A 56346-nucleotide genomic window follows, 5' to 3' on the forward strand; every position below is an offset into this window, starting at 1 on the left:
ACCCTCACCCTGTACGGTAAAAGCACGGCAAAACACGCACGTCAAGCGGGTGCCAGGACCTCCTGAGCGATCCTTTTCGGACTTTCCCGCCCACCGGGCCCTCACGGCTCCGGAAGCCCCGTCACCGGCCCTATGCTCTACACGTCTGTAGAGAACGGGAGCCGCCTCCGGCGTTCCCGGACCCCCCGAACCCCTCGTACGCACATAAGGGAGTGGACGCCGCAATGGTGTTCAAACGACTGCTCGGCTCGCTCGGCGTGGGCGGCCCCACCGTCGACACCGTCCTCACCACCGGGGCGGCCGCACCCGGCGGCCCCCTGTCCGGCCAGGTCCATCTCAAGGGCGGCAGCGCCGACTTCGACATCGACCACATCGCGCTGGAACTCGTCGCGCGGGTGGAGGCCGAGCACGAGGAGGGGGAGGAGGAGCACGTCGTGGCCTTCGAGCGCTTCACCGTGGGCGGCAGCTTCCGGCTGGCCGAGGGTGAGCAGCTCAGTGTGCCGTTCACGGTCGCGCTGCCGTGGGAGACGCCGGTCACCGAGCTGTACGGGCAGAGCCTGGGCATCGTGCTCGGCGTACGCACGGAGCTGTCCGTCGCCGGGGCCAAGGACAAGGGTGACCTCGATCAGCTCGCGGTGGGCCCCCTGCCGGTACAGGAGGTGATCCTCGAAGCGTTCGGGCGGCTCGGATTCGGCTTCAGGTCCGCGGATCTGGAGTACGGCCGCATCGGCGGCACCGGCCAGCAACTCCCCTTCTACCAGGAGATCGAGCTGACCCCGCCGCCGCAGTACGCGCACGCGGTCAACGAGATCGAGGTGACCTTCCTCGCCACCGCGGGCGGCATGGAGGTGGTCCTGGAGGCCGACAGGCGCGGCGGACTTCTCTCCGGCGGGCACGACGCACTCACCCGGTTCACGGTCGCGCACGACGGCATCCACCACCAGGACTGGCGGGCGCTCGTCGAAGGCTGGCTCCGGCAGCTGATCGAGCACCGGTCGGCGTACGCGGAGAGCTCCGCGTACGGACACGGCGATCCGTACGCCGGACACCACGGCCACGAGACGCCTCACGGCCACCACGGCGACCACCCTCACGACGGCGGGCACCGCTCCGGACCCGGCCTGGGAACGGCCGTCGCGGTGGGCGCGGCCGGGCTCGCGGTCGGCGTCGTCGGAGGCATGGTCGCCGCCGAAGTCGTGGACGAGGTGGGCGACTTCTTCGAGGACGACAACGACGAGGGCGAGGAAGACTGATGTTCGGTATCAGCGAGCTCGCGATCATCCTGATCGTGGTCATCCTGGTCCTGGGGGCCAAGAGGCTTCCCGAACTGGCCCGTTCCGCGGGCAAGTCGGCCCGCATCCTCAAGGCCGAGGCGAAGGCGATGAAGGAGCCGAAGGGCACCGAGGCGGAGGCGGGGGCGCCTCGCGTCATCCGCGGCGAGACCGTCACCCGGCCCGACGCCGGACGCCCGGGGCCGGATGCGGGGCAGCCGCCCCGGGACCGCGCCTGAGACACCCGGTCCGTCTGGCGCCCGCGCCATTCGGGGAGCACACACCGTCAGGGCGTGCACGCACGCGCGATCGACAGGCTGTTCTCGTACAGGTGGTGCCGGGTGATCCGGCCGTCCTCGACGGTGAGGCGCAGTGCGAAGGGGCCCTCGAAGGACTTGCCCGTCGCACGCACGGTCCCCGAGAGGTGCCCCATCAACACGGCGTCGGCGCCGTCGACGAGGACGGTGTCGATGGACGCACCGGCCTCCTCGGGCACCGTGTGATCGGTCAACTCCGTGAACTGGGCTGCGCATTCGGCGGCGGTGGAGCGGGGCCTGATCCATGGGACCACGGGGTTCTCCGCGAGCAGCCAGTCGACGTCGTCGGCGAAGAGCGCGGTGAGCCCCTCGGTGTCCCCGGCGAGGCGGAGTGCGAGGAACCTCTGGACGGTGGCGCGGGTGGCGTCCGTGGTGGTGGGTGTCATACGGCCCAGCCTGCCGGGACGCCGACCGGGCGTCGATTACCTCGCGGGTAAGGGGACGGGCCGGGACGGCCGGCGCCGCGCAACCGAGGCGTGCGGCGTCCGGGCCGGTGTGCCGTCTATGCCCTGAGTCCGGCGGCGATCGGCCGGTGGTCGCTGCCGGTGGCGGGGAGGGTCCAGGCATCGGTGGGGGTGACGCCTCGGGTGAGGATATGGTCGATTCGGGCGATCGGGAACGCAGCGGGCCAGCTGAAGCCGAAGCCGGTACCGGCCAGGTCCTCGACCGGTGTCAGCCGGGACGTCAGGGGTGCGAGCCCACGGTCGGTGGTGGCGCCGTTGAGGTCGCCCAGGAGGACGACCCTCTTCTGCTGTTCGTGGTCGAGGAACCGGTCGAGGGCGGTGAGGGTGTCGTCGCGCCGGGCGACGGTGAAGCCGGATACTCCGACACGGACCGAGGGCAGGTGGACCACGTAGACGGCGAGGGGCCCGTTCGGCCCCCGGACCAGGGCGCGCAGCGACCGGCTCCAGCCGGGGTCGATGGTGAGGCGCCGGGATTCGGTGATGGGGTAGCGGCTCCACAGGGCGACGGTGCCGATGTGCACGGAGTGGGTGAGCCGGCGGTCCAGCACCTTCCGGTAGGCGGGCAGGGCGTCGTCGGTGACTTCTTCCAGGGCCACCAGGTCCGGGTCGGCGGCGAGCAGCGTCCGGGCGGTCACGGCGGGGTCGGGGTTGTCGGCGTTGACGTTGTGGGTGACCACGGTCAGGTTCGGCTCGGCATCGCCGCGGCCGCCGAGGAACAGGGGCGCGAACACGGCGAACCAGACGGCGCCGAGCAGGAGTGCGGCGATGACGGCCGGCACGGACCTGCGGACCAGGGCGGCCAGGAGCAGCGCCGGTACGGCCAGACCGGTCCAGGGCAGCAGGGTTTCGAGCAGGCTGCCCAGGTTGCCCGGTGTGTTGGGCACGAACGAGTGGCAGAGCAGCACCAGGCCCGTCACCACCGCGACGGCGCCCGGAATCCGGCCCGCGCGCCACATCGCGCGGCGCCGGTCGGGACCGGGACCGGGTTCGGTGGTCGGTGTTCCGTCGGGCAGTGTTGTTCCGTCGGGCGGTGTCCCGGGCAGTGGCGCTTCGGCGGGGTCGGAGAATCCGCCTCCGACGTACACATCCGGGTAGGGGTCTTCGCGCAGATCGGCCATGACATGTCCTTCGGCAGGGGGCGGCACCGGCTCATGGGCTGAACGCATCGCCCGTCAGCCGGCCGCGTCGCGCAGCGGGGCCGGACAGGTGCCACCGCGACCGGTCAGCAGCTCGAAGTGCCACATCTCGTTGTTGTAGACCTGGCACAGCCCGTAGTCGGAGCCGTTGCGGATGAGCCAGTCGTCGGCATCGGTGGGACCGATGTCGACCGCCTTCCCGGAGACATGGGTCGACTTCTGCGGGGTGTTCACGAACTGCCTCGCCTTCTCCTCGCTCCCGTACTTCTCGATCCCCTCGTCCAGCAGCCGCTGCTGGTGTTCCCTGCTGCGCCATCCCGAGGTGACCCGGAATTCGATGCCGTCGTCGCGGGCGTCCCGGGCCGCCTCCTGCACCGCCTTCAGCAGCCGTTCGTCCAGACGGCCGACGGCCGGGTACCGGGTGTCGAACGGGGTGAGCTCACGGCCCTCCGGCAGGTCACCGCTCTCGGTTCCCTCCTGGGGGTCACCGCTCTCGGTGGCCTCCGCCCTGCCCCGCGCGGACGCTTCGCCGCCGTCCGGCCCGTGGTCCGCCGTCGCGACGGTCCGCGCGGCCGGTCCGCTCCCGGCCGTCATGCCCCATGCCGCCGCCAGTGCCACCACCACGACCGCGCCGGCTCCTGCCGCCGCCCGGCCGGGGAAACGGCGCGCCGCCGCTCTGGGGCGGTCCGCGGTCGGGTCGTCGTGCATGGTGGCCTCCGGGCATCTCGTACGGCGCGGCGGGTACGGGTGCCGCGGGCTGATGGACCGAGTGAACGGCAGGCCGTGTTGTCGGACCGTTTCGATTTCCGGATATGTTTTCGATATGCCCGGACTGTTCCCATGGGGACGAACGGACGGGCCGACGACCGGCCGGGTGAGGCGCAGAGCAGGAGAGACCGTATGCGGGTGCTGATTGTCGAGGACGAGCTGTATCTCGCCGAGGCGGTGCAGGCGGGCCTGAGGCTCGAAGCCATCGCCTCCGACATCGCCGGGGACGGGGACACCGCCCTGGAACGCCTCGATGTGAACGAGTACGACATCGTCGTGCTCGACCGCGACATCCCCGGCACGCACGGGGACGACGTGTGCCGGATCATCGTGGAGCGGCGCCTCGGCTGCCGGGTGCTCATGCTGACCGCGGCGGGCCTCCTCGACGAGAAGGTCACCGGGTTCGAGATCGGCGCCGACGACTACCTGACGAAGCCCTTCGACCTGAAGGAGCTCGTCGTACGTCTCCGCTCGCTGGCCCGTCGGCCCAAGGACAGCACGCCCCCCGTCATCGAGTACGCCGGAATCCGGCTGGACCCGTTCCGGCGTGAGGTCTTCCGTGCCGGGAGATACGTGGCGCTCACCAGGAAGCAGTTCGCCGTCCTGGAAGTCCTCATGACCGCGCGGGGCGGAGTCGTCAGCGCGGAGACGCTGCTGGAGCGGGCCTGGGACGAGAACGCCGACCCGTTCACCAACGCGGTCCGCATCACCATCTCCACGCTCCGCAAACGGCTCGGCGAACCCTCGGCGATCGTCACAGTGCCGGGCGTCGGATACCGTCTCGACGAGTCGGCCGGGCACCACGGGCCGACGGGACACGGCCGGTGAACCGCCGGAACGCCGTCACGGACCCGGCCGGAGGCCCGGTCCCTTCCAGGCGGCCCCGGCGGCTGACCGCCCGGATGAAGCTCACCCTCACCTACGCCCTGTTCGTCGTCGTCGCCGGGGCGTTCAGCCTGGTCATGGTCTACCTGGCCATGCGCTTCGTGCCCTACTACCCGCTGGCCGACGTGAACCCGCAGGCCGCGGCCATCGCGACCCGGCCGGACATCCTCCAGGCCCTGGCCAAGGCCTCCGGCATCGCGCTGCTGCTCCTGGCCCTGATCGGGCTCGGCGCGGGCTGGCTCATCGCGGGCCGGGTCCTGCGCCCCCTCCAGGACATCACCCGGGCCGCCCGCCGGGCCGCCCACGGCTCCCTGGACCACCGCATCGGGCTCACCGGCCCGCGCGACGAGTTCACCGAGCTGTCCGACACCTTCGACGACATGCTCGCCCGCCTGCAACGGTCCTTCGACGCCCAGCAGCGCTTCGCCGCCAACGCCTCGCACGAGCTGCGAACCCCGCTCGCCGTCAGCCGCACCATGCTCGACGTGGCCGTCGCCGACCCCGAAGGCCAGGACTACCACCGGCTCGTCTCCCGGCTCCGCGAGACCAACCAGCGCGGCATCGACATCACCGACGCGCTGCTCCAGCTCTCCGCCCTCGATCACACCCCGCCCGCCATGGAGCCGCTCGACCTCGCCGACACCGCCCGGGGATCCGTCGACACCGTCCGCGAGGAGGCCAGGACACGGAACATCGCCCTCGTCGCCGACACCCGCCCGGCCCCGGCCACCGGCAACGACGTACTGCTGCGCCAGCTGACCCTGAACCTGCTCCACAACGCCGTACGGCACAACCTGCCCACCGGCGGCTCGCTCTCCCTGACCACCGGCCCCGACCCGGCACGCCCCGGCCGCGCCCTCCTGACCGTCAGCAACACCGGACCGCCCCTGTCCGACACGGTCGACCGCCTCACCGAACCGTTCCTGCGCGGCAGCGGGCGCCTGGCCGAGCAGGATTCCACCCGCCGCGGCCACGGCCTCGGACTGGCGATCGTCGCCAGCATCGTCCGGGCCCACCACGCGGACCTGACCCTGACCCCGAACCCCGGCGGCGGACTCACCGTCCGGGTGTCGCTGCCAGGCGCCGCATAGCGGCGGAGCGCCGCCGCAGGGCGTCCCGCCTCAGGTGGACGGCGGCCGCACCCTCCTGACCGGCCCGCCCGCGCGCCTCACGATCCGTCGGAGGAACGGGGCCCGGTCCAGCCGGTGGCGGCCACCGTCTCCCGCGCGATCTCCACCACCCGCCGTCCGTCCGTCGCCACGCGCACCGTCTCCGCGTGAGCCCGCTCGTCCAGGAGACGTGCCTTGCGGACACTGCCCCGGAATTCCGATTCCAGCTCCGAGCCGAGCTCCCGGCCCAGCAGCCGCTCGCGGGCGGTGGCATCGGTGGCGGTGAGCAGCACCCGTACGATCCGCACCCCCTCCCCCAGGGCGCGCTCGAACATGCCCGTCGCCTCGGGCAGCACGCTCACGGTGTTCGTGTAGATCAGGCGGCGGTAGCCGCGGTGGGCGAAGTTCGCCCACACGTCCCTCAGATTGCACTCGGTGACCTCCGAGCGGTCGGGGTCCCCCTCCGGCGCCGGGTGCACGTATCCCATGAAGTCACCGTCGATGACCGCGTGGGGAACGGCCGCCACACGAAGCTGCGCCGAGATCTCCCACCCCACCGTCGTCTTGCCGACCCCGGCCCGCCCACCGATGAGAAGCACTTCCGCATGTTCCATGGGGACACCGTGCCAGTCGGCGGCCGCCGCACGCGATCCGATATCGGTCCTGCCGCACCGTCACGGCCCCACCGGCGGATGGCCGCTCCTCACACGCGAGCGTTACAGTGCGATGCGAGGTATGTGCGCGTCCGTCCCCCATCGGAGCAACAGGCTCACGATCCACGCCGCGCACCGGGAAGGGAACGAAGCCGTGCATGGCGAGTACAAGGTGCCCAACGGCAAGCTTGTCGTCGTAGATCTGGACGTCGAGGAAGGCGTGCTGCGCAACGTACGCGTCGCCGGGGACTTCTTCCTGGAGCCCGACGAGGCGATCCTCTCGATCGACGGGGCCCTGGAAGGTGCCCCCGCTTCGACGGACGCCGCGGGTCTGGCGGCCCGGATCACGGCGGCGCTGCCGGAGTCGGCCGTCATGTTCGGACTGACCGCGGAGGGCGTCGGCATCGCTGTGCGGCGGGCGCTGGCCCGTGCGACCGAGTGGAGCGACTACGACTGGCAGTTGGTGCACACCGAGGCGCAGGCCCCGGCACTGCACATGGCACTGGACGAGGTCCTGACCGCCGAGGTGGCCGCCGGGCGGCGGGCTCCCACACTGCGGGTCTGGGAATGGGCCTCGCCCGCCGTGGTCATCGGCAGCTTCCAGTCGCTGCGCAACGAGGTGGACCCCGAAGGGGCGGCACGGCACGGGATGACCGTGGTACGCCGTATTTCCGGGGGCGGGGCCATGTTCGTGGAGCCCATGAGCACCATCACGTACTCGCTGTCCGTGCCGGATTCGCTGGTCTCCGGCCTCACCTTCGCCGACAGCTACGCCTACCTCGACGACTGGGTGCTGGGCGCCCTCGGCGACATGGGGATCAAGGCCTGGTACCAGCCGCTCAACGACATCGCCACCGACGCCGGGAAGATCGCCGGCGCCGCGCAGAAGCGGGTCGTCGGCACCGACGGCGGCCCCGGCGCCGTCCTGCACCACGTGACGATGTCGTACGACATCGACGCGGACAAGATGCTGGAGGTGCTGCGGATCGGCAAGGAGAAGCTCTCCGACAAGGGCACCAGGAGCGCGAAGAAGCGCGTCGACCCGTTGCGCCGTCAGACGGGGCTGGCGCGCGAGGCGGTCATCGAGCGGATGATCGACTCCTTCCGTACCCGGTACGGCCTCACCCGGGGCGGGGTGACGGACGAGGAGATGGCACAGGCCGAGAAGCTGGTGCGGACGAAGTTCGGCACGGCGGAGTGGACCGCCCGGGTGCCGTGAGCGGCGGCCGGGCGGGGGGCCGTTCCCCGGGGGTGTGTCGGGCGCCTGTCGAGCCGTTCGCCGGGGTGTGTCAGGCGCCCGTCGTCGGGAGTTCCTGCTCGGTCCAGATGATCTTGCCGTCTGCCGTGTAGCGGGTGCCCCAGCGGCGGGTGAGCTGGGCGACGAGGAAGAGGCCGCGGCCGCCCTCGTCGGTGGTGCGGGCGTGCCGCAGCCGCGGCGAGGTACTGCTGGTGTCGGAGACCTCGCAGATCAGGACGGACTGGCGCAGCAGCCGGAGCCGGATCGGCCCGGTGGCGTAGCGCACCGCGTTGGTGACCAGCTCGCTGACGATCAGCTCGGTCGTCATCTCCAGCTCCTCCAGGCCCCAGGAGCGCAGCACCCGGGCGGTCCGCGCCCGGACCCCGGCGACCGCGGCCGGGTCGGTGGGCACCTCCCACGAGGCGACGTGGTCGGCGCTCAGCTCATGGGTGCGGGCGAGCAGCAGGGCGACGTCGTCGGGCTGGGGCACCGGGACCAGCTGGTCCACGACGCTCGCGCAGAGGGCGTCGAGCGGCAGCCCGCGCTGTGCCAGGGCGCCGCCGAGCCGGGACATGCCGAGGTCGGGGTCCCGGTCCCGGCCCTCGATGAGTCCGTCGGTGTAGAGGCCGATCAGGCTCCCTTCCGGAAGGGAGATCTCCGCCGTCTCGAACGGCATTCCGCCCAGGCCCAGCGGGGGTCCCGCGGGCAGTTCGGGGAAGCTGACGCGGCCGTCCGGGGTGACGACGACGGGTGGTGGATGGCCGGCCCGCGCCATGGTGCAGAGCTGGGTGACCGGGTCGTACACGGCGTACAGGCAGGTGGCGCCGAGCACGGGGGTGCCGCCGCGGTCCTCCCCCTCGCTCTCCTCGTCGCTCAGGCGGAGGACGAGGTCGTCGAGGTGGGCGAGGAGCTCGTCGGGCGGCAGGTCCATGTCGGCGAGGGTGTGGACCGCGGTGCGGAGCCGGCCCATGGTGGCCGCGGCGCTGATGCCGTGGCCGACGACATCGCCGACGACGAGGGCGACCCGGGCGCCGGAGAGCGGGATCACGTCGAACCAGTCGCCCCCGACACCGTCCTTGGCGTCCGCCGGAAGGTAGGACGAGGCCACGTCCAGGGCCATTCCGCCCGGCAGGGTGTGCGGGAGCAGACTGCGCTGAAGGGTCAGCGCCGCGGTGTGCTCGCGGGTGTAGCGGCGGGCGTTGTCCACGCAGACGGCGGCCCGGACCACCATTTCGCGGGCCGGAAGAACATCGTCCGGTTCAAAGGGGGTGGGGTTGACCGACCGGATGAAGGTGGTCAGGCCGAGCACCGTGTCCCGGGCCCGCATGGGTACGGCGATCAGGGAGTGGAGCCCGTGCTCGCGGATGCTCGCCGCCCTGCCCGGCTGCTCGGCCGCCCACACGTGGCTGTCGGGGTCGAGGACCGGGATGAGGACGGGTTCGCCCTCGGCGAGGAACCGGAGGTCGTGGGGCGGGGGCAGGAAGTCCACCGGATCCCCGACCCGGCAGACGGCCTCCGGGCAGCCCTCGCGCACCGAGCTCATCCCGGCACGGCGCATCCTCGGCCGGGAGGAGTTGGTGACGGCGCCGGAGCGGGTGAGTTCCGGACCGGACAGCCCCACCCCGAGGGGCCACGGGCCGGGGTCGTCGGGGCTGGCGACCGGCTCCAGCAGGTCGACGATGACGAAGTCGGCGAACCGAGGCACCGCGAAGTCGGCCAGCTCCTGCGCCGTACGCATCACGTCCAGGGTGGAGCCGATGCTGGCACTGGCGTCGTTGACCAGGGCCAGCCGCTGCTGGGCGTTCCACCGGTCCGTGACGTCGAGCACCATGTAGCAGAGTCCGGTGACGGCGCCGTCGCTGTCGGTCAGCGGCAGGTACGACGTGGAGTAGGCGCGCTTGCGGCGGGGATCGGCCCAGGTCCAGCCCAGGTACTCGTAGTCGATGACGGGGATCCCGGTGTCCAGCACCCCCCGCATCAGGATCTCCAGTGCCTCGGTCTCCAGCCCCGGGAGCACCTCGCTCAGCCGACGGCCCATCCGGTGCTCGCGCGGTACGCCGCTGAAGCGTTCCAGGGTGTCGTTCATCCAGGTGTAGCGGAGGTCCGGGCCCATCACCGCGATGCCGATCGGCGAACCGGCCAGGAAGGCGTCCATCACGGACTGCCCGACCGTCCACTCCGGCCGCCGTTCGCGTCCGGAGACCAGGAAGCACTCCCGGCCGTCCAGGTGGAACGAGGCCGAGACCCGGAGGTCCAGCTCGATCCGGCTGCCGTCGCGCCGTCGCGCGTCGGCGACGCCCCGCCACCCCACGCCCGCGCGGCAGCGCTCGGCGATTCCCGCCACCCGGACCGGGTCCTCGGGCATGGCGAGCAGGAACCCGCCGGACCGTCCGACCACGTCCGCGGCGCGGTACCCCAGCAGGTCCTGCGCGCTCTGCGTCCAGCCGACAACCTTTCCGGTGCCGGCCACCACCGCGGTCGCGTCGTTCGCCGTGTCGTAGGAGTGCCGGGGAGTGCTGGGCTGCGGGGGCTCGGCGCCGGGCGCCGACTGCGGTCCTGCACACGCCATACTGGCCACCACCCATCCACTCCTTGTCCATGATCCCGCCTCCCGCGCCCAGGTGCGAGCGACGCGGACGGGCACGTACGGGCGCGGGGCGGGCCGGTGCCCGGTCGCGGTGTCCGCCGGTGCCGACGGCGGACGCGTACGGGCGCGGGGGCGGTCAGCGCCCGTCGTCCTCCGGCCCGGAGCGGACGGGCAGAGGCGGGGGCCGGTGCTCGTACCAGCGCCGGTCGGCCTCCAGCTGGGCGGCGAGGGAGATCAGCAGCTCCTCGCTGCGGGACGGGCCGAGCAGTTGCGCTCCGACGGGCAGCCCGTCGACGGTGAAACCGGCCGGCACATTGATGCCCGGCCAGCCCAGTACGTTCCACGGCCAGGCGTACGGGCACGCCTCGGTCATCGCCAGATCGGTGCGCCAGGCGCTCAGCCCGTCGAACCGGCCGATCGGGGGCGGCGGCAGGGCGGTCGTCGGGGTGAGCAGTACGTCGTACCCGGCGCCGCCCCGGGGCGGGCGGAAGAAGGCGCCGATCCTGCGGTGCTGGCGCACCTCGCGTTCCCGGGCCGCCCGCACCGCCCGGCCGCCGAGCCGGGTGCCGGTGCGCAGCGCGCTGCGGGTGCGCGGGTCGAGGAGGGCGGGGTCGGGGTGGCGGGCGGCGAGTTCGGCGATCCCGGCGGTGGCGCGGGGGACGAAGCCGAGACCGATCAGCCCGTACCGGGGCCGGGCCTCCTCGACGTTGTGCCCCAGGCGGGCGAGGTCCTCGGCCAGGGCGAGGACGGCCCGGCGCACCTCGGGGTGGGGCCCGGAGCCGGTGAGGGTGAGCGGGGGGCGCCAGGCGAGGGCGATGCGCAGTCGGCCGGGGTCGCGGCGGGCGGCGGCCGCGGCGGCGACGGGGGGCGGCCGGTGCGGGTCGTCGGGGTGGGATCCGGCGGCCGCGTCGAGCAGCAGTGCGGCGTCGGCGACGGTCCTGGCGAGCGGTCCGTTGACGGTGAGGCCCTGGAAGGCGTCGGTGTGCGGGTGGCCGGAGATCCGGCCACGCTGGGGCTTGATGCCGACGAGATGGGTCCAGGCCGCCGGGATGCGGACGGAGCCGGCGCCGTCCGAGCCGAGCGCGGCGGGTACGAGACCGGCCGCGACGGCCGCCGCGGAGCCGCCGGACGAGCCGCCGGGGGTGTGGCCGGTGTGCCACGGGTTGCGGGTGGCGCCGAAGGCCCGGCCCTCGGTGAACGGCCACTGGCCGAGCTCGCAGGAGTTGGTCTTGCCGACGATCACGGCCCCGGCCGCCCTCAGCCGCCGTACGGACTCGCTGTCCGCGGTCGCGGCGGGCAGATCGCCGTCGCAGCCGAAGTAGGTCGGCATCCCGGCGACATCCGTGTCGTCCTTGACGGCGACCGGAACGCCGAGCAGGGGCAGCCGCTCCCCCGCCGCGAGCCGGCGGTCGGCCTCGGCGGCCTCGGCGAGCGCCGCCTCGGCGCGCAGATGCCGGAAGGCGTTGAGGGTGCCCTGGCTCGCCTCGATGCGGCGCAGCGCCGCCGACACCTGTTCGACCGAGGTGGTACGGCCTTCGGCCAGCTCCTGTGCGCTGTCGACCAGCCCCGTCGGGCCGGCCGGTTCGGTGGTTTCCACGGCTTTGGGTGAGGACATGGGCTGACCGCCTTCCTCGTATCGGCGGACACGTACGCACGACATGTGCGCGGCGCGCGCCTGTACGCCAGAACGAACGTACCGGAGGGTAACGATTGGCGAGCGGTCCGCTCAACCGTTCGGTGGAATGCGGCCGGGCAGTGCTCCGGGGAGTGTCAGTGCCGCTTGTTACGTTCCCCGGTGGAAGAAGATGGCGAAAGCACTGCTGGAGGGGTACGTGGAAGCGGAGTTCGAGGGCGAATTCGAGACGCATCTGACGGTGCGCCTCGATCCCCGCGCCGACGAGGCCGAGGAGGGCGCCCGGCTGGCGCGCTGGGCGGAGCGGCACGGCCTGAAGCTCAGCCGCATCGTCCTGGACCGCGGTGCCGTGCCCGACCAGCCCATGCTGACCGAGCGGGGGCGGGGTTCGCTCTCCCGTCAGCGGACAGCGGCGGAGCTCCGGGCGGACGCGCTGCGCGCGGCGGGGTTCCCCGTCGTACGCGTGAAGATCGAGGCCGCTCCGTGGAACGAGGAGATACCCCGGACGGCCGAGGAGGCCGCCGCGCTGCCCCCCGGCTGCCACTTCGAGCACCACGTCAAGCTGCTGCTCTCCGGCGCGTCGGAGCTCGCCGCCGCGCGGGCCGCGGCCGAGCGGCACAGCGCGCATCTGTCGCGCAACGCCCGCCGCACCGACGGGCGGGGGCGCCACGAGCGGTTCGTCACCCAGCGCTGCCGTGCGATCGGGCGGCCCGGAGCGCGGGCCCGGCTCGACGCGCTGCTGCGCGCGCTGGACGACGCGGGGCTCGAAGTGCTGGAGACCGAGGAGGAGTTCGTCGTGCACGACGACCATCCGGCCCTGGACGCGGGCTGGATCGACGAGCGGGCCGGGGCTGCGCGGTGAGCGCGGCCGACCGCCCCGCTCCCGGGGAGCCGGCGTTCGACGACCCGGCGCTCTCCCCGCGCTGGCGGGCCGCCCGGCGCGCGGTCCAGGACCATCTGCTGCGCGTGATCGCCGGGTCGCCGTGGGGCGAGCAGCTGGTCCTGCGCGGCAGCCTGCCGCTCCAGGCGTGGGTGGGCGCGGCGGCACGGGAGCCGGGCGATCTGGACTGGATCGTGTCCGGCCCGTCGGCGGACGAATTCGTCGACCGCCTCGATCCCTACCCGTACGTCGCCGGGATCGAGGCGGTCCAGCACTGGCCGGAGGCGGCGCACGGCGCGGCCGCACCCGAGCTGTGGACGGACGAGGAGAGCCACGAGACCGCCGGTACCCGGCCCGTTCTCGCACCCGAGGGGCTCCGCTGGGTCGAGATCGAGGGCCCCGACGACATCGATCCGCCGCCCTCCCCCGCCGAGGAGGTCGTCGCCGCGCTGACGGCCGGGCCGCCGCCGCCCGAGGGGATACGCGTCGATCCGCTCCGGGTGACGTCGGACGGGGTGTGGATGTACCGGGAGTACGAGACACCCGGCGTGCGTGTGGTCGTCCCCTGGCAGGCGGACGGGCTGCCACCGGGCGAGCTGCGGATGGACTTCGCCCAGGACGAGCGGCTGCCCGAGGCCCCGGTGTGGACGGCCTGCCCGCGCGGTGACGGCGGGCCCCCGACGCCGGTCCGCACCGCGAGTCCGGGGCTCTCGCTCGCCTGGAAGCTGCTGTGGCTCGCCGAGGACCAGGAGGCGGAGGGCCGGTCGGCGGCCAAGGACCTGTACGACGCGGTGCTGCTCGCGGAGCACGGCCGGACCGTGCTGCCGCCCCGCCTGCTGCACAACGTGCTGGGTCCGCACGAGCCGTGGTTCACGCCCGGGGCGGTGCTGGACTGGCTGGTGGACTGGTCCGCCTTCCACGCCGCGCACCCCTGGGTGGACAGCGGCCCGGACCTGCTCCGGGAACGGCTGGCCGCCGCGCTGCCACCGCTGCTGGAGCGGAGCGCCCCGCAGCCGTGACGGCCGGGCGCGGGCACGCGCCCGGCCGCCGAAGGCGGAGCGCACCCCCGCGCACGCACGGGTGCGCTCCGCCGGGCGACCGGTCCGGCCCCGGCGTACGCTCGGAAGAAGTCCGACGGCACCCGAACGGACGGCTTCGGACGGTAACGGACGGCATCGAACGGCACCTGAACGGGCCCGACGGCGGCACTTCCCCACGGGTCCTACGAGGGAGGCGACGTGACCGGTCGACACAACGGCACCCGCCGGGCCGCCTGGGCGGCGGTCGTCGTGCTGGGGCTCACCGGCGGCAGCGTCCTGGGGGGCGGTGCGGCGCGGGCGGACGACGGCATCGACAAGCTCTCGGCGCAGCAGATCGCGGACCGTTCGCGCGACGCCCTCCTGAGCGTCCGTTCCCTGCATCTCACCGCGCGCGGCGACCTCGGCGGCGGCAGCCCGCCGGCGACTCTGCAACTCACCCTGGACCGGGACGGGAACTGCAACGGCTCCGTCGACCTCGGCCACGGCCAGGGCTCGGTCCGGATCGTGAAGCGCGGCGACGCGGTCTGGGTCAGGCCGGACGCGAACTTCTGGAAGAGCCAGGTACCGAACGGCGGTTCGGCCTTCGCCGCGATCCTCCAGGGGCGCTACATGAAGGGCTCGGCCTCCGACCCGCGGCTGCGCGGCCTGGCGGCCGGCTGCGATCTGGACACCTTCCAGAAGCTCGTCAGCGACCATGCGAACAACGACCGGGGGACGCTGAACAAGGCCGGGAAGACCACGCTCGACGGAGCCCCGGTGGTGCCGCTGACCCGGATGAGGGACGGCCGGACGACAACGACGTACGTCGCCGCCACCGGCAAGCCCTACCCCTTGAGGATCACGCTCCGGGGCGACGGGGCGAACGCGGTCGTGGACCTCTCGGCCTTCGGCAAGCCGGTGCCCACGACCACACCGCCGCCGGACCAGACGTACGACATCAGCGCCCTGCTGGGCCGGACGTCGGCGCCGGTGTGACGCCGGACCGGCCACTGAGCACCACGTACAGCAGCAGCGAGGAGACCAGCCCGACCGCCCAGCCGTAGTCGGCGAGCGGTTCGAGGAACGGGATCAGACCATCGGCCGGGAACGGGCCCGCCCCGGGTGCGGAGTGTGAGCCCCCGATCGCCAGGACACCGCCGACGGCGAACGCGACGACGGCCCGCCAGTTCCAGCCGTTGGTGTACCAGTAGCGGCCGCCGGGGCGGTAGAGGTCGGCGAGGTCGAGCACCGTGCGGCGGACGATCCAGTAGTCGGCGATCAGGATGCCCGCGACCGTGCCGAGCAGTCCGCCGACCAGCCCGAGCCAGGTGAAGATGTACAGCTCGGGGGTTTCGGTGAGCTTCCACGGCATGATCAGGACGCCCACGACACCCGTGATCAGGGCGCCCGTACGGAAGTCGACGAGCCGGGGCGCGAGGTTCGCCAGGTCGTACGCGGGTGACACGACATTCGCCGCGATGTTCACGGAGACGGTCGCGACCAGCACCGTGACCAGGGCGTACAGCAGCCCGAAGACGTTGTCGGTCCGCGCCACGAGCTGCACCGGGTCCCAGATCGCCTCGCCGTACACGGCCTGCGAGCCGGAGGTGACCAGGACCGAGAGCAGCGCGAAGAGCGTCATCGTGGTCGGCAGTCCGAGCACCTGGCCCCGGATCTGGGCGCGCTGGCCGGCCCCGAAGCGGGTGAAGTCGGGGATGTTCAGCGAGAGCGTGGCCCAGAACGCGATCATGCCCATCAGCGAGGGGAAGAAGACCGGCCAGAACTCCTTGCCCCAGCCGAGCTTCGACGGCTGGTCGAGCAGCGGGCCGAAGCCGCCCGCCTTGACGGCGACCCAGACGAGGAGCACGACGGCGCCGACGATGACGAACGGCGCGGCCCAGTTCTCGAAGCGTCGCAGCGCGTCCATTCCCCGGTGGATGATGGCGAGTTCGAGCGCCCAGAAGAGGACGAAGCAGAGCCAGAGCGTCCACGGCTGCCCGCCGATCGCGGACGCCTCCGCCCAGCCGCCGAAGATCTTCCCCAGCAGCGTGAAGATGCCGACGCCCCCGATCCAGGTCTGGATGCCGAACCAGGCGCATGCCACCGCGGCCCGGATCAGCGCGGGCAGGTTGGCGCCGCGCAGCCCGAAGGAGGCGCGCGCGAGCACCGGGAAGGGGATGCCGTACTTGGGTCCGGCGTGCCCGGTGAGGAGCATGGGCCCGAGCACGATCAGATTGGCCAGCGCGATGGTGAACACGGCCTGTTTCCAGTCCATGCCGAGGGCGACCAGTCCGGAGGCGAGCAGCCAGGACGGGATGTTGTGGGCCATGCCCACCCAGAGCGCGGCGAAGTTGTACGTCGTCCACCGGCGCCGTTCCAGCGGTACGGGCAACAGGTCCTCGTTGACGAACCGGTTGTCGGTGGGAACGGCGCCGGGGGCGAGTTCGACGCGCCCCGAGGGGGCGGGTATCCGGTCCTGCGGTGGGACCGGTGGAACGGTCGAGGTCATGGCGGCTGGACCCTTCGCTCGGGAGCGGTGCCGTGCGGGGCGGGGCGCGGGGGGTGTGTACGACCGTGGGGCGGGAGGGGGCGACCGTGGGAGGGGTCAGTCGGACAGGGCGGGGATGATCCGTGCGCCGTAGGTGTCGATCGTCGCCTCGCGCGCGTCGTGCATGTTGTACACGGCGAACTGGTCGACACCCAGATCGCGCAGGGCCCGCAGCTTCTCGATGTGCGCCTCGGCGGGGCCCAGCAGACAGAACCGGTCGACGATCTCGTCCGGCACGAAGTCGGTGTCGGGGTTCCCGGTCCGGCCGTGGTGGCTGTAGTCGTAGCCCTGCCGGTTCTCGATGTAGGTGGTCAGGGCCTCGGGCACCAGCCCGGAGTGCGCGCCGTACCGGGAGACCAGGTCCGCGACGTGGTTGCCGACCATCCCGCCGAACCAGCGGCACTGCTCGCGGGCGTGGTCGAGGTCGTCGCCCACGTAGGCGGGGGCGGCGACGCAGATGGTCACGGACCCGGGGTCGCGGCCCGCCTGCTCCGCCGCGTCCCGTACCGCCTTGATCATCCATTCGGTGAGGAACGGGTCGGCGAGCTGGAGGATGAATCCGTTGGCCTTCTGCCCGGCGAGGGCCAGGGCCTTCGGGCCGTACGCACCCATCCAGACGGGCAGTCTGCCGTCCTTCACCCAGGGGATCTGGACCGGCTGCCCGTCGACGGTCGCCTCGCGCCCCTCGGCGAGGTCACGGATCACGTCGATGGCCTCGCCGAGGCGGGCCAGGGTGTTGGGCCTGCGCCCGGCCACCCGCATCGCCGAGTCGCCCCGTCCGATGCCGCAGACGGTGCGGTTGCCGTACATGTCGTTGAGGGTGGCGAAGGTGGAGGCGGTCACCTCCCAGGTGCGGGTGCCCGGGTTGGTGACCATGGGGCCGACCACGAGGTGTTCGGTGTGTTCGAGGATCTGGCTGTAGATGACGAACGGTTCCTGCCAGAGCACCGTCGAGTCGAAGGTCCAGCCGTAGCGGAAGCCGTTGCGTTCGGCGCGGCGCATCAGGCCGACGACGGCCGAGGCGGGCGGGTCGGTCTGGAGGACGAGTCCGAAGTCCATGGCGGGTGCTCCCTAGTCCAGGTACGGAGAGGTGGCGCGGGGGGGGGTAGTTGCCGTGTCCGGCCCGGCCGGTGAACTCCCTTGCGTCGATGACGACTTCACCGCGCGAGGACGGTTGCGACCGGACCGGTGATCCGCTTCCCCTCGTACGCCGAGTGGCCGACGTCCAGTGATGGGGTCGTCGCGGATCCGGTGGCGGTGTCCCTGAGTGACGTACTCCGGCAGATCCTTCCATATGAGGCCACGGCGAACCCTGTACGACGCCGCCTCGAACGCGACTCGTGGGCGACGATTCTGGACCGCTTCCCGGGCTTTGGGAAGAGGTCCTCCGCGCGGGCCCACCGATGATCGATCGCGCGGCACGCGCGGTGTCGCGGTGCCGTACGGACACGGCGGCGCGAGGCCCGGGACCTGCCGGAATACGAGGTCTGACACAATGGCCCCGAAATCTCGGGCGACGCGCGTCAGGAAACCGGTGTGAATCCGGTACGGTCCCGCCACTGTGACCGGGCAGCAGCCCGGAAGCCAGATACTGGCCGCGCCGCCTTCTCGAACGACCCAGGGGACGAGGACATCCCCCGGAAAGGCTCGGCCATGCCCCGGATCCGTCGTGTACCCCTCGCGCTCATACCCCTGCTCCTGCTGCCGCTCACCGGCTGCGGCTCCGGCACCGGCGGCGAGGGCGGGAAAGAGGCCGCACCGGCCGCCGACGGTTTCCCCTACACCGTCACCAACTGCGGTACGAAGACGACCTTCGATGCCCCGCCGAAGCGGGCCGTCACCATGAACCAGCACGCCACCGAGATCATGCTGGCGCTCGGGCTCCAGGACCGGCTGGCCGGGACCGCCTATCTGGACGACAGCATCCAGCCGGAGTACCGGTCCGCGTACGCCGCGACCAAGGTACTCGCGAAGGAGTACCCCTCCAAGGAGGTGCTGCTCGGCGCCAACCCCGACTTCGTCTACGGCGGGTACGGCAGCGCCTTCGACAAGGCCAGGGGCCTGGACCGCGCCGCACTCCAGAAGAGCGGCATCAACACCCGGCTGAACATCGAGAACTGCACCGAGCCCGAGGTCGGGATCGACCAGCTCGCCACCGAGATCACCCAGGTCGCCCGGACCTTCGGCGTACCGGAGCGCGGCAAGAAGCTGATCGCCGAGGAGCAGCGGAAGATCGCGGCGGTCGAGACGGAGCTCAAGGGCGCCTCGCACCCCTCGGTGTTCGTGTACGACTCCGGCGACAGCTCCGCGTTCACGGCGGGCGGCAACGGCATCGGCAACGAGATCGTCCGGCTCGCCGGGGGCCGGAACGTCTTCGCGGACCTCGACGCCACCTTCGGCGACGTGTCCTGGGAGCAGGTCATCAAGCGCAAGCCCGAGGTGGTCGTGATCTACGACTACGGCGGCACCCCGGTCGCGGCCAAGAAGAAGCGGCTGCTGAACGACCCGGCGCTCGCGGACGTACCGGCGATCAAGAACAAGAGGTTCGCGGTGCTCCCGCTCTCCTCGGCCGTACTCGGCGTCCGGGTCGCCGACGCCGTGCAGGACCTGGCCGGGCAACTGCACCCCGGCACCCGGTGAGCGCCGGCTCCGTCCGCCCGCGCACGAAGACCGGCCAGACAACGCCCGGCCTCCGCACGAAGCCCGGTCTCCGTCCGAAGGCCGTCCTGCGTTCGACGCCCGTCGTGATCGGCGTCCTCACGGTGCTGCTGATCGCGGCGGCGGTGGCCGGTCTGGCGCTCGGCCCGGTACGGATTCCGCCGGGCGAGGTGCTGAGCACGGTGCTGGGCGGCGAACGCACGGGGGCGTACCCGACGATCGTGTGGGAGGTACGGCTGCCCAGGGTGCTGCTCGGGGCCGTCGTCGGTGCCGGTCTGGCCCTGTCGGGCGCGGTGCTCCAGGCGCTGGTGCGCAACCCGTTGGCCGATCCGTTCCTGCTGGGCGCCTCCTCCGGGGCGTCGGCGGGCGCCGCCGCGGTCGTCGTGCTGGGGGTCGGCGCCGGTGCGGCCACCGATGTGGCGCTGCCCCTCGCCGCGTTCACCGGGTCCATGGCCGCGCTGGTCGGCGTCTATGCGATGGCCCGGCGCGGCGGCACCATGACGACGGGCCGGCTGATCCTGGCCGGGGTGGCGATCCAGTACGTGCTGTCCGCGTTCACCAGCCTGATCCTGGTGCTGTCCTCCCGGGCCGAGCATGTGCGGGAGATCATGTTCTGGACCCTGGGCGGCCTGGGCGGCGCCCGATGGGACCAACTGGCCCTGCCCGCCGTGGTCCTGGCCGTCGGGGCCGTGCTCCTGATCAGCCTGGCCCGTCCGCTGGATCTGCTGCTGACCGGGGAGGAAGGGGCCCGTAGCCTCGGCCTGGACCCCGGCCGGTTCCGGGGCGGGGTCTTCGTGCTGGTGTCGCTGATCATCGGGGTGCTGGTCGCCTACAGCGGGGCGATCGGCTTCGTCGGCCTGATGATCCCGCACGCCGCCCGGCTGATCGTCGGCGCGTCCCACCGCAGGCTGCTGCCGGTGACCGCGCTCGGCGGGGCGGTCTTCATGCTGCTGGCGGATCTGCTGGCGCGGACGGTGGCGGCCCCCAGGGAGATCCCCGCCGGGGTGGTCACCGCCCTGGTGGGCGGCCCGTTCTTCCTCTGGCTGCTGCGCCGCTCCAGCCGTACCGAAGGGATCACCGGATGAGCCCGGCACCGTCCGCGACGGCGCTCGCCGCCGACGGGGTCAGCTACGAGGTGGCGGGCCGCACCCTGCTCGACGGGGTCGTGCTGGACGCCGCCCCCGGCGAGACGGTCGGCCTGGTCGGGCCGAACGGCAGCGGCAAGACCACCTTCCTGCGCTGTGTGTACGGCGCCCTGCGCCCCGCGGCGGGGCGGGTCCTGCTGGACGGTGCGGACGCCGCGTCCCTCGGAGTGAAGGAACGGGCCCGGCGCGTCGCCGTCGTACCGCAGGACAGCCCCGGCGCCTTCGGCCTGACCGTGCGCGAGATCGTGGCGATGGGCCGCAGCCCGCACAAACGGTTCTGGGAGCAGGACGACGCCGACGACGCCCACCGCATCGACGAGGCGCTGCGGCGCGTCGGTGCGGCGGCCCTGGCCGGCCGGCGGTTCGACGAACTGTCCGGCGGGGAACGGCAACGGGCCCTGATCGCCCGCGCCCTGGTCCAGGAGCCGGGACTGCTGGCGCTCGACGAGCCCACCAACCATCTGGACATCCGCTACCAGCTGGAGATCCTCGGTCTGGTGAGGACGCTGGGCACCACCAATCTGCTGGTGCTGCACGACCTCAACCTGGCCGCTTCCTACTGCGACCGGCTGTTCGTCCTGAGCGCCGGACGGGTGGTGGCGTCCGGCTCCCCGCACGCGGTGCTGACGGAGGACCTGCTGGCCGAGGTCTACGGGGTACGGTCCCGGATCGGCGCCCATCCGGTCACCGGCGCCCCCAACGTCGTCTACCTCCCGCTCCCATGAGCGACGACACGTCCCCCGCCTGGACGCCCCTGCCGCACGGGCCGCGCTGGCAGGTCACCGAAGGCGAACCGCCCCCGGGCGAAGCGGGGCCGTGGCTGGCGGCCGACCGGCTGGCCGACCCGGCGGGCGAGGAGCTGTCCACGCTGCTGGAGAGCGAGCGCGCCGGCAGCGGCCACCGCACCGGCCATGCGACCGCGCTGACCCTGATGGCGGTGTACGCGGGCCGGGTCACCGCCGCCGCGGTGCTCCACTGGGCGCTGTACGACGAGGTCCCGGATCTGCGGTCCGGCAATGTGCTGGTGCGCCCCGCCGCGCACGGGATCGGCGGGGTCCGGGTGCGCAGGGCCCGGCTGCTGGTGCCCCGGGCCGGGGAGGACCCGGTCCGGCTGCTCCACCGCGTGGTGCTCGACGGGCATCTACTGCCGGTCGCCGAGGCGCTGCACCGCCGTACCCGCGCCGGGGTCAGGCAGTTGCGCGGCGGGATCGCCCACGGCTGTGCCACGGCGCTGTGCGCGTACGGCGCCGAGGTGGATCTACTGGCCGCCCGCTGGCGGGAGTTCGCGGACACGGCGCCCGGCGGACTCGCGGCGCTGGGCGAGGTGGCACGCGTCCGGCGCGCGCCGGACGGGCCGGAGCGGCTGGTCTATCTGCGCAACACCTGCTGTCTGTACTACACGAGCGCGGAGGCGGTGCGCTGTGCGAGCTGTTGTCTGACGGGCCGCGAGGAGCGGCTACGGGCGTACGCACGGCCGGAGTAGGGCCGACGGGCGCCCGGGAGACCGGGCGCCCGTCCGGCAGGAAGCGGGGCACGTCCGGCCTGCGTGTCGGGCCGGGGCGGCGGACCGGCGGTCACCGGCCCCGCCGGATTCAGTTCGTGAACTGACAGGTGCCACGCGGCAGGTAGGCCCCGTGCCCGGCCTTGCCCACGTACGCGCGGTTGTCGATCACCGGAACCCCGCGCGACAGCACGGTCTCGACCCGCCCCGTCACCCGCTTGCCCTCGTAGGCCGAGTAGTCGACGTTCATGTGGTGCGTCTCGGCGGAGATGGTCTGCTCGGCGGCCGGGTCGTAGATGACGATGTCGGCGTCGGCTCCCGGGGCGATCGTGCCCTTCTTCGGGTACAGGCCGAACATGCGGGCAGGCGCGGCACAGGCGATCTCGATCCAGCGGCGCCGGCTGATGTGCCCGTCGACAACGGCCTGGTGCAACAGGTCCATACGGTTCTCGACACCCGGCATGCCGTTCGGGATCTTCGAGAAGTCCCCGCGTCCCATCTCCTTCTGGCCCTTGAAGCAGAACGGGCAGTGGTCCGTGGACACCACCTGGAGATCGTTCGTCCGCAGCCCGCGCCACAGGGCTTCCTGGTGCTCCTTCGGGCGCAGCGGGGTGGAGCAGACGTACTTCGCGCCTTGGAATTCGGGCTCGGCGAGGTTGTCGGTCGACAGGAAGAGGTACTGCGGACAGGTCTCGCCGAACACGGGAAGCCCCTCGTCCCGGGCTCTCGCCAGCTCCGCGAGCGCCTCCTGGGCCGACACGTGCACCACGTAGAGGGGCGAGCCCGCGACCTGGCTCAGCTTGATCACCCGGTGCGTCGCCTCCGCTTCGAGGAGCGCCTTGCGGACTTCGCCGTGGTAGCGCGGATCCCTCTCACCGCGTGCCAGCGCCTGTTCCACCAGCACGTCGATCGCGAGGCCGTTCTCCGCGTGCGTCATGATCAGCCCGCCGTTGGAACCGGCGCGCTGCATGGCCCGGAGGATCTGGCCGTCGTCGGAGAGGAAGACCCCGGGGTACGCGGTGAAGAGCTTGAACGAGGTGACGCCGGCCGAGACGAGCCCGTCCATCTCCCTGAGCGAGGACTCGTTCACATCGGACATGATCATGTGGAACGCGTAGTCGATCGCACACTGTCCATCCGCCTTTTCGTGCCAGGCGTCGAGCCCTTCGCCCAGGGATCCGCCCTTGGACTGGATGGCGAAGTCGATGACGGTCGTCGTGCCGCCCCACGCCGCGGCGCGGGTACCGGTCTCGAACGTGTCGGAGGCGTAGGTGCCGCCGAACGGCATCTCCATGTGCGTGTGGCCGTCGACCCCGCCCGGGATCACGTACTTCCCGGTGGCGTCGATGACGTGGTCGGCCGTCCACGCGTGGCTGTCAGGGGTGGCCAGGCCCACGACCCGGCCGCCGTCGACGAGGACATCGACGTGCAACTCGTCGGAGGCCGTGATCACCAGTCCGCCGGTGATGAGAGTGCGTGCCATGGCTTCTGCTCCATTCGCGTCGGATCAACGGCGTTCGCTCCTGAACCGTTCCTGCCCGCCCGGTGGGTCTACGCCCGTAGACAAGGTGCGTGATGAAGAACGTAGAAGTGGGTTACCCACTGTGGCAATACCACTGCCGACAACCGCCGAAGACGTTTCTGTTTCATCCGCCCGGCACTCCACCGGCCCACTGCCGCGGCCACCGCCAGGACCGCCCTTGCATAACGGAATGATGACGAGTCTGGTCCAAATGTTGAGTACGGTTCATGCGCCCGTCCCTTACGCGGGGTGGTCCGATCACCACCGGCGGCGAGCCTCGGTCCAGCACCGGACGCCCCCGATGTCCGGTGCCCACCGACCCGATCCCGGAGGATCACGTGTCCCTGTCGCGCTCCGCGCGTACGGTGCTGGCCGCCGCCACCGTCGCCGCCGTCGCACTGCCGCTCGCCACCACCGCCGCCCACGCCCAGGGGTCCAAGGCCCCGGCCGCCGCCCCGTACGCCGGTCTGCCGTCCGGCACCAAGCAGGCCAAGACCCTGGTCATCGGCATCGACGGCGCCACCTTCGACGCGTTCTCGCGCGCCGACATGCCGCGTCTGAAGCAGCTGATGGCGAAGGGCCTGACCGCCCGGAGCAATCTGTACGCCGACCCGATGGCCCCGACCGTCTCCGGCGCCGGCTGGTCGTCCATCGCCACCGGCGTCTGGCCCGACAAGCACAACGTGAAGGACAACAACTTCACGGCCCCGAACTACGGCCAGTACCCGGACTACGCGACCCGGCTGGAGACCGCCGACCCGAACACGTCCACCCTGGTCGTCGGCACCTGGAGCCCGATCCCCCAGACCGTCTTCGGCGCGAAGACCGATCTGCGCATCGCGGGCGGCAACGACGAGGGCACCACCGCCAAGGCCGCCGACTACCTGGCGCACGGCAACCCCGACTCCACCTTCGTCCACCTCGACGAGGTCGACGGCGCCGGCCACAGCAGCGGCTCGGCGAGCGACGCCTACCTCAAGGCCCTGAACACCGCCGACGCCCAGGTCGGCCGGCTGCTCGACGCCGTGGCCTCGCGGCCGACGTACGCGAAGGAGGACTGGCTCGTCGTCGTCACCGCCGACCACGGCCACACCCCCACCGGCGGGCACGGCGGCAACACCCCGTTGGAGCGCGGCACGTTCGTGATCGCCCAGGGCAAGGGCATCCGGCCCGGCTCGGTGCGCGACGACGTCAAGATCACCGACATCGCGCCCACCGTGCTGCGCCACGAGGGCGTCGCCACCGACCCGGCCTGGAACCTCGACGGCAGCTCGCTCGCCGAGCTGAGGCCGGACGCCTTCGACGCACTGCGCCCCGCGCTCCGCGCCCCCGTCGACGAGACCAAGCTCCCGGCCAACGTGAAGGGGTGGACGAACACCGCACCCGAGGGCTGGTCCATCGACAACTCGAAGATGCCGGCGGGCGGCGTCACCGAGTGGCGCGGCTGGGCCTTCGCGACGGACGAGTTCTGGACCAACGCCGAGCGCGGCCAGGGCCGTGAGACGAACGTCCGTGCCCGCGATGTGTTCGCGGTCGCGGACTCCGACGAGTGGGACGACAAGGCGCACGACGCCGGACAGTTCGACTCCACCCTGGTCAGCCCCGCGTACCGGCTGAACGGCGCGGCGAGGGCGACCGTCTCCTACGCGACGAACTACCGGGTCGACGGTCCGCAGACCGGCGACGTGTACGTCTCGTACGACGGCGGCGCCCCGCAGCTCGTGAAGTCCTACCGGGCCGACAGCAACACCGTCGAGCGTCTTGAGCTCACCGTCCCGGCGGGCGCGCGGACGGCCCGGCTGACCTTCCGCTACACCGGCACCAACAGCGCCTTCTGGACCGTCGACCGGGTCGCCTTCGGTCAGCCCAACCCGCCGTCCCAGCTCGCCGTCGCCTCACTGAGGGCCGACACGAAGCTCCTCGGCCGGCCCGGCTCCGACGCGGCCTGGAAGGTCACCGCCGAGGGCGTGGTCAGGACCGCGCAGGGCAAGCCGGTGAAGGGCGCGAAGGTCACGGCCGAGCTGACGGCCGGCGGCAAGGTGCGCAAGCTGACCGGCACGACCAGGAGGGACGGCTCGGTCCGCTTCGGCGCGACGGTGCCCCGGGGAGTCGCCGCGGCCACGCTGACGGTCACCGATGTGCGCTACCGGCACCTCGCGTACTACGGCGAGCTCGACCCGGTCCACGCCCTGGACCTCACCCGCCCCACCGGACACCGGGGCTGACCGACCGGCCGGGCCCCGGAACTCCCGCCGGGGCCCGGCCACCGTCCTGCCCACCGGCCTCGGCCCGGTGACACCCTGCCCACCGGCCTCAGCCCAGTGACCGGAGCGCCTCCGCCAGGATTCCCGCGCCCTCCTCCGCCTCCGGGATGGTCAGCGAGAGCGGTGGCGCGATCCGCAGCACGCTGGTGTTGTGACCGCCGCCCTTGCCGATGAGCAGACCGCCCTCGCGGGCCGCTTCGAGCACGGCCGCGGCCGCCTCCGGGGCCGCCTCGTCGGTGCCGGGCTTCGCCAGCTCGATGCCGATCATCAGACCCCGGCCGCGCACCTCGCGCACCCACTCCGCACCCGCGCCGATCGCCCGCAGCCGCTCGATCAGCAGCCCGCCGACGCGCCGGGCGTTGCCCTGCAGATCGTGTTCGAGGAGGTACGAGAGGTTGGCGAGACCGGCCGCCATGGTGACCGGGGAACCGCCGAACGTCGAAATGGAGTTGGCGTCCAGGCAGTTCATGACCTCGGCGCGGGCCACCACACCGCCGATCGACATCCCGTTGCCGATGCCCTTGGCGAAGGTGAGGATGTCCGGCGGCCCGTTCTCCCCGTGTGCCTGCCAGCCCCAGAAGTGTTCGCCGGAGCGCCCCCAGCCGGTCTGCACCTCGTCGGAGATCCACAGGACGCCGTGCCGGTCCAGGACCCGGCGGAACGCCGCGTAGAGGCCGTCGGGCGGTGAGGTGAAGCCCCCGACGCCCTGGATGGGTTCGGCGATCAGGGCGGCCGGTGTCCGGGTGTGCCCGAGCAGGTCCTCCAGATCGGCGACGCACGCCTCGATGAACTCCGCGTCGCCCAGGTGCGCGTACGGCCCCCGGGTGCGGACGCCGCCGTGCACGTACAGCGTCTGCAACGGCGACAGGCTCGTCGGCGACCAGGCGTTGTTGCCGGTGATGGAGACCGCGGAGAACGATCTGCCGTGGTAGCTGTTGCGCATCGCGAGGATCTGGTTCGACCTGCGGTACGCGGTGGCGAGCAGCAGCGCGGTGTCGTTGGCCTCGGTGCCGGAAGTGGTGAAGAAGACCCGGGCGTCGGGGATGCCGGAGAGCGTGGCGATGCGTTCGGCCAGCTCGATCATCGGCCGGTTCAGATAGAGCGTGGAGGTGTGGATGATCCGGCCGGCCTGCTCGGCGACCGCCTTGGTCACCTCGGGCAGCGCGTGGGCGGTCATCGTGGTGAGGATGCCGCCGAAGAAGTCGAGGTAGCGTCTGCCGTCGGCGTCCCAGACGTGGCGGCCCTCGCCGTGGGTGATCTCCAGGGGGCGCTTGTAATAGAGCGCCAGCCAGTCGGGGCTGACGGCGAGATGGCGCTGGTGCAGACTGCTCACGGCTCCACCAGTCCTTCGTACGCGTCGGGGCGGCGGTCCCGGTAGAACGCCCACTGCTGCCGGACCTCGTCGATGAGGCCGAAGTCGAGGTCGCGGACGAGGAGTTCCTCCTCCTTGTCGCTGGCGACCTCGCCGACGAACTGGCCGCGCGGATCGACGAAGTAGCTCGTTCCGTAGAAGTCGTTGTCGCCGTACTCCTCCTGGCCGACGCGGTTGATCGCGGCGACGAAGTACTCGTTGGCGACGGCGGACGCGGGCTGTTCCAGCTGCCAGAGATAGCCGGAGAGGCCACGCGAGGTGGCGGACGGGTTGTAGACCAACTGGGCGCCGTTGAGGCCGAGTTGACGCCAGCCCTCGGGGAAGTGCCGGTCGTAGCAGATATAGACGCCGACCTTGCCGACGGCGGTGTCGAAGACCGGCCAGCCGACGTTTCCGGGCTTGAAGTAGTACTTCTCCCAGAATCCCTTGACCTGGGGGATGTGGTGCTTGCGGTACTTGCCGAGGTAGGAACCGTCGGCGTCGATCACGGCGGCGGTGTTGTAGTAGAAGCCGGACCGCTCGACCTCGAAGACCGGCACGACGATCACCATGCCGGTCTCACGGGCGAGGTCCCGCATCCTGCGGACGGTCGGCCCGTCCGGGACCGCCTCGGCCCAGCGGTAGTGCTCGGGTTCCTGCACCTGGCAGAAGTAGGGGGCGTTGAACACCTCCTGGAAGCCGATGATCCTCGCGCCCTGACGGGCGGCCTCGCGCGCATGCTCCTCATGCTTGGCGATCATCGATTCGGTGTCGCCGGTCCAGGTCGCCTGGACGAGTGCGGCGCGAACGACTGGGGACAAGAGCTGCTCCTTCGACGCGGCGTCAGAGAGCCTCAACGCTTTTCTACGCCCGTAGACACGTGCGTAGAGGAGAACGTAAGCCCCGTCACACGGCGGGGCAAGACCATCGCCGTGAACCGGCGGACTCGATCATGTTTCACACCCGTGCGGTCCACACGTCCCCACTCCCGGACTCCCGGGCCACAGGCCTTCGGCACCGGTTTGTATTCTCGGCACAGGCCCCCGTCCGAGCGGCACCCTGCGAGAGGAAACACCATGACCACCGAGCTGAGCCCCGACGCCCTGTCCGGGCTCCTCGACCGGGCCCGTCGGGACTACCAGGACCTGGCGGGACTCGGGCTCTCGCTCGACCTCACCCGCGGCAAGCCCGCCCCCGAGCAGCTCGACCTCTCCGAGGACCTGCTGAGCCTGCCCGGCGGGCGGTACACCTCCGCCGACGGCACGGACGTACGCAACTACGGAGGGCTGCAGGGGCTGCCCGAGCTCCGGGAGATATTCGCCGGAGTGCTCCAGGTGCCGGCCGGCCAGCTGCTCGCGGCCGGGAACTCCAGCCTTGAGCTGATGCACGACTGCCTGGTGCACGCGCTGCTGAGCGTGCTGCCGGGTGCCGAGTCGCGCTGGGTGGATCAGGAGCGGATCGCGTTCCTGTGTCCGGTTCCCGGCTACGACCGCCACTTCGCGCTCTGCGAGCGCTTCGGGATCGACATGATCCCGGTCCCGATGACCTCCGAGGGCCCGGACATGGACATCGTGGAGCGGCTGGTCGCCGAGGACCCGGCGGTCAAGGGCATCTGGTGCGTGCCGAAGTACAGCAACCCGGACGGCGTCTGCTACAGCGACGCGACCGTGGCCCGGCTCGCCTCGATGAACACCGCGGCCCCCGACTTCCGGATCTTCTGGGACAACGCCTACGCGGCCCACCACCTCACCGACGAGCCCGTCGAGATCGCCGATCTGCTCGCCGCCTGCGCCGGGGCCGGGAACCCGGACCGGGCGTTCGTGTTCGGCTCCACCTCGAAGATCACCGCGGCGGGCGCGGGCGTCGCGTTCTTCGGCTCGTCGCCCGCGAACCTCCAGTGGCTGCTCGGCAACAACGGCAAGCGTTCGATCGGCCCCGACAAGGTGAACCAGCTGCGGCACGTCCTGTTCCTCCGCGACGCCGACGGGGTGCGCGGCCACATGGACCGCCAGCGCGCCCTGCTGCAGCCCAAGTTCGAGGTGGTGGCGCGGATCCTGGAGGCCGAGCTCGGCTCCACCGGGCTCGCCACCTGGACCTCGCCCAAGGGCGGGTACTTCGTCACCCTGGAGGTGCCGGACGGCTGCGCCAAGGAGGTCGTGCGCCGCGCCGCCGAGGCGGGCATCGTGCTGACCCCGGCCGGTGCCACGCACCCGTACGGCGACGACCCGCGCGACGCGGTCATCCGCATCGCGCCCAGCTACCCGGGGCTCGCGGAGCTGGAGCAGGCGATCGCGGGGCTCGCCGTCTGCGTCAGGCTGGTGGGGTACGAGCAGCGGTCACACTGACCCCACCGTCAACACTCCTCTCCAATCTTCCCGTCCGGGTGATGTACGGCGTTTCGGGAGGATCCGGGATCCGTCTGGGCAGGCTCCAGGCGATCGAATCCGGAAGGGGATGTGGTGGGAGAGTCACGCGAGTACGGGCGCGTCATCAGCGAGGGGCCGACACCGGCCGATGCTGCGGGCGCGCCCGCCTTGCCTTATCCGAGCGGCTGGGCCGCACTGGCGTTCTCCGATGAGCTGCGGCCGGGCACCGTGCTCACCCGGCCGCTGGCCGGTCAGGACGTGGTGCTGTACCGGCTCGGCTCGGGAGCGATCCGCGCCATCCGCCCGTACTGCCCGCACCTGGGCGCCCATCTCGGCCTGGCGAAGGTCGACGGCGAGGAGCTCGTCTGCCCCTTCCACTTCTTCGCGTTCGGCCCGGACGGCACCTGTGTGCGTACGGGGTACGACACGGCGCCGCCGAGGTCGCCGCTGTCGCAGCTGCCGGTGCTGGAGGTCAATGGCGCCGTGTTCGTCTGGCGGCACCACGACGGCCGGGAGCCGGACTGGTTCATCCCCGACTGGCATGTGATCGGTCACCGCCCGGCGCGGAGCGCGGCCTGGGAGCTGGCCGGCAATGTCCAGGAGGTCATCGAGAACTCGGTGGACCTCGGCCATTTCGCCACCCTGCACGGCTGGGACCGGGCCGAGATCGGCGGGCCGGTGGTCTACGACGACGCCACGTTCCATGTGTCCATGCGAGCCCATGAGTCGGCGCCGCTGCTGGGCAACTTCGTCGTCGAGGTGGAGGTGGACGGCTACGGACTCGGCTGTCTGCACGCCGATGTGTACACGCCACGGCTGGGGCTGCGGATGTGCACGATGGTGATGCCGACGGCGATCGCGCCCAACCGGATGCAGTTCCGTCAGCTCAACCGCATCGCCTTCGACGAACCGTCCCGGCTTCCGGCCCCGCTCGCCCGTACCGTGAGCCGGACCGCGGCCCGGCTGCTGGACCGTGCCGTCTTCCGGTCCAGCTGCGAATTCACCGCCGCGGACTTCCCGATCTGGCACCACAAGCAGTACCAGCAGCCGCCACGGCTCGCTCACGGCGACGGCCCGATCGGACCGTTCCGGCGCTGGGCCCGTCGTTTCTACCCGCCGCCCCCGGGACAGGACCGGCTGTTGCGCCTCGACCTCGTCGAGCAGGCCGACGGTGCCGAAGTGCGGTGAACTCCTGACCGGTCCCTGTGGCAGTGGGGGCCGCATCGCCGTGCGCGGACGGGCGGGTTCCCGGGAGTGGCCGGGGGCCTGCTCCGCTGCCCCCTGAGCACCGCTCGTAGCCGCCGCGCGGTCGGGCCGGTCGGCGCGGAGCCGAAGACCACCGGCCCGCCGACCGCTTCCGGTCACCGCGTCACGGAGCACCGGTGATGCCCGCCACCCGTAGCGCGTGGACGACATCCCGCTCCCTGGCGGGTGACACCGCTCGGGCGGCAGCCAGCAGATGCGGTACGAGACGGCGCGGATCGCCCGCCGCGACCCGCGCCGCGTCCTGCGGAGTCCGTACCCGGATGAAGGCGCCCAGCAGTGCCCGCGCCTGCGCCCCCTGCCCCGCCCGTTCCAGGGCCACCGCCGCATCGGCGATCTCCCCGGCCGGCCTCGCCACGCCCTGGCGCAGCAGCTGCCCGCAGTCGTCGGGGCGCCCTGCCTCGTTCAACGCGCCTGCGGCCGAGGCCAGTTCGGCGGGCGGCAGTGAGGACACCTCCCACAGCAGGGTCGCCCAGTCCGCGTCGAGGCCCGCGCCGTGCAGCTCGACGGCGAGTACCGGCAGCCGCGCCGCGGGCCAGCCCGCCGCCTCGCAGAGCACGACGTGTGCCTCCCCGCTGCGCCCCTCGGCCCGCAGCCGGACCAGCCGCTCGACGACGGCCGCGGCGGCCGGGCGGGCCTCCGGGTCCGGGGCCTCGGTGCGGGAGGAGGCCGTGGAGGCGTCGCCGCCTGCCGGGGCGACGGCGGCGAAACGGGCTCCGCGTGGCGCGGCGGCCGTGGTCGGCGGGCTGGGCAGTACGGGGGCGGCCGCGGCCGGGATGTCGTCGGCGTCGTCCACGTCCAGCCCCGCGAACCGGGCGCCGCGCGGCTTCCCGCGCCTGACGGCGGCCGTCCGAGGGGCCGGGGGCAGGACTTCCGGGACGCGTTCGGGGGCGGGCGCGGTACCCGCCGCTCGGCCCGTTCCCTCCGTACCGGATGTGCCGCCGTACGTGGGTCCGGCCTCCCCTTCCCGGTCCGGCCCCTCCGCCCGTAACCAGCCTTTCGGTACCGACACCGCGGCCAGCCGGGCACGCAGTTCCGAGCAGCGGGCCGTGGCGCGCTCGTGGTCGTCCCTGGCCCAGGCGACCGCCTGTGGGTCCGGGGCCGTCGGGCCGCCCGCGTCGGCGGCCCGGATCCGCCGGGCCGCGTACGTCTGCTCGCGCCGCATCAGCTCCAGCCGCTCGACGAGCAGCTGCCGCCCGCCGGGGCGCCGGTCGCGGGCGGCGACCGAGGCGGCGTACAGCTCGGCGCCCCGTACCGACTCGCGCCGCGCGAACGCCGTGCCCCGCACGGCCGCCAGATCCTGGAGGAGCGACTCCATCACGTCCCAGGGCGGGATCTCGGTGCCGTCGAGACAGGCACGCATCCCGGTGGGATCACGTCGGCGGAAGACTCCGTACCAGCCGCCCCCGGGGTCCAGCAGTGCCACGACATCCCGCAGATACTGCGTGAACTCCGTTGCTTCCCCCGCATATTGATGCTCTGTCATCTTCGCCCTCGCCGACGTCGGCCGGACCCTCACGGTCCGCAGGCATTCGACATCAGCTGTGTTACGGCACGGCTACGCGCGCTTTTCGACCGCGATGCGGCCGAGGCGCGGCGCCGTACCGCACCGCCTACCCGGCCAGCGGCACCACGTCCGGCTCCGGGGCGCAGCGGCCGAGGATCTCATCCATCGAGAGCCCGAGCGCCCCGGCCAGTGCCGCGACGGTGAAGAAGGCGGGGGTGGGGGCGCGGCCCGTCTCGATCTTGCGCAGCGTCTCGGCGGAGATTCCGGCGCTCGCCGCGATCTCGACCATGCTGCGCCCGCCGCGCGCCTCGCGCAGCAGCACACCGAGGCGTTCGCCGCGACGGCGCTCTTCCGGGGTCAGGGGCGTTCGTACCATGCCGTCATTCTAATACCGATCCAACCGGTATAGTAATTGGCATGGTGCAACTCAAGACAGACACATCCATAGAGGCGATGCGCGAGACCGGCCGGGTCGTGGCGCGGCTCCTGACCGCCGTACGGGAAGCGGCGGCGGTCGGCGTCTCCCTGCTCGAACTGGACGAGGTGGCCCGCGAGGTCCTGCGGGAGGCGGGCGCCGGTTCGCCTTTCCTGAACTACCGGCCGCATTTCGCGCCCACCCCCTTCCCCGCCGTGATCTGCGCGTCGGTCAACGACGCCATCGTGCACGGCATCCCGACCGACCAGCGGCTGCGCGACGGCGATCTGGTGAGCATCGACGCGGGCGCGACGCTCGGCGGCTGGGCCGGCGACTCGGCGATCAGTTTCATCGTCGGCCGCGCCCGGCCCGCCGACACCCGGCTCGTCGAGACGGCCTTCGAGGCGCTGGAGGCGGGCATCGCGGCGGCGGTCGTCGGCAATCGGATCGGCGACATCGCCCATGCGATCGGCACGGTCTGCCGCGGCGCGGGATACGGCATTCCGGAGGGCTTCGGCGGCCACGGCATCGGCCGGTCGATGCACGAGGACCCGGCCGTCCCCAACGAGGGACGACCGGGTCGCGGCATGACACTGCGGCACGGGATGGTGCTGGCGATCGAGCCGATGCTGATCGGCGGCGGCGCGGACGTCTTCCACCCGGACCGGGACGGCTGGACGCTGCGCACGTCCGACGGCAGCCGCGCCGCGCACGCCGAGCACACGGTGGCGATCACCGACGATGGCCCGCGCATCCTGACCACGCTGTGACGCCCCGGACTCCGCCCGGTCCGGGGCCCGACCACCCCTGATCCGCCGGACCGGCCCTCGTCGTCCTGGATGGACCGCTCGGCGGCAGGCCCTAGTTGTTCTGGATGAACTGCTTGGCGAGGGCATCGCCGGCGGTGACGGCGGCGCTGTGGCTCTCGATCGGTGACACCTTGGAGTTCTTGAACAGGATGTAGGTGACGCCGGAGTCCGCGCCGCCGGTCTCCGGGTCCGGGTCTATGCCGAGGGCCTTGGCGGTGGCGTACGAGGCCTCACCGATGATCTTGTCGGGGCCGGTGTCACCGACGACCGCGTACTCGACCTTGTTGTTGTAGATGACGGCGACGACACCACCGCCCTTGATGCCGGCATCGCTGTACTTCCAGATGCTGCTGGCGCTCGGCACGACGACGTACGGCAGCTTCTCGGCGTTCAGCGGATTTCCGGTGGACGTGGGGAACGCCGTGTCGTTCTGGAACCACGGGTCGGTGTCCTCGTTGCAGGCGGCGGTGATCTCGCCGTCGCAGTCGATGTCCATGTCGGCCTTCCAGAACACGGCGCCGTTCTTGCCGCAGACCGGAATGGTCGCCGAAGTCTCCTCGTCCGTACGGTACTTGCCGTTGGAGATCTGCGAACACGAGGTGACCTTGGCCAGCAGGTCGGCCGCGCTGACGGAACCCTCCTTGAGCTCCGATCCGGCCCGGTCCGCACCCCGGACCGGGTCGGCGTGGGCCGCCGGGGTCAGGGTGGCGGCCGCGAGCAGGGCGGCGCCGGAGGCGGCAGCGAGGGCGAGCGTTCGAGTACGCACAGTGGGGGTGCCCTTCCATTAGGAAACTTTCCTTACCGACGCGCACAACATGGCCCCGGACCGCTGCCCCCGTCAAGACCACGGGGCTGGTCACTCGCTCGAAATCGCGAGCAACCAGCCCCGTAAGAAGGATTATTGACGAACCATCACAGGTGATTCACCGTACGGCCGACTGCCACCACCAGCGTCCGGTCGGCTTCACGACCATGGCCGAGCCCCCGCCCCGGCGCACCTTCTCCGCGGCCGCCAGCCACCGTCCGTCCGGCAGTCGCTGCACACCCGTCGCCGCCCCGATCTCGGGGTTGAGTTTGAAGCTGTGCCCCAGCGACTCCAGCTTCGCCCGGACCGGGCTGTTCCACAGCCCGGGTTCGAGCTCCGTCGTCGCCGCGTTGCGCTGGCTGGCGCGCGGCGCGGCGATGGCGTCGACCAGTGGGAGCCCACGGTCGACCGTGCCGATGAGCGACTGGAGCACCGTCGTGATGATCGTGGCACCACCGGGCGATCCCAGGGCCAGCACCGGCTCGCCGTGCTTCAGCACGATCGTCGGCGAGATGGACGAGCGCGGGCGCTTGCCCGGACCGGGCAGGTTCGGGTCGTGGACCGCGGGGTCGGCGGGCGCGAACGAGAAGTCGGTGAGCTCGTTGTTGAGCAGGAAGCCGCGCCCCGGCACGGTGATGCCGCTGCCGCCGGTCTGCTCGATCGTCAGGGTGTACGCGACGACGTTGCCCCACTTGTCGGCCACGGTGAGATGGGTGGTGTTCTCCCCCTCGTACGTCGTCGGGGCGGCCTTTCCGCCGGCCTTGCACTTCGCCGGGTGCCTCGGGTCGCCCGGCGCGAGCGGGCTGGTCAGCACCGCGTCGTCCTTGATCAGGCACTCCCGCGCGTCGGCGAAGCGCTGGCTGAGCAGCTGCCGCGTCGGAACGTCCTCGAACGCCGGGTCGCCCACCCATCGCCCGCGGTCCGCGAACGCGATCCGGCTCGCCTCGATGTAGCGGTGCAGATACCGCGCCTCGCTCGCCTTCGAGAGGTTCGTGGACTCGAGGATGTTGAGCGCCTCGCCGATGCTGGTGCCGCCGGACGAGGAGGGTGCCATGCCGTACACGTCGAGGCCGCGGTAGGCGGTCTTCGTCGGGGCCCGCCGCAGTGCCCGGTAGGACCGCAGGTCCTTGGTGGTGAGGTCCCCGTGCCGCACCACCCGGGTGGACTTCGGGTCGACGGGCGGGTTGCGGACGGTCCGTACGATGTCGTCGGCCAGCTTGCCCTGGTACAGCTCACCGAGGCCCTTGCGGCCCACCTCCTCGTAGGTGCGCGCCAGGTCGGGGTTCTTGAACACGGAGCCGACCACCGGCAGTTGGCCGCCGGGCAGGAAGATCTTGCTGGTCGCCGGGAAGTCGGCGAACCTGGCCTGATTGCCCTCGGTCTGCGAACGGAACGTGCTGTCGACGACGAACCCGTCCTTGGCCAGGCGTTCGGCCGGCTTCAGCACCTGCCGAAGCGACCTGCTGCCCCAGGTGTCGAGTGCGGTGTCCCAGGTGGCCGGGGTGCCCGGGGTGCCCACGGCCAGTCCGCTGGTCACGGCCTCGTCGAAGGCGAGCGGTTTGCCGTTCTCCAGGAACAGCGAGGAGTCCGCGCTGCGCGGCGCGGTCTCCCGGCCGTCGATCGTCTCCACGGTGTGCCGCCGGGCGTCGTAGTAGACGAAGTAGCCGCCTCCGCCGAGCCCCGCCGAGTAGGGCTCGGTCACACCGAGCGCGGCCGCGGTCGCCACCGCCGCGTCCACGGCGTTGCCACCCTTGCGGAGCACCTCGATTCCGGCGGCCGAGGCGTCCGCGTCGACACTGGACACCGCCCCTCCGTAGCCCACCGCGACAGGTGACTTGGATTGCTTCGCCGACGGTGGCGCGGACGAGGACGGGGCAGCGGCCCCGATCGTGACGACAGCGGCGAGAACAGCCGACAACGACACACTCCGCGCGACGGAACGTCTCATGCGCACCTCCAGTGCAGGATCGTCCACGCAGGGTAACGCCGAGCCGCCCACTCCGTCAGTGGCACTTCCCCCGTGGCCGGGGTCGTTGCTTCGACGGCAGGACCAACCGGAACAACGCGCCGCCGCCCGGCGCCCGATGTGCCGTCAGTTCGGCGCCGTGGGCACGGGCGATCTGGCGTGCCATCGCGAGGCCGAGGCCCGAGCCCGGCAGGGAACGGGCCTGGTCCGCACGGTAGAACCGGTCGAAGACATGGGGCAGGTCCTGCGCCGCGATGCCGGGCCCGTGATCCCGTACCGTCACCTCACCCATGGAAAGACCGACTTCGACGGGGGCGCCGGGCGGACTGTACTTCGCCGCGTTGTCCAGAAGGTTGGAGATGAGCCGGGCGAGGCGGGCAGGGACGCCGGGCAGGGTCGCGGAGTCATCGGCCACGACCAGCCGGAAGGGGGTGGACGGCCAGTGCGTACGGGCCGTTTCCACCGTGTAAGCGAGCAGCGGAGCGAGGCGGACGTCCTCGACCAACGGGATGGGTTCCTCGTCCCTCGCCAGGTCGATCAGGTCGTTGACCAGGACCGACATTTCGCGGACCTGCCGGCCGAGCGCGGCGGAGGCACGGTCCCGCTGCGTTGTTGTCAGTCGGTCTCCTCTGGCGAGTAGTTCGGCGTTGGTACGCAGCGCGGTGAGCGGGGTGCGCAACTCATGGGAGGCGTCGGCGACCAGTCGGCGCTGGGCCGTCACGGACTGCTCCAGTTCGCCCAGCATGATGTTGAAGGTCGCCGCGAGGCGGGTCACCTCGTCCTCCTTGTCGGGCGGGCCCGGGGGAAGCCCGATGCGGTGGCTCGGGTCGCGGGTGGCCGCGATGCGCTCGGCGGCGGCGGTCAGCCGGGCGACGGGGGCCAGGCCCGTCCGCGAGACCCAGTAGCCGAGGACGGCGGCCATCACGATCCCCGCCGCACCCACGGCGCCGAGCAGCCAGGCGGCCTGGCGCACGCCCCGGTCCACGGTGTCCGAGCGCAACGCCACCTGCAGCGCCTTCCCACTGCCGAAGGTGGTCGTCAGCATCCGGGCCGGGTGGCCGTCCGAGAGGCGGATGTCGGTGTAGTACGGCCTCCGGGTACCCGAGGCGACCTCGCGCACCGCAGGTGTCACGGGCAGCAGGTAGCGGGCGGCAGGGTCCTTGGCCGGGGCGGCCGGGACGATCTGGGTACAGGCGGGAGCCGACAGGAAACGGCACTCGCCGGAGAGCACACCGGGGACGGCGCCACGGTTCTGCTGGATGGCCAGGGTCGCCGACTGGGTGAGGCTGAGTTCGAGCTGGTGGTAGAGCTCGTACCGGATCACGAAGAACGCACCCGCGCAGACTCCGGCCGCCACCAGGGACACCGCGGCCGAGGCGGCGAGCGCGAGGCGGGTGCGCAGGGGTCGGCGGCGGCGCCAGCGGGCGCCGAGACGGCGGGTGCCGCGCGGTCGGGCGTGCTCCTCACTCACGGTGTGTCCAGGCGGTAGCCGACGCCGTGCACCGTGTGGATCAGGCGCGGTTCACCCTCCGCCTCCAGCTTTCGGCGCAAGTATCCGACGTACACGGCGAGCGAGTTGGAGTCGGGCCCGAAGTCCTGGCCCCACACGAGCTCCAGGACGAGTTCGCGTGGGAGCACCTGGCCGGGGTGGCGCAGGAACAGTTCGAGCAGAGCGAACTCGGTGCGGGTGAAGTCGATCGCCCGCTCGCCCCGGCGGGCGCTGCGGCTCACCGGGTCGATGGTGAGGTCCGCATACGAGAACTCCGCCGCCCCGGCGGTCGGCTCGGGGGCCGAACGGCGCAGCAACGCCCTTACCCGGGCGACGAGTTCGTCGAGGGCGAAGGGCTTGACCAGATAGTCGTCGGCGCCCGCGTCCAGGCCGTCGACGCGCTCGCTCACCGAGTCGAGGGCGGTGAGCACCAGGAGCGGGGTGCGGTCCCCCATCGCCCGCAACCGGCGGCAGACCCCGAGGCCGTCCAGGACCGGCATCATGACGTCGAGTACCACCGCGTCGGGCTGCCAGCGGGCCACCTCGGAGAGCGCCGCCAGACCATCGGGGGCGCCCCGTACCTCGTACCCTTCCACGGCCAGGCCGTCCTCGATGGCTGCCCGTACCTCGGGCTCGTCGTCGACGACGAGAATCCTGACCGTGCGCGAAATGCTCATGGGCAAAGCGTGCCAAACCCAGCTCTTAGAACCTTCTTAAGACACCCCGCGAAGCTCTTGCCCCATGCGCACACCATCGTCAGCAGTACGCACACCGCTCTCCGTGGTCATCGGAGCGGGCGGCACCGGCGGGCACATCTACCCGGGGCTCGCGCTCGCGGAGGCGCTGCGCCGGGCCGTCCCGGACGCGGTGATCTCCTTCGTCGGTACGACGCGGGGGCTGGAGACCGAGCTGATACCCCGCGCCGGGTTCCGTCTCCACACCGTCGACATGATCCCTTTCGACCCCGCTCTCGGCGCCAAGCGGTATCTGCTGCCCGCCGCACTGCTCAAGGCCGGCGCTCAGTGCCGGGCCATCCTCAAGACGCAGCGTGCCCAGGTCGCCGTCGGCATGGGCGGCTATCCGAGCGCGCCCGTCATCGTGGGCGCCCGGATGGCCGGACTGCCGAGCCTCATCCACGAATCCAACGCGGTGCCGGGCCGTGCCAACCAGTTCGCCGCGCGCCTCACTCCGCATGTCGCGGTCGCCTTCGACCGCAGCCGTGCGCACCTGGCGGGCGGCGAGGACGCCGTCATCACCGGGATGCCCATCGCTGCCGCGATCGCCGCCCTGGACCGGAACACGATGCGGGCCGAGGCCCGGCAGGCCCTCCAGGTGCCACCCGATACGCGCCTCGTCCTCTTCAACGGCGGCAGCCTGGGAGCGGCCCGGCTCACCGAGGCCGCGCTCGGCGTGGCGGCACGCTGGCGCGGGCGGGACGACGTACACCTGCTGATCAAGACGGGACCGGCCGCGCTCGACGAGACCCGGCGCAGGCTCGCCCCGGTGCCGCCCCGGCTGGCGCGGGCCGTGCCGTATCTGGACCGGATGGACCTCGCGTACGCCGCCGCCGACCTCGTGGTGTGCCGGGCAGGGTCGGCGACCGTCGCCGAACTCGCCGCGACCGGGGTACCCGCCGTTCTGGTGCCCTACCCGCACGCGCCCGGCGACCACCAGACACACAACGCCCGGGTGCTCTCGGACGTGGGCGCCGGTCTGCTCCTTCCCGATGCGGAGACCAGCCCCGACCGGCTCGCCGCGCTTCTGGAACCCCTGCTCGCCGACCCTGCCCGGCTCGCCGCGATGAGCGGAGCGGCCGACCCCGGCAGCCATGCCAGGGCCGCCGATCTGCTGGCCGCCAAGGTCCTCGAACTCGCCTCCCACCGCACCTCCCACTCCGCCCCGCACACCAAGGAGCACAACGCCGCATGAAGTCCCAGCTGAACTGGAACGACCGGACCGTCCTCGTCACCGGGGCCGAAGGCTTCATCGGATCGACGCTCGTCGATCTGCTCGTCGAACTCGGCGCGAACGTGAGGGCGTTCGTCCACTACAAGCCGTACGCCGAGAAGGGCAACCTGGCCCATCTGATGTCCCACCCCTCGGTGGAGATGATCGCGGGCGACGTACGCGACGCGGGCCGCGTCTCGGACGCCGTGGCCGGCTGCGACACCGTCTTTCACCTCGCCGCGCTGATCGGGATTCCGTACAGCTACGACTCGCCGGGGGCGTACGTACAGACGAACGTGGTCGGTACCGAGAACATCGCCGAGGCGTGCCGGCGCCACTCCGTGCGGCGGCTCGTCCACACCTCCACCAGCGAGGTGTACGGAACCGCCCTGACCGTGCCGATCGACGAGGGTCATCCGCTGCAGCCGCAGTCGCCGTACTCCGCCTCCAAGATAGGCGCCGACATGACGGCACTCTCGCACCGGCACGCCTTCGACCTGCCGGTCACGGTCGTGCGGCCCTTCAACACGTACGGGCCCAGGCAGTCCGCGCGTGCCGTGATCCCCACGATCCTGGCCCAACTGCACGCCGGTGCACGGGAGATCAAGCTCGGCTCGCTCACACCGACCCGGGACTTCACGTACGTCACCGACACGGCGCGGGGGTTCCTCGCAGTGGCGGAGTGCGACCGGGCGCTGGGCGAGGTGGTGAACCTGGGCTCCGGACGGGAGATCTCGATCGGCGATCTGGCGCGGGCGCTGATCACGGCGTCGGGGCGCGAGGCGTCGGTGGTGGTCGACCCGGCGCGACTGCGCCCCTCGGGCAGTGAGGTGGAGCGGTTGCTCTCGGACAACTCCCGGGCGCGGGAGTGGGCGGGCTGGCGGCCGCAGATGTCCCTCGGGGAGGGACTGAAGTCCACATCGGAGTGGGTGGCCGCGAACCTCGCCCTGTTCGCACCGGGGCGGTATCAGGTCTGAGGGGCTGAATTCGCGCTCCCGCCGCCTTTGCCACCACCGGCGCACGCGCGGATCACACGGAGCAGTGGGCGGGCCCGATGACACCGTCGGTGCCGGTCACCGTCACCGCCTCGCCCCGGTCCGCGGTGCGGGCCTGGGCGGCGGTGCAGATCAGCTGCCGGCGGGCGACCTCGGAGAGGGTGGTGACGGGCGAGTTCACCCGGACCAGAACGCCGTCCGGGCCCAGATCTATGCTCACCTGCGCCCGGACGAAGGGGAGTTCGGTGCGCAGCCCGGTCGCGGCCTCGTTCTTGCTCGGCCCCTCGAAGAGCAGGACGAGAGCCTTGTCGGCGTCCTGCCGGACCAGTCGCGAACCGCCCTCGGGGGTGCCTTCCCACGGCACTTCGTTGGGCCGTACGACGGGCATCAGCCGGTTCGCGGAGGACGAGGACACGAAGTAGAGCAGTGTGCTCTGTTCGCGCCCCGGTGCCACATCGACGACCGCCGGGTCGCCGACCTCGACGACATCCGTGGCCAGGATCCCGCACCCGGTCGCCGTCAGGGCGAGGAGCGGCAGGGCGAGGAGGATGTGTCCGGTTCTCACGGACCCTCCAACGACGGTTCCGACGGCGGCTCCGACGGCCCCTCCAGCGGCGGTTCCGACGGCCGTTCCAGCGGAAGTTCCACGGTGAAGAGCGCGCCGCCTGCGGGCCCGTCCGCCGCGTGCACGGTGCCGCCGTGCAGCCGTACGTTCTCCAGGGTGATCGCCAGCCCGAGTCCGCTGCCGGCCGAGCGGGTGCGGGCCGCGTCGGCCTTGTAGAACCGGTCGAAGACATGGGGCAGCACGGCGGGATCGATGCCCGGACCGCTGTCCAGGACCTCGGTCACCAGCCGGTCCGTCGTGCCCCTCCGCTCGGTGCGCAGCCGTACCGTGACGGGCTCCGCGCCGTGCCGCAGGGCGTTGCCGACGAGGTTGGCGACGATGACGTCGAAGCGGCGCGGATCGAGCATCGCCCGTATGCCGTCGGGGAGTTCCCTGCGGATCCGGTCCTGCCAGTGCCGCTTCTCCAGGGTCTTGCGGATCGCTTCGGCGACATCGACCTCGTCGAGGTGGAGGTCCGCGGCCTTCGCGTCGAAGCGGGAGATCTCCATCAGGTCCTCGACGAGCGCGGCGAGCTTGTCCGTCTCGGTGCTGATCAGCCGGACGGCCGTTGCGGTGTCGGGGTTCAGCTGGGCCGCGTCCTCGTCGAGCACCTCGGTGACGGCGAGCATTCCGGCGAGCGGGGTGCGCAGTTCGTGCGAGACGTCGGAGGCGAAGCGTCTGGCCCGCGCCTCCGCCTGTCTGAGCTCCGCCACCGACTCCTGGAGCTTGGTCGAGGAGTCGTTGAACGTCCGGGCGAGTCCGGCGAGTTCGTCGGAGCCCCGGACCTCGATCCGGGTGCCGAGTTCGCCCCGGCCGATGCCCGCGGCGGCCCGTCGCAGATCGCGCACCGGGCGCAGCACACTGCGGGCGGCGAGCAGTGCGGGCACCAGCGCGATCAGGAGGGCGGGCAGGGCGCCGTCGCGGGCGGCGGTCACCATGGCCTCGACATTGGCCTCCTCGGTGGAGAGCCGCATCACGGCGTAGAGGACGAGCCCGGTGGGCTGGCCCCCGTCGCCGCGGTCGACGAGAGCGGGCATTCCGACGGTCAGCCAGGGCACGCCGTCCTTGACGACCCGTTGGAAGGAGCCGTGCGCGCTGCCCCGGGCGGCGGCCCGCAGCGCGGGCGTGACGACGTCGGAGGTGGGCCGGTCCGAGGAGGAGACCCGGAGCGTCCCGTACTCGGCGAAGACGGTCCAGGGGTGCGGCTTGCCCTCCCTGGCCAGGCTCCGGCAGGCGCGCCGCAGCTGTTCCTCGTCCATCGGCAGAGTCACGGCCTGTGCGCCGATCCGGTCGCGGAACTGGTCGACGGCCGTGTCCTGGGCCTGCTTGAGGATGGCGGAGCGGGCCTCGCGGTAGGTGAGGGTGGCTGTGGTGGCGGCGCTGATCGCCGCGACCAGGAGGAAGGCTCCGACGAGGCGGGTACGCAGTCCGAACCGGACGGCGGGAAGTCTCATCCGAGCGGTCCGAAGCGGTATCCGAAACCGCGGACGGTCTGGATGTACCGCGGGCTGCCCGCCGCGTCCTCGATCTTCTGCCTCAGCCGCCGCACGCACGCGTCGACCAGGCGCGCGTCCCCGTGGTAGCTGTGCTCCCAGACGTATTCCAGAAGCTGCTGTCTGCTGAAGACCTGCTCGGGCGAGGCCGACAGGTGGAGCAGGAGTCTCAGCTCGGAGGGGGCCAGCGGGACGGACTGCCCGGCCTTGACGACCGAGAGCCCGGCACGGTCGACGGCCAGCTCGCCGTGGATCTCGGTGCCGCCGCGCCCGGCCGGTTCGGCGAGCCGGCGCAGTACGGCCCGGATCCTGGCCTCGATCACTTCGGTACGGGCCGGTTTGACGATGTAGTCGTCGGCGCCCGCCTCCAGCCCGACGACCACGTCGAAGTCGTCGCCCCGGGCCGTGAGCATGATGATCGGCAGCTGGCTTGTCCCGCGTATCCGGCGGCAGACCTGGACCCCGTTCATCGCGGGGAGCATCAGGTCGAGCAGGACCAGATCGGGCCGGAACTCCCCCAGCGCGGCCAGCCCCGCCTCACCGCTCTCCACGGCGCGCAGTTCGTGGCCGCGCCGCCGCAGCCCGAGTACGACCCCCTCGCGTACGGAGGGGTCGTCTTCGATCAGCAACACGCGAGGCATGGCAGCAGTATCCCAGCGGGCACGACGTCGAATCGAACCGGTGAGCGGGCGGGGTGTCCGGCAGGTCACGCCCGCCGCAGCCGCCCCCGGCCCGCCGCGATCACGGCGCCGACCTCCCGCAGCCGGAGCGGCCGTGCCAGCAGCGCCACCGTGAGCAGCAGCACGGCGGAGCCCGCGCCCACCGCCGCGTAGTCCCCGGAGCCGGCGCAGGCACGGGCGGCCAGGTATCCCAGCAGCCCGGCGGGCACGGCCGCCACCACCAGCCGGAACTGCGCCCACAGCGCGGAAGAGCGCAGCGGTGACGTCCCGGTGCCTCGGGCCAGCCTGCGATGCAGCACGTACCCGGTGGCCGCGAAGCCGGCGAACAACGCGACGGTGTAGGCGCCGGCCATCCCCGTCACGGCCCAGCGGACCGGCAGCAGGAGGTACGCGGCGACCGAGAGCCCGGCGTTGAGCGCCGCGATCACCAGGTTGAGGACGAACGGCGTGCGGGTGTCGCCCATCGCGTAGAAGGCCCGGGACAGCACGTACTGCCCCGAGTAGGCGATGAGACCGGGTGCGAACGCCATCGTCATGCCCGCCATCACGGCGATGTCCGCGTCGTCCGTGTGCCCGTACCCGTACACCGTTCCCATCACCCACGGGGCCAGCGCGAACAGCAGGGCCACCGCGGGGACCACGGCCGCGGCCGAGGTGCGCAGGGCGTACGAGACGTCGCGTCGCAGGCCCGGCAGGTCGTCGTCGGCCGCCGCCCGGCTCATCCGGGGCATCAGCGCGGTGACGAGCGAGACGGTCACGATGCCGTGCGGCACCACCCAGAGCTGATAGGCGTAGCTGTACGCGGTGTAGCCCGCGCCGCCCGCCAGCTCCATGTCCTCGGCGCGTTGGCCGATGGTGGTGGAGAGCCGGGTCACCACCCAGTAGGCGATCTGGTTGGTCAGCACGAGGGCGACCAGCCAGCCGGCCGCGCGCAGCGGACGGGTGAGGCCGCTGCCCCGCCAGTCGAACCGGGGCCGCCAGCGGAATTTCGCGGCGCGCAGCGCGGGCGCCAGGGCGAGCGTCTGGAGCACGATCCCGGCCGTGGTGCCCCAGCCGAGCCACTGGGCCTGTGCCGGGCTGAGCGTGCCGCCGGAGCCCGCCGCGATGCCCAGGTAGATCCCGAACACGGCGATGATCACCACGTTGTTGAGGACCGGGGTCCACATCATCGCGCCGAACCGGCCCCGGGCGTTCAGCACTTGCCCGAGGAGGGTGAACAGTCCGTAGAAGAGGATCTGCGGCAGGCAGTAGCGGGCCAGGGCGACGGTCATCTCCGCCTGGGCGGCGTCGTAGTCGGGGGCGTAGACCGAGACGATCCAGGGGGCGACGAGGACCGCGAGACCGGTGAGGGCGAGGAGGCCGAGGGCGCAGACGGTGAGCAGCCGGTCGGTGTACGCGGCTCCGCCGTCGGCGTGGTTCTTCGCCGCCCGCACCAGCTCGGGGACGAAGACGGCGTTGAGCGCGCCGCCGATGAGCAGGATGTAGAGGATGTTGGGCACGGTGTTGGCGACGTTGTACCCGTCGGCCCGGAGTCCGGTGCCGAGCGCGGCGACGACGACCGCCGAGCGTATGAAGCCGGTCGCCCGGGAGACGATCGAGCCGGCCGCCATGACGGCGCCGTTGCGCAGCACCGAGCGGGGCTTGTGGTCCGCGACCGTCGTGGGGGTCGCTTCGGCGGCCGTCACCGGCGGGCCGAGTACGCCGGGAACTCCTGGTACAGCGTGCTGTCCGCGGCTCCGCCCACCGATGTCTCCCACTCCCCGTGTGTCTCGACGACCTGTCCTCCGGGACCGGACTTCCGGCGGAGCCGCCCGAACGGGCGGTCGTCGGGTCAAGGGTGGAGGGTACCCCGCGCGCGCTCTCGCGGTGGTCCATGACGGATCCGAGCGGCTTGTGTGACCGGATGATGACCGTTGTGCTGCGGTACATGTCACACAGGGCATTTCCCGGTTTTCGGTCGATTTACGGAACCTATCGTCGGATGAACGCCGTCTCCCTCGACGAGAAGCAATGCCTTGGAGGTTTTTCCCTTGACCACTGCACGCCGGTCCGCAGGCCGTACCGCTCCGCTCGGCCGCCCGGTCCGGCTCACCCTGATCGCCGGGACCGCGGTGCTCGGCACCCTGCTCACCGCCTGCTCCGGCGCCGCCGCCTCGGACTCGGGCAAGGACTCGGGCAAGGGCCGCGCGGCCTCCGACGCCCGGATCTCGGTGAACCTCAAGGGCAGCCGGGCCGCCGCGGGCAAGCCGGTCGAGGTGACGCTCGACGGCGGCAGGCTGAAGGCGGTCAAGGTGAGCGCGGAGGGCGGCGAGGCACTGAGCGGCCGGATATCCGCCGACGGCAGGACGTGGACCTCGGACCGGCCGGCCGCGCCCGGCACCACGTACGGCGTCGAGGCGAAGAACACCGAGGGCGGCAGCGCGAAGGCCGGTTTCACCACCGCCGCCGCGGACAAGGTCAACAAGCTGACGCTGGTCCCCGGCAAGAACACCACGGTCGGCGTCGCCCAGCCGCTGTCGGTGGTCTTCGACAACCCGGTCAAGGACAGGGCGGCGGTCGAGAAGGCCCTGAAGGTCTCCACCTCGAACCACACCGAGGGATCCTGGGGCTGGCTGCGGGACTACTCCGGCAAGGACCGCGTCGACTGGCGGCCCAAGGAGTACTGGAAGTCCGGCACGAAGGTCACGCTCGACGCCGATCTCAACGGCATCGACTCGGGCCCGTCCGGCGGCTGGTTCGTACGCGACTACCGGACCGCCTTCACGATCGGCGCCGACCAGGTGGTCAAGGTCGACCTCGACCGCCACCGGCTGGCGCTGAAGCGGGACGGGAAGACCGTGATGGACGTGCCCATGTCGGCCGGCACCCCCGGCGGCGAGAAGGCGTCCTGGCGCGGCACCGCCGTGCTGATGGCCAAGGAGGGCACGATCAACATGCGCTCCGAGACGGTCGGCCTCGGCAACGCCTACGACAAGATGGTCGACTCCTCGATGCGGCTGACCTGGTCGGGGATGTACGCCCACGCGGCACCGTGGAACGCGGCCTACTTCGGGGTGGCCAACCACAGCTCGGGCTGCGTCGGGATGAGCGACTCCAACGCCGCCGCCCTGTACCAGCAGGTGCGGGTGGGCGACCCGTTCGAGATCACCGGCGCGGACGCCAAGGGCACGGTCGCGGAGGGCAACGGGTACGGGGCGTGGAACGTGTCGTGGTCCGACTGGCAGGCGAAGAGCGCGCTGTAGCGGACCGAGGGGCCGCACGGACGCCCGGCGGCACAGCGGCCGACGATCGTTGATCCCACACGAGGAGAGCGGCACCTTCGTCGCGTATTTCTACGACGAAGGGCCGCTCGGCCTGGGCAAGCTGATCAGCAACGCCCCCTATACGTTCCACGGGCGGACGCCGGGCCGGCCGTTCCCCGTAGACCCGGAGCTGTTCTCCACCGCCTACGACGTGCCGGCCGGACACCGCCTCACCTTGGTGATCGACACCGTCGATCCGCTGTACACCGAGCACGACCCGACCGGGTAGCAGCTGACCTTCTCCTCACCGGCGGCGGACCCGTCGTACGTGTCCGTACCGTTGCGCGAGGAGTGATCACCGGCTGCTGCCGGGCGGGCACCGCTCCGCTGGGAGCGCCTCACGGCGGCCCCGGCTACTGCACTCCCGGCAGTAGCGTTCCTGGTTCGGCCGGTGCGATCTCCACGGCCTTCATCTTCGGATTGCGCCGTTCCCGCTTGGCCACCCAGGTCGCGAACCAGGAGAGCAGCATGCACATCCCGATGTAGATCGGCGAGATCACCATCACCACGGGGATGAAGGGAAGATCGTAGTCGAGGTTGGACGCGATGAGCTTGCCCGCGTGCAGGAATTCCTCGTAGGTGATCAGATAGCCGAGCGAGGTGTCCTTCAGTGCCACGACCAGCTGGCTGATGATGGTGGGCAGCATGGCGCGCACCGCCTGCGGCGCCAGGACGAAGGTGGTGACCTGCGTCTTGCGCAGCCCCAGGGCGTACGCTGCCTCGGACTGGCCGCGCTCCACCGAGATGATCCCGGTACGGAACACCTCGGCGAGCACCGAGCCGTTGTACAGGGTCAGCCCCGTGACCAGGGCGGGCAGCGGCTGCACCTTCAGCGCCACGAAGATGAAGAAGATCATCACCAGTACGGGCATGGCGCGGAAGAACTCCACCAGCACGGTCGCGATCCAGCGCACGACCCGGTGCTCGGAGAGCCGGCCGACGGCGAGTACGGCACCGAGCAGGAGAGAGAGCACCGCGGCGTACGCGAACGCCTTGAGGGTGTTGCCGAGTCCGCGCAGCAGCAGTTCCTGGATGCCCTTGTACTCGAAGGGGGTCCACTTGGCGCTGGTGAACTGCTCGGTGTCGAAGAGCAGATAGACCACCCAGCCGACCAGGGCGAGGATCAGGGCCGTCGAGAAGATCCCGTACAGGCGATGGCGTTTACGGGTCGCCGGGCCCGGGATGTCGTACAGCGCGGTGGCGGACGGCGCGGTGCGGGTGGTCATCGGGCGACTCCCCAGCGCTTCTCCATCACATTGAAGAGCGCACTGATGGACAGGGTGATGATCAGGTAGCCGACGGCGATCCAGACGAAGGTCCAGATGATGCTGTAGCCCAGCTCGTTGAGGGTCTTGTAGGTGCCGAGCAGCTCCGTGACGCTGAACGCCCCGGCGATCGCCGAGTTCTTGGCGAGGGCGATGAGCGTGGAACCGACCGGCGGGATCACCGACCGGAACGCCTGGGGCAGCACGACGGTGTTCAGGGTCTGGCCGAACGTCATGCCGAGGCTGCGGGCCGCCTCGCCCTGCCCCGTCGGCACGGTGTTGATGCCCGAGCGCAGCACCTCGCAGATGAACGCGGAGGTGTAGCAGCCGAGCGCCAGGACCGCGAAGACCTTGAAGGGAAGGACCAGGCCGAAGCGGGGCAGTCCGAGCAGGACCGCGAAGAAGAGCAGCGTCAGCGGGGTGTTGCGCAGCACCGTCACCCAGACCGTGCCGAGCACGCGCAGCGAGCCGACGGGGGCCACCCGGCAGGAGGCCATGAGGAAGCCGAGGACCAGGGCCAGGATCGAGGAGTAGACGGTCAGTTCGACCGTGCCCAGGAAACCCTTGCCGTAGAGCGAGAAATTCTCGGTGAGTACGTCCATGGTCGATGCCCGCCTTCTCAGGTGGCCGGGTAGCGGTCGATGGGCGGCGGCTTCGGCGCGGGCACCCCGGACAGACCGAGGGTGGCCTCGAACGCCTTCTTCCAGTTGCCGTTCTTCTCGTTGGCCTCCAGGGCGTCGTTCAGGGCGAACCGCAGCGCGTTGTCGCTGCGCGGGACGCCGATGCCGTACGGCTCCTGGGAGAACGGCTTGCCCACGACCTTCATCTCCTTGGGCGCCTTGGCCGCGAAGCCCAGCAGGATGGCGTCGTCGGTGGTGACGGCGTCGACCTGGTAGGTCAGCAGGTTGTCGACGCAGATCGAGTACGTGTCGTAGGCGACCAGGATCGCCTTCGGGTAGTCGGCGGCGATGCGCTGGTACGGGGTCGACCCGGCGGCCGAGCAGACCGTCTTGCCGGCCAGGTCCTGCGGGCCGTCGATGTCGTGCTCGTCGGTGCGGACGAGGAGGCCCTGTCCGGCCATGTAGTAGGGACCGGCGAAGCCGACGAGCTTCTTGCGCATGGCATTGATGGTGTAGGTGCCGACGTAGTAGTCGATCTGCCCGTTCTGCAGCGCCGTCTCGCGGTTGGCGGAGGCGATGGTCTTGAAGCGGATCGTCTTCGGGTCGAAGCCGAGCGAGGCCGACATCATCTTGGCGATCTCGATGTCGAAGCCGGAGTAGACGCCGGTGGCCGGGTCCTTCTCGCCCAGGTAGGGCTGGTCCTCCTTGGCCCCGACCCGGAGGTAGCCGCGCTTCCTCGCCTTCGTCCAGGTCGGCGAGGCGGGCAGCCGGAAGGCGGTGTCGACCTTGTACACCGGCAGTTGCTCGGGCTTCGGGCCCTTGACCGGCGGGCTGCCCTCCTTGCCGCACGCGGCGGCGAGCAGGGCCAGCAGGAGGCCGGCACAGACGGCCAGAACTCTTCTCGTACGCAACACGGAGCCCCCCGTCAGTGCTTGAGGATCTTGGACAGGAAGTCCTTGGCGCGGTCGCTCTCCGGAGCGGTGAAGAACGCGTCCGGGGTGCGGTCCTCGACGATCCGGCCGTCGGCCATGAAGACCACGCGGTTGGCGGCGGAGCGGGCGAAGCCCATCTCGTGGGTGACGACCACCATGGTCATGCCGTCCCGGGCGAGCTGCTGCATGACCTCCAGCACCTCGTTGATCATCTCCGGGTCGAGCGCCGAGGTGGGCTCGTCGAAGAGCAGTGCCTTGGGATCCATGGCGAGGGCGCGGGCGATGGCCACGCGCTGCTGCTGGCCGCCGGAGAGCTGGGCGGGGAGCTTGTCCGCCTGCGAGGCCAGTCCGACCCGCTCCAGCAGCTCACGGGAGCGGCGGTCCGCCTCGTCCTTCTTCCGCTTGCGGACCTTGAGCTGGGCGAGCGAGACATTGGCCAGCACGGTCCGGTGCGCGAACAGATTGAACGACTGGAAGACCATGCCCACTTCGGCCCGGAGCTGGGCCAGCCCCTTGCCCTCCTCGGGAAGCGGTCTGCCGTCGATCGAGATACGGCCGGACTCGATCGTCTCCAGCCGGTTGATGGTCCGGCACAGCGTCGATTTGCCGGAGCCGGAGGGGCCGATGATCACCACCACCTCCCCGCGGCCGACGGTGAGATTGATGTCCCGCAGTACGTGCAACTGTCCGTAGAACTTGTTGACGTCCCGCAGCTCGATCAACGGATCGACGGCCATACGCTGCCCTACCCACTTTTCGCTGTGTCGAGGTCAGCGCAAACTATCCAGCCCGAAAAGGGACTTCGTCACCGACACGCACAAATGGGGCATAAGGCTTCTTATGTGGTTGTAGTGAAATCGCTACCCTTCGGCCGACTCCGAGTACACCTGCGAGAGCTCGGGGCTGCCCGACATCGCCCAGTCCAGCCCGGCCTCGACCACATCGATCTCCCGCCCGGAGGCGAGCCGCACCACGGGCCGCCCGCTGGGCCAGATGTTCCAGGCCGCACCGGGGACGTTCCGCACCAGGACCGTCCCGAGGTACAGCCCCGCGTCGTTGCCCAGCCAGGGCAGCTCCTCGGGATCGTCGCGCCAGCGCGGCGGCAACTGGTCGAGGGCGGCCAACGAGGCCGGGCTGTCGTCGAGTTCGAGCCCGCGCTGTCCCACTCGGACACGCAGCAGCTCGCACTCGGCGAGGAGCTCGGCCACGCCGTCGGGGTCGGCCGCGACGGCGGCGGCGAGCCCCGCCCCCCGCACTCCGTCGTGACGCTTACGCCAGTTGTCCAAGAAAGGGATGTTCATACCACTCAGGGTCGCACCCCTGCTGTGCTGCGCACCACAGGGCGCGCGGTCTGTCGTTCGAGTGCTGGACCCGAGGCGTACACCCGCGTGTGCTCCGTCGTACGCGCCGCGCACTCTGTTCCGGCTTTCCGCGGTTCCGGCCGGGAAGCCCGGAGAAGGGGGGTGGAGGCGAGAGAAAGAAAGGGGGTGGAGGCGGGGCGGTCCGGGCTGATATCTTCGCGATCATGTCCAGCCCCGAGTCCGACAGAGGCTAGCCACCGGTCCGCCGGTGGCTGATCCGCCGTCGAATCGCTCCCGTCACGCCGTACGCCGGCCCGGAGCCGATTCCCACCGGCCGCCGCCGCAGGACCACCGCCGTGTGGGCTGCGCTCCTCCCGTCCGCGCTCGTGCACCACTCCCGGTGCGACCGTGCGTGGACTCTCCGGCTCCGGCACCCGCCGTCGCCGCGTCACGTCCATGAACTCCCCGGACGTTCCTCCGCGTTGCCGCCCGTCGTGACGGGCGGGTGCGGGCCCACACCCCTGCCTGGTCCATCCATCGTCGTCCATGGGGTTCTTCATGCCATTCGCCGTCTACGCGCTCGGGCTCGCCGTCTTCGCCCAGGGCACCTCCGAATTCATGCTGTCCGGTCTGCTCTCGGACATCGCCGCCGACCTGCACGTGTCCATCCCCGCCGCAGGGCTGCTGACCTCGGCCTTCGCGGTCGGAATGATCGTCGGGGCGCCGTTGATGGCGCTCTTCAGCCGGAACTGGCCGCGCCGCCGCGCCCTCGTGTTCTTCCTCGGTGTCTTCGCCGCCGCCCATGTCGTCGGCGCGCTCACGCCCGGCTACGGGCTGCTCCTCGCGACACGGGTCGTCGGGGCGCTGGCCAATGCGGGCTTCTGGGCGGTGGCCCTGGTGACCGCGGTCTCCCTGGCCGGGCCCGGGGCACGGGCACGCGCCACTTCGGTGGTGGTCGGGGGTGTCACCGTGGCCTGTGTGGCCGGGGTGCCCGCCGGTGCGGCGCTGGGCGGGCACTGGGGGTGGCGGTCGGCGTTCTGGGCCGTGGCCCTGGTCTCCGTACCGGCTGTCCTCGTGATCGCCAGGACAGTTCCGGCGGGGCGGCCGGAGTCCGCGCCCGCTCCCGCCGGTGTGGAGCTGCGGGCCCTGGCCCGTCCGCGACTGCTGCTGACCCTGCTGACGAGCGCCCTCGTGCAGGGGGCGACGTTCTGCGCGTTCTCCTACGTGGAACCGCTCGCCACGCAGGTCACCGGGCTCGCCCCGGCCTGGGTGCCCGGTCTGCTGGCGCTCTTCGGGCTGGGCTCGTTCATCGGTGTCACGGTCGCGGGCCGGCTCGTCGACGCCCGGCCGGTCGTCTTCACCTCGGCCGGTCTGGTGGCGCTGGTGGCCGGCTGGGCCGGGCTGGCGCTGACCGCGGGCAGCCCGTTCGCGACGGTGGCGCTCGTCCTCGTCCAGGGAATGCTGGCGTTCGGCACCGGTACGGCGCTGATCTCCTGGGTGTTCCGGCTGGCGGGCGACGCACCGACCCTGTCCGGTTCGTTCGCCACGGCCGCGTTCAATGTGGGTGCCGCGCTCGGCCCCTGGCTGGGAGGCCTGGCGATCGGCGCGGGCTTCGGCTTCCGCTCGCCGCTGTGGGTGAGCGCCCTGCTGATGGTCCTGGCGCTGGGCACCGCCGGGGCGTCACTGGGGATGCGGCGTGCCACCGGGCCCGGCCCGAAGGGCGTCCCCGCGGTCTGAGGACCGAGGTGGACGGAGCCCCGCCCGCCGAACGGGCGGGGCCGCCCTGGTCACGACCTGCGGCCGCACAGCGGGCCAGGGACGGGACCGCGCTGTCGGCCACCGCTGACGACGGACCTCAGACGTCGAGGTCCACGACCACGGGGGCGTGGTCGGACGCGCCCTTGCCCTTGCGTTCCTCACGGTCCACATAGCTGTCGCCGACCGCCGCGACGAAGGGCGCGTTGCCGTAGACCAGGTCGATCCGCATGCCCTTGTTCTTCGGGAAGCGCAGCTCCCGGTAGTCCCAGAAGGTGTACGGGCGGTCGTACTTGAGCGGGCGCGGCATGACGTCCGACAGCCCTTCCTCGCGCAGCGCGGCGAGGGCGGCGCGCTCGGCCGGGGTGACATGGGTGGCACCCTCGAACAGCGCCGGGTCCCAGACGTCCTCGTCGGTCGGGGCCACATTGAAGTCGCCCAGGACCGCGAACGGCCGCGCGCCCGCGGCGTCAGCGGCGACGGCCTTCCGCAGGGCCTCGAACCAGCGCAGCTTGTACGCGTAGTGCGGGTGCTCGACCTCGCGGCCGTTGGGCACGTAGACCGACCAGACCCGGACGGGGCCGCAGGTCGCGGAGATCGCCCGCGGCTCCTGCACCCCGTCGTAGTCCGGTCCGCCCGGCAGCCCCTCGACGACGTCGGACAGGCCGGCCCGGGAGACCAGCGCCACGCCGTTCCACCGGCCGGTGGCGTTGACCGCGGACTCGTAGCCGAGCTCGCGGAGCGCGTCCGCCGGGAACTGTTCGGCGGTGCACTTGGTCTCCTGGATGCACAGCACATCCGTGCCGGTGCTCTCCAGCCAGGCCAGCAGCCTCGGGAGCCGGGCGGTGATCGAATTGACGTTCCAGGTGGCGATGCGCATGGACGTAAACCTAGCGGCTGGCACCGACAGTCGCCGGACCGGCGCCCGTCAGAGCCCGGTCGAGTCCCCCGGGGCCAGCCGGCCGTGGTCGGCGCCGCCGAGGCTGCCGATCTGGCCGTCGTAGATCGGGCGGGCGAGGTCGGTGAGCAGCGCGTCGTGGATGTCGATGGCGCGGCGCGGCCGGACCTCGCGTACGTAGTCGATGACCTCGGAGATCTTGTTCCAGGGGGCCATCACCGGCAGCATCAGGGTGTCGACCGGCCGGTCGGGGACGGTGAGCGCGTCGCCCGGGTGGAAGACCGAGCCGTCCACCAGGAAGCCGATGTTGGTGATCCTCGGGATGTCCGGGTGGATGACGGCGTGCAGCTCGCCGTGCACCTGTACGTCGAAGCCCGCCGCGGTGAAGGTGTCGCCGTGGCCGACGGTGTGGACGCGGCCGGGGAAGGCCGCGGAGAGCCGGTCGGCGACGCTGCGCAGGGTCCAGATCTCGGCGGCCGGGTCGGCCTCCAGGGCGGCGCGGAGCCGTCCCTCGTCGAAGTGGTCGGGGTGCTCGTGCGTCACCAGCAGCGCTTCGGCGCCGAGGGCGGCGTCCTGCTCGGAGAAGCCGCCCGGGTCGATGACGAGCGTCCGCCCCTCCTTCTCCAGACGGATGCAGGAGTGCGTCTTCTTGGTCAGGGTCAGGTGCACGGGGTTCACGGCGTCCATGGGTCCCATCCTGCTACGGGCGGGGCCTCGTTTCCTCCTGAATCACGCTCCGGGCGACCGAGAAGGCGGCACCGGCGGCGGGCACCCCGCAGTACACGGCGGTCTGCATCAGCACCTCCTTGATCTCGGCCGGGGTGAGGCCGTTGCGCAGGGCGGCCCTGACATGGGCGGCCAGGCTCTCCAGATGGCCGGAGGCGACCAGCGCGGTGAGCGTGACACAGCTGCGGGTGCGGCGGTCCAGGCCCTCCCGGCTCCACACCTCGCCCCACGCGTACCGGGTGACCAGTTCCTGGAAGTCCTCGGTGAAGTCGTCGGAGGCGGCCAGGGCCCCGTCCACATGGGCGTCGCCCAGCACCTCGCGGCGGATCTTCAGGCCGGGCTCGTACGGATCGGGGCGCCCGGTGGTCCCGGCGTCGGGCTGCGGCGTGGCGGCGGTGATCTCCGCGACGGGCAGCACGGGTGCGGAGAGCTGTGGGGTGGACGGCGGGACGGGGATGGCGGCGAGGGTGTCCTGCCAGGCCGTCGAGAAGTGGGTGAGCAGCAGATCGGTGACGGCTCCGGGCTGCTCGACCGGGGCGAGGTGGGAGGCGCCGGGGACGAGGGCGAGCCGGGCGTCCGGTATGCCCGCTACCAGGGTGCGGGCGTCGCCCGGTCCGGTGACCCGGTCCTCGGCGCCGACCAGAACGAGGGTCGGGGCGGTGATGCGGCCGAGCTCGCCCCGGACGTCGAAGGCGGCGAGGGCCTCGCAGGCGGCGATGTAGCAGCCGGGGTCGGTGGTGCGGACCATCTGGACGGCCCAGTCGACAATGGCCGGCTGGGCGGCGGCGAACCCTGGGGTGAACCAGCGCTCGGGCGCGGTACGCGCCATCGGCTCCAGCCCGTTGGTGCGCACGACCACGCCGCGCTGGCGGAATTCGTCGGCGCTGCCGAACCGGGGCGAGGCGGCGACCAGGGCCAGCGAGGCGACCCGGTGCGGGTGGCGCAGCGCCAGGTCGGCGCCGATCGCCCCGCCGATGGAGCAGCCCGCGTACCCGAAGCGCTGGACGCCGAGCCCGTCGAGGGTGGCGATCAGCCGGTCGGCGAGATCGCCGATGGCGGTGGCGGGGCGGGCGGGGGCGCCGCCGTGGCCCGGGAGGTCGTAGCGGAAGACCCTCCAGTGCGGGGTGAGCTCCGGTATCTGCCGGTCCCACATGTGCCATGAGGTGCCGAGGGAGGGGCCCAGGACCAGGATCGGTGCGTCCTCCGGCCCGTCAAAGCGGTACTGCAGGGTTTCAGTCGTCGTCTCACTCACCCGCCCACGCTCCCATATCGCACATTATCTGGCGGGAGAGGGGGTCGGGGCACTCGCCGGACCTCCGCATGCGTGGACCGACGGACGAAGATCCTCCACATCCGGCGGCACACCTCCCCCTCAGACCCCGTGCCACCGCCTTCCCCCACGACGGCGGCGATCGGCGGTGAGGAGCGAAGGGGACCGCCCGTCACGCGACCGGTGGCGCGCCTCGCAGGTGCTGGACACCCGCCCGCCCGACAGCTCGACGCCCGCTCCCATTCGGACTACGGCGCACGGGGCGGCGCTCATCGCTCGTCCTCGATGGTCCCGGCCCGGCCCCCGGCCCGTACCGGAAGGAGCGTGGACCAGCGTGCTTCCTCCTCGCGCTGCTCCTGACCTCGCCGCAGCCGTGCCCGGACGGTCAGGGACACCACGGCGGTGGTGCCCGCGACCGTCGGCAGCGCGGCCACGGCCGGAGCGACCGGCAGGAGCAGCAGAGCCATCGTGAGCGCCGCCGAGCCCCATCCGGTCAGCACGGCGGCCGCGGCCGGCCGCCGGGAGCGCGGCCGGTCCTGGCCCGCCCGCAGATCGACATAGGCGGGCAGGTACCAGACGTTGCCGGACGCGAGAAGCGCGACGGCACCGACCGCCAGAACACCGTGGGACATCGACAGCACTCTCCTGAAGGCGGGATGCGGGGAAGGGGAACGGAAGGGTCAGTTCGGTACAGCGGGTTCGAGTTCCATTGCGGCGATCTCCGGGTGGTGCAGATCGAGGGCCGGGGACTCGCTGCGGATGCGGGGCAGGGAACTGAAGTTGTGCCGGGGCGGAGGGCAGGACGTGGCCCACTCCAGGGAGCGGCCGTACCCCCAGGGATCGTCGACGGTCACCTTCCTGCCGTACTGGCTGGTCTTCCAGACGTTGTAGAAGAAGGGCAGAAAAGACAGTCCGAGGAGGAACGAGCCGATGGTGGAAAGGGTGTTGAGAGCGGTGAATCCGTCAGCGGCGAGATAGTCCGCGTACCGG

At 71.7% G+C, this 56346-nt stretch carries 50 protein-coding genes, 2 pseudogenes and 1 riboswitch (1 of these 53 only partly in view); of the genes and pseudogenes, 21 read left to right on the forward strand and 31 right to left on the reverse strand.

Annotation, left to right across the window (positions count from 1 at the left end):
* Positions 1–224 precede the first annotated feature (224 nt).
* Both GA0115234_RS14770 and GA0115234_RS14775 read left to right on the forward strand, forming a co-directional pair.
* Complete coding sequence (locus GA0115234_RS14770) at positions 225–1253, forward strand: sporulation protein (protein ID WP_093541746.1); 1029 nt, start codon at positions 225–227, stop codon at positions 1251–1253.
* Entirely contained in the window at positions 1253–1510 is a 258-nt protein-coding gene (locus tag GA0115234_RS14775; protein WP_093541748.1) for a twin-arginine translocase TatA/TatE family subunit, read from the forward strand. Before GA0115234_RS14770 ends, GA0115234_RS14775 begins: the two co-directional genes overlap by 1 nt.
* Before the next feature lie 47 nt (positions 1511–1557).
* Here the strand turns inward: GA0115234_RS14775 and GA0115234_RS14780 are convergent, their stop codons facing one another.
* From GA0115234_RS14780 to GA0115234_RS14790, 3 genes are all read right to left on the reverse strand, one after another.
* Positions 1558–1974, reverse strand: a complete 417-nt coding sequence (locus tag GA0115234_RS14780) for a nuclear transport factor 2 family protein (protein ID WP_093541750.1) — start codon at positions 1972–1974, stop codon at positions 1558–1560.
* A 116-nt stretch (positions 1975–2090) separates the two neighbouring features.
* Positions 2091–3170 carry an endonuclease/exonuclease/phosphatase family protein gene (locus tag GA0115234_RS14785; RefSeq protein WP_093541752.1) on the reverse strand — a complete coding sequence of 360 codons (1080 nt, stop codon included), beginning with the start codon at positions 3168–3170 and terminating at the stop codon, positions 2091–2093.
* A 54-nt stretch (positions 3171–3224) separates the two neighbouring features.
* Complete coding sequence (locus GA0115234_RS14790; protein ID WP_093541754.1) at positions 3225–3896, reverse strand: M15 family metallopeptidase; 672 nt, start codon at positions 3894–3896, stop codon at positions 3225–3227.
* A gap of 192 nt (positions 3897–4088) precedes the next feature.
* Here GA0115234_RS14790 and GA0115234_RS14795 point away from each other — a divergent pair, with 192 nt between their 5' ends.
* Positions 4089–4784, forward strand: a complete 696-nt coding sequence (locus GA0115234_RS14795; protein WP_093541756.1) for a response regulator transcription factor — start codon at positions 4089–4091, stop codon at positions 4782–4784.
* Entirely contained in the window at positions 4781–5932 is a 1152-nt protein-coding gene (locus GA0115234_RS14800; protein WP_256088717.1) for a sensor histidine kinase, read from the forward strand. The genes GA0115234_RS14795 and GA0115234_RS14800 overlap by 4 nt, the downstream gene beginning before the upstream one ends.
* A gap of 77 nt (positions 5933–6009) precedes the next feature.
* On the opposite strand, the gene GA0115234_RS14805 is transcribed toward GA0115234_RS14800, so the two are convergent.
* Entirely contained in the window at positions 6010–6564 is a 555-nt protein-coding gene (locus tag GA0115234_RS14805; RefSeq protein ID WP_176729171.1) for a hypothetical protein, read from the reverse strand.
* A gap of 193 nt (positions 6565–6757) precedes the next feature.
* Between GA0115234_RS14805 and GA0115234_RS14810 the strand changes: the two genes are divergently transcribed.
* Entirely contained in the window at positions 6758–7822 is a 1065-nt protein-coding gene (locus tag GA0115234_RS14810) for a lipoate--protein ligase family protein (RefSeq protein WP_093541761.1), read from the forward strand.
* Between the two features lie 70 nt (positions 7823–7892).
* Here GA0115234_RS14810 and GA0115234_RS14815 read toward each other — a convergent pair whose 3' ends face one another.
* Together GA0115234_RS14815 and GA0115234_RS14820 are read right to left on the reverse strand one after the other, a co-directional pair.
* A complete protein-coding gene (locus GA0115234_RS14815; protein ID WP_093541763.1) occupies positions 7893–10409 on the reverse strand; it encodes a SpoIIE family protein phosphatase in 2517 nt (838 codons plus the stop codon).
* A 154-nt stretch (positions 10410–10563) separates the two neighbouring features.
* Positions 10564–12042: an amidase gene (locus tag GA0115234_RS14820; protein ID WP_093541765.1), complete on the reverse strand. Its 1479-nt coding sequence runs from the start codon at positions 12040–12042 to the stop codon at positions 10564–10566.
* Between the two features lie 190 nt (positions 12043–12232).
* Between GA0115234_RS14820 and GA0115234_RS14825 the strand changes: the two genes are divergently transcribed.
* The 3 genes from GA0115234_RS14825 (at position 12233) to GA0115234_RS14835 (ending at position 14955) form a co-directional block, all read left to right on the forward strand.
* On the forward strand, positions 12233–12922 hold the full coding sequence (locus GA0115234_RS14825) for a hypothetical protein (RefSeq protein WP_093541767.1): 690 nt from the start codon (positions 12233–12235) through the stop codon (positions 12920–12922).
* Positions 12919–13959 carry a nucleotidyl transferase AbiEii/AbiGii toxin family protein gene (locus GA0115234_RS14830; protein WP_093541769.1) on the forward strand — a complete coding sequence of 347 codons (1041 nt, stop codon included), beginning with the start codon at positions 12919–12921 and terminating at the stop codon, positions 13957–13959. Before GA0115234_RS14825 ends, GA0115234_RS14830 begins: the two co-directional genes overlap by 4 nt.
* A 219-nt stretch (positions 13960–14178) precedes the next feature.
* Positions 14179–14955: a hypothetical protein gene (locus GA0115234_RS14835; RefSeq protein ID WP_093541771.1), complete on the forward strand. Its 777-nt coding sequence runs from the start codon at positions 14179–14181 to the stop codon at positions 14953–14955.
* Here the strand turns inward: GA0115234_RS14835 and GA0115234_RS14840 are convergent.
* On the reverse strand, positions 14918–16468 hold the full coding sequence (locus GA0115234_RS14840; RefSeq protein WP_093541773.1) for an NCS1 family nucleobase:cation symporter-1: 1551 nt from the start codon (positions 16466–16468) through the stop codon (positions 14918–14920). The two genes, GA0115234_RS14835 and GA0115234_RS14840, sit on opposite strands and share 38 nt — an antisense overlap.
* Positions 16469–16564: 96 nt before the next feature.
* Complete coding sequence (locus GA0115234_RS14845; protein ID WP_093541775.1) at positions 16565–17566, reverse strand: TIGR03842 family LLM class F420-dependent oxidoreductase; 1002 nt, start codon at positions 17564–17566, stop codon at positions 16565–16567.
* A 435-nt stretch (positions 17567–18001) separates the two neighbouring features.
* Positions 18002–18122, forward strand: a riboswitch (cobalamin riboswitch).
* Positions 18123–18160: 38 nt separating this feature from the next.
* Between GA0115234_RS14845 and GA0115234_RS14850 the strand changes: the two genes are divergently transcribed.
* From GA0115234_RS14850 to GA0115234_RS14865, 4 genes are all read left to right on the forward strand, one after another.
* Complete coding sequence (locus GA0115234_RS14850; protein WP_093541777.1) at positions 18161–19147, forward strand: ABC transporter substrate-binding protein; 987 nt, start codon at positions 18161–18163, stop codon at positions 19145–19147.
* An 86-nt stretch (positions 19148–19233) separates the two neighbouring features.
* On the forward strand, positions 19234–20250 hold the full coding sequence (locus tag GA0115234_RS14855) for a FecCD family ABC transporter permease (protein WP_093542359.1): 1017 nt from the start codon (positions 19234–19236) through the stop codon (positions 20248–20250).
* Positions 20247–21035 carry an ABC transporter ATP-binding protein gene (locus GA0115234_RS14860; protein ID WP_093541779.1) on the forward strand — a complete coding sequence of 263 codons (789 nt, stop codon included), beginning with the start codon at positions 20247–20249 and terminating at the stop codon, positions 21033–21035. The genes GA0115234_RS14855 and GA0115234_RS14860 overlap by 4 nt, the downstream gene beginning before the upstream one ends.
* Complete coding sequence (locus GA0115234_RS14865) at positions 21032–21793, forward strand: (2Fe-2S)-binding protein (RefSeq protein WP_093541781.1); 762 nt, start codon at positions 21032–21034, stop codon at positions 21791–21793. The genes GA0115234_RS14860 and GA0115234_RS14865 overlap by 4 nt, the downstream gene beginning before the upstream one ends.
* 109 nt (positions 21794–21902) lie before the next feature.
* Here the strand turns inward: GA0115234_RS14865 and hydA are convergent, their stop codons facing one another.
* Complete coding sequence (gene hydA, locus GA0115234_RS14870) at positions 21903–23294, reverse strand: dihydropyrimidinase (protein WP_093541783.1); 1392 nt, start codon at positions 23292–23294, stop codon at positions 21903–21905.
* Positions 23295–23671: 377 nt separating this feature from the next.
* Between hydA and GA0115234_RS14875 the strand changes: the two genes are divergently transcribed.
* Complete coding sequence (locus GA0115234_RS14875; RefSeq protein ID WP_256088718.1) at positions 23672–25558, forward strand: alkaline phosphatase family protein; 1887 nt, start codon at positions 23672–23674, stop codon at positions 25556–25558.
* An 88-nt stretch (positions 25559–25646) separates the two neighbouring features.
* Here the strand turns inward: GA0115234_RS14875 and GA0115234_RS14880 are convergent, their stop codons facing one another.
* Positions 25647–26930, reverse strand: coding sequence for an aspartate aminotransferase family protein (locus GA0115234_RS14880; protein ID WP_093541785.1), 1284 nt, complete (start codon positions 26928–26930; stop codon positions 25647–25649).
* Entirely contained in the window at positions 26927–27769 is an 843-nt protein-coding gene (locus tag GA0115234_RS14885; protein ID WP_093541787.1) for a nitrilase-related carbon-nitrogen hydrolase, read from the reverse strand. The genes GA0115234_RS14880 and GA0115234_RS14885 overlap by 4 nt, the downstream gene beginning before the upstream one ends.
* A 255-nt stretch (positions 27770–28024) precedes the next feature.
* Here GA0115234_RS14885 and GA0115234_RS14890 point away from each other — a divergent pair, with 255 nt between their 5' ends.
* Positions 28025–29293, forward strand: coding sequence for an aminotransferase class I/II-fold pyridoxal phosphate-dependent enzyme (locus GA0115234_RS14890; protein ID WP_093541789.1), 1269 nt, complete (start codon positions 28025–28027; stop codon positions 29291–29293).
* A gap of 114 nt (positions 29294–29407) precedes the next feature.
* On the forward strand, positions 29408–30502 hold the full coding sequence (locus tag GA0115234_RS14895) for a Rieske 2Fe-2S domain-containing protein (protein WP_093542362.1): 1095 nt from the start codon (positions 29408–29410) through the stop codon (positions 30500–30502).
* 181 nt (positions 30503–30683) lie between these two features.
* On the opposite strand, the gene GA0115234_RS14900 is transcribed toward GA0115234_RS14895, so the two are convergent.
* The gene (locus GA0115234_RS14900; protein WP_176729173.1) at positions 30684–32063 is read right to left on the reverse strand and encodes a hypothetical protein; all 1380 of its coding nucleotides are present in this window, start codon (positions 32061–32063) and stop codon (positions 30684–30686) included.
* 127 nt (positions 32064–32190) lie between these two features.
* Positions 32191–32460 (reverse strand): helix-turn-helix domain-containing protein, encoded by a 270-nt coding sequence (locus tag GA0115234_RS14905; RefSeq protein ID WP_093541793.1) that lies wholly within the window; start codon positions 32458–32460, stop codon positions 32191–32193.
* 41 nt (positions 32461–32501) lie between these two features.
* Between GA0115234_RS14905 and map the strand changes: the two genes are divergently transcribed.
* Entirely contained in the window at positions 32502–33269 is a 768-nt protein-coding gene (gene map / locus GA0115234_RS14910) for a type I methionyl aminopeptidase (RefSeq protein WP_093541795.1), read from the forward strand.
* A gap of 91 nt (positions 33270–33360) precedes the next feature.
* Here the strand turns inward: map and GA0115234_RS14915 are convergent, their stop codons facing one another.
* The 4 genes from GA0115234_RS14915 to GA0115234_RS14930 form a co-directional block, all read right to left on the reverse strand.
* On the reverse strand, positions 33361–34074 hold the full coding sequence (locus GA0115234_RS14915; protein ID WP_093541797.1) for a glycoside hydrolase family 75 protein: 714 nt from the start codon (positions 34072–34074) through the stop codon (positions 33361–33363).
* Positions 34075–34231: 157 nt separating this feature from the next.
* Positions 34232–36061, reverse strand: a complete 1830-nt coding sequence (ggt, locus tag GA0115234_RS14920) for a gamma-glutamyltransferase (RefSeq protein WP_093541799.1) — start codon at positions 36059–36061, stop codon at positions 34232–34234.
* Between the two features lie 55 nt (positions 36062–36116).
* Positions 36117–37550 carry a sensor histidine kinase gene (locus GA0115234_RS14925; protein WP_256088719.1) on the reverse strand — a complete coding sequence of 478 codons (1434 nt, stop codon included), beginning with the start codon at positions 37548–37550 and terminating at the stop codon, positions 36117–36119.
* A complete protein-coding gene (locus tag GA0115234_RS14930; RefSeq protein WP_093541801.1) occupies positions 37547–38245 on the reverse strand; it encodes a response regulator transcription factor in 699 nt (232 codons plus the stop codon). The genes GA0115234_RS14925 and GA0115234_RS14930 overlap by 4 nt, the downstream gene beginning before the upstream one ends.
* Positions 38246–38309: 64 nt before the next feature.
* On the opposite strand from GA0115234_RS14930, the gene murG reads away from it, so the two are divergent.
* Both murG and GA0115234_RS14940 read left to right on the forward strand, forming a co-directional pair.
* Positions 38310–39497, forward strand: coding sequence for an undecaprenyldiphospho-muramoylpentapeptide beta-N-acetylglucosaminyltransferase (gene murG / locus GA0115234_RS14935; protein WP_093541803.1), 1188 nt, complete (start codon positions 38310–38312; stop codon positions 39495–39497).
* A complete protein-coding gene (locus tag GA0115234_RS14940; RefSeq protein WP_093541805.1) occupies positions 39494–40492 on the forward strand; it encodes an SDR family NAD(P)-dependent oxidoreductase in 999 nt (332 codons plus the stop codon). Before murG ends, GA0115234_RS14940 begins: the two co-directional genes overlap by 4 nt.
* Positions 40493–40544: 52 nt before the next feature.
* On the opposite strand, the gene GA0115234_RS14945 is transcribed toward GA0115234_RS14940, so the two are convergent.
* The 4 genes from GA0115234_RS14945 to murJ form a co-directional block, all read right to left on the reverse strand.
* Positions 40545–41075, reverse strand: coding sequence for a hypothetical protein (locus tag GA0115234_RS14945; RefSeq protein WP_093541807.1), 531 nt, complete (start codon positions 41073–41075; stop codon positions 40545–40547).
* Positions 41072–42568, reverse strand: a complete 1497-nt coding sequence (locus tag GA0115234_RS14950; RefSeq protein ID WP_093541809.1) for a sensor histidine kinase — start codon at positions 42566–42568, stop codon at positions 41072–41074. Before GA0115234_RS14950 ends, GA0115234_RS14945 begins: the two co-directional genes overlap by 4 nt.
* Positions 42565–43248, reverse strand: a complete 684-nt coding sequence (locus GA0115234_RS14955; protein ID WP_093541811.1) for a response regulator transcription factor — start codon at positions 43246–43248, stop codon at positions 42565–42567. The genes GA0115234_RS14950 and GA0115234_RS14955 overlap by 4 nt, the downstream gene beginning before the upstream one ends.
* 65 nt (positions 43249–43313) lie before the next feature.
* Positions 43314–44972: a murein biosynthesis integral membrane protein MurJ gene (murJ, locus tag GA0115234_RS14960; protein ID WP_256088720.1), complete on the reverse strand. Its 1659-nt coding sequence runs from the start codon at positions 44970–44972 to the stop codon at positions 43314–43316.
* A gap of 345 nt (positions 44973–45317) precedes the next feature.
* Between murJ and GA0115234_RS14965 the strand changes: the two genes are divergently transcribed.
* Both GA0115234_RS14965 and GA0115234_RS14970 read left to right on the forward strand, forming a co-directional pair.
* A complete protein-coding gene (locus tag GA0115234_RS14965) occupies positions 45318–46529 on the forward strand; it encodes a L,D-transpeptidase (RefSeq protein ID WP_093541815.1) in 1212 nt (403 codons plus the stop codon).
* 61 nt (positions 46530–46590) lie between these two features.
* Positions 46591–46884, forward strand: a pseudogene (locus GA0115234_RS14970) (CocE/NonD family hydrolase C-terminal non-catalytic domain-containing protein); the annotation flags it as partial.
* Between the two features lie 58 nt (positions 46885–46942).
* On the opposite strand, the gene GA0115234_RS14975 reads toward GA0115234_RS14970, so the two are convergent.
* The 5 genes from GA0115234_RS14975 to GA0115234_RS14995 all read right to left on the reverse strand — a co-directional run bounded on the left by GA0115234_RS14975 (position 46943) and on the right by GA0115234_RS14995 (position 50707).
* The gene (locus GA0115234_RS14975; RefSeq protein ID WP_093541817.1) at positions 46943–47815 is read right to left on the reverse strand and encodes an amino acid ABC transporter permease; all 873 of its coding nucleotides are present in this window, start codon (positions 47813–47815) and stop codon (positions 46943–46945) included.
* Positions 47812–48456 (reverse strand): amino acid ABC transporter permease, encoded by a 645-nt coding sequence (locus tag GA0115234_RS14980; RefSeq protein WP_093541819.1) that lies wholly within the window; start codon positions 48454–48456, stop codon positions 47812–47814. The genes GA0115234_RS14975 and GA0115234_RS14980 overlap by 4 nt, the downstream gene beginning before the upstream one ends.
* A 17-nt stretch (positions 48457–48473) precedes the next feature.
* Positions 48474–49385, reverse strand: coding sequence for a glutamate ABC transporter substrate-binding protein (locus GA0115234_RS14985; protein ID WP_093542364.1), 912 nt, complete (start codon positions 49383–49385; stop codon positions 48474–48476).
* Between the two features lie 14 nt (positions 49386–49399).
* Positions 49400–50143 (reverse strand): amino acid ABC transporter ATP-binding protein, encoded by a 744-nt coding sequence (locus GA0115234_RS14990; RefSeq protein ID WP_093541821.1) that lies wholly within the window; start codon positions 50141–50143, stop codon positions 49400–49402.
* A gap of 123 nt (positions 50144–50266) precedes the next feature.
* Complete coding sequence (locus tag GA0115234_RS14995; protein WP_093541823.1) at positions 50267–50707, reverse strand: DUF6278 family protein; 441 nt, start codon at positions 50705–50707, stop codon at positions 50267–50269.
* 558 nt (positions 50708–51265) lie between these two features.
* On the opposite strand from GA0115234_RS14995, the gene GA0115234_RS15000 reads away from it, so the two are divergent.
* A complete protein-coding gene (locus GA0115234_RS15000) occupies positions 51266–52444 on the forward strand; it encodes a Cmx/CmrA family chloramphenicol efflux MFS transporter (protein ID WP_093542366.1) in 1179 nt (392 codons plus the stop codon).
* 118 nt (positions 52445–52562) lie between these two features.
* Here the strand turns inward: GA0115234_RS15000 and GA0115234_RS15005 are convergent, their stop codons facing one another.
* The 5 genes and pseudogenes from GA0115234_RS15005 to ctaD form a co-directional block, all read right to left on the reverse strand.
* On the reverse strand, positions 52563–53342 hold the full coding sequence (locus GA0115234_RS15005) for an exodeoxyribonuclease III (RefSeq protein WP_093541825.1): 780 nt from the start codon (positions 53340–53342) through the stop codon (positions 52563–52565).
* A 48-nt stretch (positions 53343–53390) separates the two neighbouring features.
* Positions 53391–54047: an MBL fold metallo-hydrolase gene (locus tag GA0115234_RS15010; protein WP_093541827.1), complete on the reverse strand. Its 657-nt coding sequence runs from the start codon at positions 54045–54047 to the stop codon at positions 53391–53393.
* 13 nt (positions 54048–54060) lie between these two features.
* On the reverse strand, positions 54061–55338 hold the full coding sequence (gene pcaC, locus GA0115234_RS15015) for a bifunctional 3-oxoadipate enol-lactonase/4-carboxymuconolactone decarboxylase PcaDC (RefSeq protein WP_093541829.1): 1278 nt from the start codon (positions 55336–55338) through the stop codon (positions 54061–54063).
* A gap of 287 nt (positions 55339–55625) precedes the next feature.
* On the reverse strand, positions 55626–55988 hold the full coding sequence (locus GA0115234_RS15020) for a hypothetical protein (protein WP_176729174.1): 363 nt from the start codon (positions 55986–55988) through the stop codon (positions 55626–55628).
* Between the two features lie 48 nt (positions 55989–56036).
* Positions 56037–56346, reverse strand: a pseudogene (gene ctaD / locus GA0115234_RS15025) (cytochrome c oxidase subunit I) (it continues 1401 nt past the right edge of the window).

It is taken from the genome of Streptomyces sp. DvalAA-43 (genome assembly GCF_900091725.1).
Taxonomy (GTDB): domain Bacteria; phylum Actinomycetota; class Actinomycetes; order Streptomycetales; family Streptomycetaceae; genus Streptomyces; species Streptomyces pulveraceus.

Bases quoted from the DNA above. Each gene is read 5' to 3' on its own strand.
- GA0115234_RS15020 (WP_176729174.1), bottom strand. From the start codon at position 55,988: ATGTCCCACGGTGTTCTGGCGGTCGGTGCCGTCGCGCTTCTCGCGTCC.
- GA0115234_RS14845 (WP_093541775.1), bottom strand. From the start codon at position 17,566: ATGGACTTCGGACTCGTCCTCCAGACCGACCCGCCCGCCTCGGCCGTC.
- GA0115234_RS14805 (WP_176729171.1), bottom strand. From the start codon at position 6,564: ATGGAACATGCGGAAGTGCTTCTCATCGGTGGGCGGGCCGGGGTCGGC.
- GA0115234_RS14840 (WP_093541773.1), bottom strand. From the start codon at position 16,468: ATGACCTCGACCGTTCCACCGGTCCCACCGCAGGACCGGATACCCGCC.
- GA0115234_RS14795 (WP_093541756.1), top strand. From the start codon at position 4,089: ATGCGGGTGCTGATTGTCGAGGACGAGCTGTATCTCGCCGAGGCGGTG.
- GA0115234_RS14790 (WP_093541754.1), bottom strand. From the start codon at position 3,896: ATGCACGACGACCCGACCGCGGACCGCCCCAGAGCGGCGGCGCGCCGT.
- GA0115234_RS14955 (WP_093541811.1), bottom strand. From the start codon at position 43,248: ATGCCTCGCGTGTTGCTGATCGAAGACGACCCCTCCGTACGCGAGGGG.
- GA0115234_RS14995 (WP_093541823.1), bottom strand. From the start codon at position 50,707: ATGAACATCCCTTTCTTGGACAACTGGCGTAAGCGTCACGACGGAGTG.
- GA0115234_RS14820 (WP_093541765.1), bottom strand. From the start codon at position 12,042: ATGTCCTCACCCAAAGCCGTGGAAACCACCGAACCGGCCGGCCCGACG.
- GA0115234_RS14860 (WP_093541779.1), top strand. From the start codon at position 20,247: ATGAGCCCGGCACCGTCCGCGACGGCGCTCGCCGCCGACGGGGTCAGC.
- GA0115234_RS14905 (WP_093541793.1), bottom strand. From the start codon at position 32,460: ATGGTACGAACGCCCCTGACCCCGGAAGAGCGCCGTCGCGGCGAACGC.
- GA0115234_RS14890 (WP_093541789.1), top strand. From the start codon at position 28,025: ATGACCACCGAGCTGAGCCCCGACGCCCTGTCCGGGCTCCTCGACCGG.
- GA0115234_RS14865 (WP_093541781.1), top strand. From the start codon at position 21,032: ATGAGCGACGACACGTCCCCCGCCTGGACGCCCCTGCCGCACGGGCCG.
- GA0115234_RS15010 (WP_093541827.1), bottom strand. From the start codon at position 54,047: ATGGACGCCGTGAACCCCGTGCACCTGACCCTGACCAAGAAGACGCAC.
- GA0115234_RS14990 (WP_093541821.1), bottom strand. From the start codon at position 50,143: ATGGCCGTCGATCCGTTGATCGAGCTGCGGGACGTCAACAAGTTCTAC.
- GA0115234_RS15000 (WP_093542366.1), top strand. From the start codon at position 51,266: ATGCCATTCGCCGTCTACGCGCTCGGGCTCGCCGTCTTCGCCCAGGGC.
- GA0115234_RS14850 (WP_093541777.1), top strand. From the start codon at position 18,161: ATGCCCCGGATCCGTCGTGTACCCCTCGCGCTCATACCCCTGCTCCTG.
- GA0115234_RS14930 (WP_093541801.1), bottom strand. From the start codon at position 38,245: ATGAGCATTTCGCGCACGGTCAGGATTCTCGTCGTCGACGACGAGCCC.
- ggt (WP_093541799.1), bottom strand. From the start codon at position 36,061: ATGAGACGTTCCGTCGCGCGGAGTGTGTCGTTGTCGGCTGTTCTCGCC.
- GA0115234_RS14815 (WP_093541763.1), bottom strand. From the start codon at position 10,409: ATGGCGTGTGCAGGACCGCAGTCGGCGCCCGGCGCCGAGCCCCCGCAG.
- GA0115234_RS14900 (WP_176729173.1), bottom strand. From the start codon at position 32,063: ATGACAGAGCATCAATATGCGGGGGAAGCAACGGAGTTCACGCAGTAT.
- GA0115234_RS14785 (WP_093541752.1), bottom strand. From the start codon at position 3,170: ATGGCCGATCTGCGCGAAGACCCCTACCCGGATGTGTACGTCGGAGGC.
- GA0115234_RS14975 (WP_093541817.1), bottom strand. From the start codon at position 47,815: ATGACCACCCGCACCGCGCCGTCCGCCACCGCGCTGTACGACATCCCG.
- GA0115234_RS14980 (WP_093541819.1), bottom strand. From the start codon at position 48,456: ATGGACGTACTCACCGAGAATTTCTCGCTCTACGGCAAGGGTTTCCTG.
- GA0115234_RS14770 (WP_093541746.1), top strand. From the start codon at position 225: ATGGTGTTCAAACGACTGCTCGGCTCGCTCGGCGTGGGCGGCCCCACC.
- GA0115234_RS14780 (WP_093541750.1), bottom strand. From the start codon at position 1,974: ATGACACCCACCACCACGGACGCCACCCGCGCCACCGTCCAGAGGTTC.
- murG (WP_093541803.1), top strand. From the start codon at position 38,310: ATGCGCACACCATCGTCAGCAGTACGCACACCGCTCTCCGTGGTCATC.
- GA0115234_RS14775 (WP_093541748.1), top strand. From the start codon at position 1,253: ATGTTCGGTATCAGCGAGCTCGCGATCATCCTGATCGTGGTCATCCTG.
- GA0115234_RS14825 (WP_093541767.1), top strand. From the start codon at position 12,233: ATGGCGAAAGCACTGCTGGAGGGGTACGTGGAAGCGGAGTTCGAGGGC.
- GA0115234_RS14940 (WP_093541805.1), top strand. From the start codon at position 39,494: ATGAAGTCCCAGCTGAACTGGAACGACCGGACCGTCCTCGTCACCGGG.
- GA0115234_RS14950 (WP_093541809.1), bottom strand. From the start codon at position 42,568: ATGAGACTTCCCGCCGTCCGGTTCGGACTGCGTACCCGCCTCGTCGGA.
- hydA (WP_093541783.1), bottom strand. From the start codon at position 23,294: ATGGCACGCACTCTCATCACCGGCGGACTGGTGATCACGGCCTCCGAC.
- map (WP_093541795.1), top strand. From the start codon at position 32,502: ATGGTGCAACTCAAGACAGACACATCCATAGAGGCGATGCGCGAGACC.
- GA0115234_RS15005 (WP_093541825.1), bottom strand. From the start codon at position 53,342: ATGCGCATCGCCACCTGGAACGTCAATTCGATCACCGCCCGGCTCCCG.